Annotated in this window: 52 protein-coding genes and 2 pseudogenes (2 of these 54 cut by a window edge); 36 read left to right on the top strand and 18 right to left on the bottom strand. The window is 71.0% G+C overall.

What is annotated here, in order from left to right:
• Both ACN6LB_RS12795 and ACN6LB_RS12790 read right to left on the bottom strand, forming a co-directional pair.
• On the bottom strand, nt 1–827 hold the beginning of the coding sequence (locus ACN6LB_RS12795) for a tetratricopeptide repeat protein (protein WP_445025912.1). It extends 2413 nt beyond the left edge of the window; 827 of the gene's 3240 nt are visible here — the first part of the coding sequence; the start codon lies at nt 825–827; its stop codon lies beyond the left edge, outside the window.
• Nucleotides 828–859: 32 nt separating this feature from the next.
• The gene (locus ACN6LB_RS12790) at nt 860–1291 is read right to left on the bottom strand and encodes a hypothetical protein (RefSeq protein WP_356140884.1); all 432 of its coding nucleotides are present in this window, start codon (nt 1289–1291) and stop codon (nt 860–862) included.
• 94 nt (nt 1292–1385) lie between these two features.
• On the opposite strand from ACN6LB_RS12790, the gene ACN6LB_RS12785 reads away from it, so the two are divergent.
• Nucleotides 1386–1973: a helix-turn-helix domain-containing protein gene (locus tag ACN6LB_RS12785; RefSeq protein WP_356140886.1), complete on the top strand. Its 588-nt coding sequence runs from the start codon at nt 1386–1388 to the stop codon at nt 1971–1973.
• Nucleotides 1954–3993 carry a thioredoxin domain-containing protein gene (locus tag ACN6LB_RS12780; protein ID WP_445025911.1) on the top strand — a complete coding sequence of 680 codons (2040 nt, stop codon included), beginning with the start codon at nt 1954–1956 and terminating at the stop codon, nt 3991–3993. The genes ACN6LB_RS12785 and ACN6LB_RS12780 overlap by 20 nt, the downstream gene beginning before the upstream one ends.
• 22 nt (nt 3994–4015) lie before the next feature.
• Here ACN6LB_RS12780 and ACN6LB_RS12775 read toward each other — a convergent pair whose 3' ends face one another.
• The 4 genes from ACN6LB_RS12775 to trhA form a co-directional block, all read right to left on the bottom strand.
• Complete coding sequence (locus ACN6LB_RS12775) at nt 4016–4747, bottom strand: Mut7-C RNAse domain-containing protein (protein ID WP_445025910.1); 732 nt, start codon at nt 4745–4747, stop codon at nt 4016–4018.
• A gap of 34 nt (nt 4748–4781) precedes the next feature.
• A complete protein-coding gene (locus ACN6LB_RS12770) occupies nt 4782–5423 on the bottom strand; it encodes a TetR/AcrR family transcriptional regulator (protein ID WP_445025909.1) in 642 nt (213 codons plus the stop codon).
• Nucleotides 5420–7024 (bottom strand): MFS transporter, encoded by a 1605-nt coding sequence (locus ACN6LB_RS12765; protein ID WP_445025908.1) that lies wholly within the window; start codon nt 7022–7024, stop codon nt 5420–5422. The genes ACN6LB_RS12770 and ACN6LB_RS12765 overlap by 4 nt, the downstream gene beginning before the upstream one ends.
• A 181-nt stretch (nt 7025–7205) precedes the next feature.
• The gene (trhA, locus tag ACN6LB_RS12760) at nt 7206–7937 is read right to left on the bottom strand and encodes a PAQR family membrane homeostasis protein TrhA (RefSeq protein WP_356140896.1); all 732 of its coding nucleotides are present in this window, start codon (nt 7935–7937) and stop codon (nt 7206–7208) included.
• Nucleotides 7938–8262: 325 nt separating this feature from the next.
• On the opposite strand from trhA, the gene ACN6LB_RS12755 reads away from it, so the two are divergent.
• The 7 genes from ACN6LB_RS12755 (at nt 8263) to ACN6LB_RS12725 (ending at nt 15835) form a co-directional block, all read left to right on the top strand.
• The gene (locus ACN6LB_RS12755; RefSeq protein WP_445025907.1) at nt 8263–10107 is read left to right on the top strand and encodes a phosphoenolpyruvate carboxykinase (GTP); all 1845 of its coding nucleotides are present in this window, start codon (nt 8263–8265) and stop codon (nt 10105–10107) included.
• Between the two features lie 255 nt (nt 10108–10362).
• Nucleotides 10363–11325, top strand: coding sequence for a serine/threonine-protein kinase (locus ACN6LB_RS12750; RefSeq protein ID WP_356148203.1), 963 nt, complete (start codon nt 10363–10365; stop codon nt 11323–11325).
• Nucleotides 11312–11767, top strand: a complete 456-nt coding sequence (locus tag ACN6LB_RS12745) for a hypothetical protein (protein WP_356148200.1) — start codon at nt 11312–11314, stop codon at nt 11765–11767. Before ACN6LB_RS12750 ends, ACN6LB_RS12745 begins: the two co-directional genes overlap by 14 nt.
• A 116-nt stretch (nt 11768–11883) precedes the next feature.
• Complete coding sequence (locus tag ACN6LB_RS12740; protein WP_445025906.1) at nt 11884–12996, top strand: hypothetical protein; 1113 nt, start codon at nt 11884–11886, stop codon at nt 12994–12996.
• Nucleotides 12997–13079: 83 nt separating this feature from the next.
• The gene (locus ACN6LB_RS12735; RefSeq protein ID WP_356148188.1) at nt 13080–13841 is read left to right on the top strand and encodes a vWA domain-containing protein; all 762 of its coding nucleotides are present in this window, start codon (nt 13080–13082) and stop codon (nt 13839–13841) included.
• A gap of 3 nt (nt 13842–13844) precedes the next feature.
• Complete coding sequence (locus ACN6LB_RS12730; RefSeq protein WP_356148183.1) at nt 13845–14663, top strand: PP2C family serine/threonine-protein phosphatase; 819 nt, start codon at nt 13845–13847, stop codon at nt 14661–14663.
• Nucleotides 14660–15835, top strand: coding sequence for a hypothetical protein (locus ACN6LB_RS12725; protein ID WP_445025905.1), 1176 nt, complete (start codon nt 14660–14662; stop codon nt 15833–15835). Before ACN6LB_RS12730 ends, ACN6LB_RS12725 begins: the two co-directional genes overlap by 4 nt.
• A gap of 6 nt (nt 15836–15841) precedes the next feature.
• Here ACN6LB_RS12725 and ACN6LB_RS12720 read toward each other — a convergent pair whose 3' ends face one another.
• The 6 genes from ACN6LB_RS12720 to ACN6LB_RS12695 all read right to left on the bottom strand — a co-directional run bounded on the left by ACN6LB_RS12720 (nt 15842) and on the right by ACN6LB_RS12695 (nt 22150).
• Nucleotides 15842–16432 carry a hypothetical protein gene (locus ACN6LB_RS12720; protein WP_445025933.1) on the bottom strand — a complete coding sequence of 197 codons (591 nt, stop codon included), beginning with the start codon at nt 16430–16432 and terminating at the stop codon, nt 15842–15844.
• Between the two features lie 7 nt (nt 16433–16439).
• Entirely contained in the window at nt 16440–17975 is a 1536-nt protein-coding gene (locus tag ACN6LB_RS12715; RefSeq protein ID WP_445025904.1) for a substrate-binding and vWA domain-containing protein, read from the bottom strand.
• Nucleotides 17972–19144, bottom strand: coding sequence for a toxic anion resistance protein (locus ACN6LB_RS12710; RefSeq protein WP_445025903.1), 1173 nt, complete (start codon nt 19142–19144; stop codon nt 17972–17974). The genes ACN6LB_RS12715 and ACN6LB_RS12710 overlap by 4 nt, the downstream gene beginning before the upstream one ends.
• A gap of 14 nt (nt 19145–19158) precedes the next feature.
• Nucleotides 19159–20235: a hypothetical protein gene (locus tag ACN6LB_RS12705; RefSeq protein WP_445025902.1), complete on the bottom strand. Its 1077-nt coding sequence runs from the start codon at nt 20233–20235 to the stop codon at nt 19159–19161.
• 194 nt (nt 20236–20429) lie between these two features.
• The gene (locus tag ACN6LB_RS12700) at nt 20430–20840 is read right to left on the bottom strand and encodes an SCO4983 family protein (protein WP_445025901.1); all 411 of its coding nucleotides are present in this window, start codon (nt 20838–20840) and stop codon (nt 20430–20432) included.
• A 98-nt stretch (nt 20841–20938) separates the two neighbouring features.
• Nucleotides 20939–22150 carry a pyridoxal phosphate-dependent aminotransferase gene (locus ACN6LB_RS12695; RefSeq protein ID WP_356149628.1) on the bottom strand — a complete coding sequence of 404 codons (1212 nt, stop codon included), beginning with the start codon at nt 22148–22150 and terminating at the stop codon, nt 20939–20941.
• Between the two features lie 126 nt (nt 22151–22276).
• Between ACN6LB_RS12695 and ACN6LB_RS12690 the strand changes: the two genes are divergently transcribed.
• The gene (locus ACN6LB_RS12690; RefSeq protein ID WP_445025900.1) at nt 22277–23050 is read left to right on the top strand and encodes a hypothetical protein; all 774 of its coding nucleotides are present in this window, start codon (nt 22277–22279) and stop codon (nt 23048–23050) included.
• 260 nt (nt 23051–23310) lie between these two features.
• The gene (locus tag ACN6LB_RS12685; RefSeq protein WP_445025899.1) at nt 23311–24186 is read left to right on the top strand and encodes a S1 family peptidase; all 876 of its coding nucleotides are present in this window, start codon (nt 23311–23313) and stop codon (nt 24184–24186) included.
• Between the two features lie 181 nt (nt 24187–24367).
• Here ACN6LB_RS12685 and ACN6LB_RS12680 read toward each other — a convergent pair whose 3' ends face one another.
• On the bottom strand, nt 24368–25978 hold the full coding sequence (locus ACN6LB_RS12680) for an N-acyl-D-amino-acid deacylase family protein (RefSeq protein WP_445025898.1): 1611 nt from the start codon (nt 25976–25978) through the stop codon (nt 24368–24370).
• 8 nt (nt 25979–25986) lie between these two features.
• Nucleotides 25987–27279, bottom strand: coding sequence for an amino acid deaminase (locus ACN6LB_RS12675; RefSeq protein ID WP_445025897.1), 1293 nt, complete (start codon nt 27277–27279; stop codon nt 25987–25989).
• A gap of 132 nt (nt 27280–27411) precedes the next feature.
• Between ACN6LB_RS12675 and ACN6LB_RS12670 the strand changes: the two genes are divergently transcribed.
• From ACN6LB_RS12670 to ACN6LB_RS12650, 5 genes are all read left to right on the top strand, one after another.
• A complete protein-coding gene (locus tag ACN6LB_RS12670) occupies nt 27412–28464 on the top strand; it encodes a sugar kinase (protein WP_356142721.1) in 1053 nt (350 codons plus the stop codon).
• Nucleotides 28461–29228, top strand: coding sequence for an IclR family transcriptional regulator (locus ACN6LB_RS12665; protein WP_445025896.1), 768 nt, complete (start codon nt 28461–28463; stop codon nt 29226–29228). Before ACN6LB_RS12670 ends, ACN6LB_RS12665 begins: the two co-directional genes overlap by 4 nt.
• Nucleotides 29225–29635: a RidA family protein gene (locus ACN6LB_RS12660; protein WP_445025895.1), complete on the top strand. Its 411-nt coding sequence runs from the start codon at nt 29225–29227 to the stop codon at nt 29633–29635. The genes ACN6LB_RS12665 and ACN6LB_RS12660 overlap by 4 nt, the downstream gene beginning before the upstream one ends.
• Nucleotides 29636–29754: 119 nt before the next feature.
• Nucleotides 29755–31236, top strand: a complete 1482-nt coding sequence (locus ACN6LB_RS12655; RefSeq protein ID WP_445025894.1) for a GntP family permease — start codon at nt 29755–29757, stop codon at nt 31234–31236.
• Nucleotides 31237–31300: 64 nt separating this feature from the next.
• Nucleotides 31301–31951 carry a hypothetical protein gene (locus ACN6LB_RS12650; RefSeq protein WP_445025893.1) on the top strand — a complete coding sequence of 217 codons (651 nt, stop codon included), beginning with the start codon at nt 31301–31303 and terminating at the stop codon, nt 31949–31951.
• Nucleotides 31952–32054: 103 nt separating this feature from the next.
• On the opposite strand, the gene ACN6LB_RS12645 is transcribed toward ACN6LB_RS12650, so the two are convergent.
• Nucleotides 32055–33392, bottom strand: coding sequence for a M14 family metallopeptidase (locus tag ACN6LB_RS12645; RefSeq protein WP_445025892.1), 1338 nt, complete (start codon nt 33390–33392; stop codon nt 32055–32057).
• A 337-nt stretch (nt 33393–33729) separates the two neighbouring features.
• Here ACN6LB_RS12645 and ACN6LB_RS12640 point away from each other — a divergent pair, with 337 nt between their 5' ends.
• The 3 genes from ACN6LB_RS12640 to ACN6LB_RS12630 all read left to right on the top strand — a co-directional run bounded on the left by ACN6LB_RS12640 (nt 33730) and on the right by ACN6LB_RS12630 (nt 37648).
• Nucleotides 33730–36105 (top strand): ATP-binding protein, encoded by a 2376-nt coding sequence (locus ACN6LB_RS12640; RefSeq protein ID WP_445025891.1) that lies wholly within the window; start codon nt 33730–33732, stop codon nt 36103–36105.
• Nucleotides 36106–36162: 57 nt separating this feature from the next.
• Entirely contained in the window at nt 36163–37071 is a 909-nt protein-coding gene (locus tag ACN6LB_RS12635) for an anti-sigma factor RsbA family regulatory protein (RefSeq protein WP_445025890.1), read from the top strand.
• Nucleotides 37072–37165: 94 nt separating this feature from the next.
• On the top strand, nt 37166–37648 hold the full coding sequence (locus tag ACN6LB_RS12630; protein ID WP_445025889.1) for an ATP-binding protein: 483 nt from the start codon (nt 37166–37168) through the stop codon (nt 37646–37648).
• 96 nt (nt 37649–37744) lie between these two features.
• On the opposite strand, the gene ACN6LB_RS12625 is transcribed toward ACN6LB_RS12630, so the two are convergent.
• Nucleotides 37745–39457, bottom strand: a complete 1713-nt coding sequence (locus ACN6LB_RS12625) for a chitinase (protein WP_445025888.1) — start codon at nt 39455–39457, stop codon at nt 37745–37747.
• A gap of 343 nt (nt 39458–39800) precedes the next feature.
• Here ACN6LB_RS12625 and ACN6LB_RS12620 point away from each other — a divergent pair, with 343 nt between their 5' ends.
• The 15 genes and pseudogenes from ACN6LB_RS12620 to ACN6LB_RS12550 form a co-directional block, all read left to right on the top strand.
• Entirely contained in the window at nt 39801–40676 is an 876-nt protein-coding gene (locus ACN6LB_RS12620) for a hypothetical protein (protein ID WP_356142705.1), read from the top strand.
• A gap of 170 nt (nt 40677–40846) precedes the next feature.
• The gene (gene cpaB, locus ACN6LB_RS12615) at nt 40847–41560 is read left to right on the top strand and encodes a Flp pilus assembly protein CpaB (protein WP_356142703.1); all 714 of its coding nucleotides are present in this window, start codon (nt 40847–40849) and stop codon (nt 41558–41560) included.
• 114 nt (nt 41561–41674) lie between these two features.
• A complete protein-coding gene (locus ACN6LB_RS12610) occupies nt 41675–43294 on the top strand; it encodes an AAA family ATPase (protein WP_445025887.1) in 1620 nt (539 codons plus the stop codon).
• Nucleotides 43294–43671 carry a TadE/TadG family type IV pilus assembly protein gene (locus ACN6LB_RS12605; RefSeq protein WP_445025886.1) on the top strand — a complete coding sequence of 126 codons (378 nt, stop codon included), beginning with the start codon at nt 43294–43296 and terminating at the stop codon, nt 43669–43671. Before ACN6LB_RS12610 ends, ACN6LB_RS12605 begins: the two co-directional genes overlap by 1 nt.
• 19 nt (nt 43672–43690) lie before the next feature.
• Complete coding sequence (locus ACN6LB_RS12600) at nt 43691–45031, top strand: CpaF family protein (RefSeq protein ID WP_445025884.1); 1341 nt, start codon at nt 43691–43693, stop codon at nt 45029–45031.
• Between the two features lie 43 nt (nt 45032–45074).
• The gene (locus tag ACN6LB_RS12595) at nt 45075–46019 is read left to right on the top strand and encodes a type II secretion system F family protein (RefSeq protein WP_445025883.1); all 945 of its coding nucleotides are present in this window, start codon (nt 45075–45077) and stop codon (nt 46017–46019) included.
• Nucleotides 46020–46032: 13 nt separating this feature from the next.
• Nucleotides 46033–46923 carry a DUF5936 domain-containing protein gene (locus ACN6LB_RS12590; protein ID WP_445025882.1) on the top strand — a complete coding sequence of 297 codons (891 nt, stop codon included), beginning with the start codon at nt 46033–46035 and terminating at the stop codon, nt 46921–46923.
• A 47-nt stretch (nt 46924–46970) separates the two neighbouring features.
• Nucleotides 46971–48401, top strand: coding sequence for a sensor histidine kinase (locus ACN6LB_RS12585; RefSeq protein WP_445025881.1), 1431 nt, complete (start codon nt 46971–46973; stop codon nt 48399–48401).
• Nucleotides 48394–49128 carry a response regulator gene (locus tag ACN6LB_RS12580; protein ID WP_445025880.1) on the top strand — a complete coding sequence of 245 codons (735 nt, stop codon included), beginning with the start codon at nt 48394–48396 and terminating at the stop codon, nt 49126–49128. Before ACN6LB_RS12585 ends, ACN6LB_RS12580 begins: the two co-directional genes overlap by 8 nt.
• A gap of 114 nt (nt 49129–49242) precedes the next feature.
• On the top strand, nt 49243–49443 hold the full coding sequence (locus ACN6LB_RS12575; protein ID WP_445025936.1) for a hypothetical protein: 201 nt from the start codon (nt 49243–49245) through the stop codon (nt 49441–49443).
• Nucleotides 49440–50048, top strand: coding sequence for a pilus assembly protein TadG-related protein (locus ACN6LB_RS12570; protein ID WP_445025932.1), 609 nt, complete (start codon nt 49440–49442; stop codon nt 50046–50048). The genes ACN6LB_RS12575 and ACN6LB_RS12570 overlap by 4 nt, the downstream gene beginning before the upstream one ends.
• 15 nt (nt 50049–50063) lie before the next feature.
• Entirely contained in the window at nt 50064–50657 is a 594-nt protein-coding gene (locus tag ACN6LB_RS12565; protein ID WP_445025879.1) for a hypothetical protein, read from the top strand.
• A gap of 2 nt (nt 50658–50659) precedes the next feature.
• Nucleotides 50660–51343, top strand: coding sequence for an OmpA family protein (locus ACN6LB_RS12560; protein WP_445025878.1), 684 nt, complete (start codon nt 50660–50662; stop codon nt 51341–51343).
• Between the two features lie 4 nt (nt 51344–51347).
• A complete protein-coding gene (locus ACN6LB_RS12555) occupies nt 51348–52889 on the top strand; it encodes a hypothetical protein (protein WP_445025877.1) in 1542 nt (513 codons plus the stop codon).
• Nucleotides 52890–53068: 179 nt separating this feature from the next.
• Nucleotides 53069–53242, top strand: a pseudogene (locus ACN6LB_RS12550) (dihydrofolate reductase family protein); the annotation flags it as partial.
• Between the two features lie 30 nt (nt 53243–53272).
• Here the strand turns inward: ACN6LB_RS12550 and ACN6LB_RS12545 are convergent.
• Nucleotides 53273–54507: pseudogene (locus ACN6LB_RS12545) on the bottom strand (IS3 family transposase).
• Between ACN6LB_RS12545 and ACN6LB_RS12540 the strand changes: the two are divergent.
• Nucleotides 54401–54964, top strand: coding sequence for a dihydrofolate reductase family protein (locus tag ACN6LB_RS12540; RefSeq protein WP_445025876.1), 564 nt, complete (start codon nt 54401–54403; stop codon nt 54962–54964). The pseudogene ACN6LB_RS12545 and the gene ACN6LB_RS12540 overlap by 107 nt on opposite strands.
• A gap of 40 nt (nt 54965–55004) precedes the next feature.
• The gene (locus tag ACN6LB_RS12535; protein ID WP_445025875.1) at nt 55005–55877 is read left to right on the top strand and encodes an LLM class flavin-dependent oxidoreductase; all 873 of its coding nucleotides are present in this window, start codon (nt 55005–55007) and stop codon (nt 55875–55877) included.
• 56 nt (nt 55878–55933) lie between these two features.
• Here ACN6LB_RS12535 and ACN6LB_RS12530 read toward each other — a convergent pair whose 3' ends face one another.
• Nucleotides 55934–56240 carry the 3' portion of a DinB family protein gene (locus ACN6LB_RS12530; RefSeq protein WP_445025874.1) on the bottom strand. It continues 206 nt past the right edge of the window, so 307 of the gene's 513 nt are visible here — the last part of the coding sequence; its start codon lies beyond the right edge, outside the window — the gene reads right to left on this strand; it ends in the stop codon at nt 55934–55936.

Raw genomic sequence — 56240 nt, 5'->3', positions numbered from 1 at the left:
CGCAGGTCCACCACGCACGCGCCCCGGAACTGGTCCCTGAGGCCGTGGGCCGCGCGGACCGCGAGGGTGCTGCGGCCGGAACCCGGCGCGCCGTGCAGCACCACCACCGTCGGTTTCGTCTCGGTGCTCGCGCGGGCCGCGTGCACCCACTGGGCGATGCGCGCCATCTCGGGCCTGCGCCCCGCGAACGGGCCGTCCGGCTCCGGGAGTTGACCGAAGGACTGCTCCAGGACCGTGCGCCTGCGGGCCGCCGCGCTCTTGTCGGTGCGCCGCAGTTGGGGTGCGCCCTGCTTCGCGCCCGTGGAGGCGCTGAGCACGCGCTGCTGGTCGAGGAACGGGCGGATGCCGCGCACCTCCAGCGCCGTCAGCCACTGCAGGCGCAACTGCTCGGAGCCGCCCGGCTGCCCGAGCGCTCCGGCCCGGCGGCTGGCGGCAGGCAGATGCGACGCCGTCACCTTGGCGACGGTGGCCGCCGCGCCGGCGACCGCGACCGCCGCCCCCGTGCCGAGCGCCGTCCCCGTGTCCGTGCCGAGGGCCAGGTCCGCCGCGACGGCGGCGAGGGCGGCAACGGTCGCCACCAGCAGGGGAGTTCCGGCGCCGTCGCGTGCGTAGCGCTGGGCGAAGGTCAGCCGGCCCGCCTCCGCCTCGTCGAGTGCGCGGGTGTACGCCTCGTACTCCTCGGCGGACGTCTGCGCCATGGCGTCGAGCGCGCCGCGTGCCCGTGACAGGAGCACGCTTCCGTCGGTGCGCCCGCCCGAGCGTCGCACTTCCTCCTCGACGGCCCGGGCCAACAGCCGCTCGGCCTCCGCCCGATGGCTGTCCCGCATGTCACGTCCCCCTCCGGCAGTAACTCCTTTGCCTATGAGTGTCCTTCGTGGGAGGCGCGAGCGCGAGAGGGCCGACGATCACCGAGTGCCAGGAACACACAGGCACCGGCGAGTGCGGCCTCCGCCACGGCACAGGCGAGGGCCTGGGCGAGGGCGCTGCCCGGCTGCGCGGTCGTTATGTCGAACCAGGCGTCGAGCACCGCGACGGACGCCGTCGCGGAAGCCGTGAGCCGTGCGTGCGGGTGGCCGCGGAAGCCGAGCACCGCGGTGGCGGCGCAGCCCGCGGCCATGAGGACGTCCAGCCCCACCCACGCCACCTGCCAGTTCCGCACCTCTGCGTTGGCCGGGAGGGTGCGGGCGAGCAGCACCATCCAGGGCACGAGCGCCGCGGCGGCAGCGCCCAGGATCACCAGGGTCCAGCGTCGTGCCCCCGCGCCGCCCGGTCGGTCATGGATCGTTCGCATGCCCCCACACTAGAATCGCAGAGAAAATTCTGCAAATAAAATTCTGCAGAATTTGTTCTGTGGTGTTGTGCGGGCAAGGGGATACCGTGACGGCATGAAGGACAGCAGCGACCTGACCAGCGTGGAGCGGACCGCTCTCTACAAGTCCCTCGGCAACCCGCTGCGCCGCCGCATCCTCGACTACCTCGGCCGGCACGACGAGGCGAACTCCACCGTGCTCGCGAAGGAACTGGGCGAGAGCTCCGGCACCACCAGCTACCACCTGCGCAAGCTCGCCGAGCAGCACCTCATCGCGGAGATCCCGGAGAAGTCCGGCGGCCGTGAACGCTGGTGGCGGGCGCTTCCCTTCAGCCACACCACGCCCGACCCGGCCACGATGGCCCCCGACGAGTACGCCGCGGTCGAGCGGCTCGCGCACCTGAAGATCGAGATGGACACCGAGCTCTACCAGCGCGCGCACCGGGAGTACACGGGCCCGGAGGGCTGGGCGCAGGTCTTCCGCTCCGGCAACTGGATGACCAGGGACGAACTCCTCGACTTCGTACGCGAGTACCGGGCGCTCCTCGACCGGTACGGCCATGCACGTGAAGCGGCCCCCGAGGGGGCGCGCCCGGTGAACCTGCGCTTCTACGCCGTCCCCGACGCCGTGGGAGAGTGGGAAGGTGAACCGACTGGCCCATGAGACGTCCCCGTACCTCCTCCAGCACGCCGACAACCCCGTCGACTGGTGGCCCTGGTCGGCCGAGGCCTTCGACGAGGCCCGCAAACGGGGTGTGCCCGTTCTGCTGAGCGTCGGCTACAGCAGCTGTCACTGGTGCCACGTCATGGCGCACGAGTCCTTCGAGGACGACGCGACGGCCGCGTATCTGAACGAGCATTTTGTGAACGTCAAGGTCGACCGCGAGGAGCGGCCCGACGTCGACGCCGTCTACATGGAGGCCGTCCAGGCGGCGACCGGCCAGGGCGGCTGGCCCATGACGGTCTTCCTCACCCCCGAGGCCGAGCCCTTCTACTTCGGTATGTACTTCCCGCCCGCACCCCGCCACGGCATGCCCGCCTTCAGGCAGGTCCTCGAAGGCGTGAGCAGTGCCTGGAGCGACCGGCGCGACGAGGTCGCCGAGGTCGCCGGGAACATCGTGCGGGACCTGGCGACGCGTGAGATCTCGTACACCTCCGCGGAGATCCCCGGCGAGGAGGAGCTCGCGCAGGCGCTGCTCGGGCTCACCCGGGAGTACGACGCGACGCGCGGCGGCTTCGGCGGCGCGCCCAAGTTCCCGCCGTCCATGGTGATCGAGTTCCTGCTGCGGCACGCCGCCCGCACCGGCTCCGAGGGCGCCCTGCAGATGGCCGCCGACACGTGCGAGCGGATGGCGCGCGGCGGTATCTACGACCAGCTCGGCGGCGGCTTCGCCCGCTACTCGGTCGACCGTGAGTGGGTCGTGCCCCACTTCGAGAAGATGCTCTACGACAACGCGCTGCTGTGCCGGGTCTACGCGCACCTGTGGCGTGCGACCGGCTCCGAGCTCGCGCGCCGCGTCGCTCTGGAGACCGCCGACTTCATGGTCGGCGAACTGCGCACCAACGAGGGCGGGTTCGCCTCCGCACTGGACGCCGACAGCGACGACGGCACCGGCCGGCACGTCGAGGGCGCGTACTACGTGTGGACGCCCGAGCAGCTCACCGAGACCCTCGGCGAGGCGGACGCCGCACTCGCCGCCCAGCACTTCGGCGTGACCCAGGAGGGCACCTTCGAGGAGGGCGCCTCGGTGCTCCAACTCCCGCAGCACGAAGGGGTCCTGGAGGCCGAGCGGCTCGCCTCCATCCGCGAACGGCTCCTGGCTAAGCGGGCCGAGCGCCCGGCCCCCGGCCGCGACGACAAGATCGTCGCCGCCTGGAACGGCCTCGCGATCGCCGCCCTCGCCGAGACCGGCGCCTACTTCGAGCGCCCCGACCTCGTCGACGCCGCGATCGGCGCCGCCGACCTCCTCGTACGGCTGCACCTGGACGACCGCGCACGCCTCGCCCGCACCAGCAAGGACGGCCAGGTCGGCGCGAACGCGGGGGTGTTGGAGGACTACGCGGACGTCGCCGAGGGGTTCCTCGCGCTGGCCTCCGTCACCGGTGAAGGGGTGTGGCTGGAGTTCGCCGGGTTCCTGCTCGACCACGTGCTCGTGCAGTTCACCGATCCTGAGTCCGGCGCTCTGTTCGACACCGCCGCGGACGCCGAGAAGCTCATCCGCCGCCCCCAGGACCCCACCGACAACGCCACGCCCTCGGGCTGGAGCGCGGCGGCCGGGGCGCTGCTGAGCTATGCCGCGCTGACCGGTGCCGAGCCCCATCGCACCGCGGCCGAGGGGGCGTTGGGCGTCGTGAAGGCGCTCGGCCCGCGCGCCCCGCGCTTCATCGGGTGGGGCCTCGCGGCGGCGGAGGCGCTGCTCGACGGGCCGCGTGAGGTCGCGATCGTCGGGCCGGCCGGCCATCCGGCCACAACCGCCTTGCACCGTACGGCACTTCTGGGCACCGCCCCGGGCGCTGTCGTCGCCGTGGGCGCTGCCGACAGCGATGAACTTCCGCTGCTTGCCGGGCGCCCGCTCGTCGGCGGTGAACCGGCCGCGTATGTCTGCCGCCACTTCACCTGTGACGCCCCGACCACCGATCCGGAGCAGCTGCGGGCGACACTCGGGGCCGCGGCGGAGCGCTGAGGGAGGGGGCGCCCAGGTCCCGTCAGCTCTCCTGGGTGCCCATGTTCATCGCCTGCTCCACGATCGCCTCCAGTTTGTCGTGGTGCGCGCCCTTCCAGTAGGCGCGTCCGCACTGCTCGCACTGGGCGAAGACGTCGTACGACTGCTGCGTGCCGTGTTCGATGCGGTCGGCGACCTGCTCCTTGGTGGCCTCCTTGAGCAGGCCGTTGCAGGCGGTGCAGCGGGTCCAGGGCTTCAGCTCGGGGGCGAACCGGCCCAGGATGTCGCGGAGTTGGTCCTCGGGCCGGGTGCTGTAGACGAAGGCGCCCGCCCACAGCTCGCGGCGGTGCAGCAGGCCGCGGTCCCGGCTGAGCATGACGCGCTTCTCAGCCGCGGAGCGGGCGGCGAGGGCCGGGTCGCCGATGTCCGTCGACTCGTACGCGGTATCGACGCCCAGGAGGCGCAGGCGGCGGGCGAGGGTGCCCAGGTGGACGTCGAGGAGGAAGCGGAGCGGGGCGCCGGGGACATGCTGCGGCCGGGTGACGGCGCGCACCGTCACGTGCTCGTCCGCCGCGGGGATGTGCGAGGGCGCCACCTCGCGCCCGTCCACGTCGAGCACGCCGACCTCGGTGAGCGGGACGCCGAGTGACTCGACGACATGCCCGAGCGTCGAGACACCGTCGGTGACGACCGCGGTGGCGCCCGTGCGGCGGGCGGGCGGGACGAACATCCCCAGTTCAGGGGCGAATTCGACGTGGATCTCCGGTCCGTTCACCCGGTCAGGATGTCATGGGCGGGGGCGCGGGGCCTCAGGGATTTCCGGTGGGCAGGCCGTGTTCCAGGACGGTCAGGGTGCGGTCGACGAGGCCGGCGAAGTCCTCCTGGTGGCCGGTCTCCGCCCAGTACAGGGAGGTCTCCATCAGCCCGCCGATGAGGGACATCGCGAAGACCCGTACCTCCAGGCCGTCCGGGTCCAGGCCGGTGCGCTGCCCGATGATCCGGCACAGCATGCGGCCGGTGACCGACATGCTCTCCATCATCCGCGAGCGCACCGCGGGCACCTCGACCATCAGCCGGGTGCGCAGCCGGGTCACGTCGGGCTCGTCGGCGACACCGACACCGACCGCCTTGTTCATGGCGTACCGCAGCGAGTCCATCCACGGCTCGTCGGCGGGGCGCTCCGTCAGCTCCTGCTCGATGACCGGGTCGTACTCGTCGGTGAGGACGATGTCCTCCTTGGTCGGGAAGTAGCGGAACACCGTGGACGGGGAGACCTCGGCCGCCTCCGCGATCTGCTCGATCGTGGTCGCGTCGTACCCCTGCTCCTGGATCAGCCGGTACGTCGCGTCGCGGATCGCGATGCGGGTCTTCATCTTCTTCCGCTCGCGAAGCCCCTGCTGGGGCCCCGCGGCGGTGGACGAGCTGTGTGCGGTGGCGGCCATGCCGGTCATTGTCCGGCATCCCTCGCAGCCGGGGCCATGGCGGTGTCCTCGGAGAGGGCGGGCCGGACGGCAGGAGCGGGGTTGGGCAGCAGGGCCGCGGCCAGCAGCGCGGTGACGAGCGCGGCGATCCCGGTGACCAGCAGGACCAGGTCCATTCCGTGCAGGTAGGCGGTGTCGGCGGAGGCCGCGAGGGCCCGGTCGCCGAGCCGGGCCGCGACCACATGGGCGCCGACCACGGAGTCCCCGGCGGTGGCGGCGGCCGCGTGCGGCAGCCCTGCGGTGTCGAGCCGGTCGGCGTACGCGCTCGCGAGCAGCGAGCCCAGCAGGGCGATGCCGACCGCGCCGCCCACCTGGCGCACGGTCATCAGCAGCCCGGAGCCGCTGCCGGCCCGGTCGCGGGGCAGTGCGCCGAGGGCCGCGGACATCGCGGGGACGACGGCGAACCCGAAGCCGAGTCCGGCGACCGACAGCCACACGGCGGTGAAGCCGTAGCCGTCGCCGACGCTCGTACGGCTGCCGAGGAACCCGGCGAAGGCGAGCGCGACCAGCGCCCCGCTGATCACCGCACGCGGCCCGAACCTCGCGACCAGCGGTCCCGCTCCCTTCGCGGCCACCAGCAGCCCGGCCATCATCGGCAGCATCCGCACCCCGGTGGCGAGCGCGTCCTGCCCGAGGACCGCCTGCAGATACTGCGGCAGCACGAACATCAGCCCCGACAGCACGAACATGACCAGGGTCGCGGCGAGCGTGTTCAGCAGGAAGCCGCGCTGGGCGAGCAGGGACAGGTCCAGCATCGGCCGGGCGCTGCGCCGCTCGCGCAGGACGAGGAGCGTGACCAGGGTGGCGGAGCCCGCGAAGAAGGCGAGGATCAGCGGGTCGCCCCAGCCGCGGTGCGGGGCCTCGATGATCGCGTAGATCAGGATGCCGAGGCCGGCCGCGGTGAGCGCGGTGGAGACGGCGTCGACCTTGGGGGCGGCGGGGATGGGGGTCCCCCCGCTCGAACGAAGTTGAGAGTGGGGGAGGGTCTCGGGGAGCAGCAGGACGCAGGCGGCGATGCCGATTGCGGCCATCGGGACGTTGACCAGGAAGACCGAGCCCCACCAGAAGTGGTTCAGGAGCCAGCCGCCGATGATCGGGCCCAGCGGCAGGCCCAGCGCGGAGGCGGCCGAGACGGCGCCCACGGCCTTGGGGCGCTCGTCGGGACCGAAGAGCGAGGGCAGGACGGCCATGGCGAGCGGCATCACGAGCGCGCCGCCGATGCCCATCACGCCACGGGCGACGACGACCGGCGTGACGCCGTCGGCGAGGGCGCCGAGGAGCGATCCGGCGAGGAAGATCCCGAGACCCGTGATGAGCATCCGGCGCCGGCCGAAGCGGTCACCGAGCAGCCCGGCGGGGAGCATCAGCGCGGCGAAGACGATGAGATACGCGTCGGCCATCCACTGCTGCTCGCCGGTGGAGGCGCCCAGGTCCCGGGCCATCGTCGGGAGCGCCACGTTGAGGATCGTCGTGTCGAAGCCGAGCACGAGCATGCTCGCGACCAGGGCCCCGAGGGCCCACCAGCGGCGGGGGTCGGGCCGCGTCCCGTCGTGCTGAGTGATAGTAACCATGAAATGAGAGTAGCTGTCAAAAGATAGTCGATGTCAAGATGTACGCCTGCGGATGGCGCTTGTCCGGTCACGCAGCAGTGGCCGTGTCACCTTTCCGGGCACGCAGAAGTGGCCGTGGCTTCGAAGCCACGGCCACTGAAGAGGGGCGCGTCGGAAAGGCCGGACGGAGCTGGCGCGGGGATCACCCCTGCCGGTAGGCCACCAGCGAGATGCCGATGTAGTGCACGGCGAACGCCGCGAGGGTGAGGGAGTGGAAGACCTCGTGGAAGCCGAACCAGCGGGGGGAGGGGTTGGGGCGCTTGATCCCGTAGATCACGCCGCCCGCGCTGTAGAGCAGGCCGCCCACGACGACCAGGACGAGGACGGCGACGCCGCCCTTGTGCAGGAAGTCGGGGAGGAAGAAGACGGCCGCCCAGCCCATCGCGATGTAGCAGGGGGTGTAGAGCCAGCGCGGGGCGCCGACCCAGAAGACCCGGAAGGCGATGCCCGCCGCCGCGGCGCCCCAGATGCTCCACAGGAGCCACTTCCCCTTGGCGTCCGGGAGCAGCAGCATCGTCAGGGGCGTGTACGTGCCCGCGATGATCAGGAAGATGTTCGCGTGGTCGAGCCTGCGCAGGATGCCGTCCATGCGCGGGCTCCAGGTGCCGCGGTGGTAGACCGCGCTCACGCCGAACAGAAGGCAGGCCGTCAGGGCGAAGATCCCGCAGGCGATGCGGGCGCGGGTGGAGTCGGCGAGGGCGGTGAGCACCAGGCCGGAAACGAGTGCGGCCGGGAACATGCCCAGGTGCAGCCAGCCGCGGAGTTTGGGCTTGACCTCGTCCAGTGTCGGATGCGAGAGCTGGTGCGGCAGGGAGATCGCGGCGTGGCCGTCGGCCGGCGAGTCCTTGGCCGTTTCGGGGACGGGCGCAGTCATGGAACGAATCGTACCTACGGAACCGTAAGTTACGTATCAGTACGCCGTAATGAACGGTCAATAGTGGCCATGCTCTCACGAGCGGTGGCGGGGCCGTTCGGGGGTACTCGGGGTGAATCTGTGATGTGCGCCAGGAAACCTCTCAGTGAGTGGCGATGGTCACTCCGCTCAACTGTGCGGCCCTCTGGACATATGCGCAGAGGCGTCGGATGATCAAATGAGTGCGGTCGGCACCGGATGAGCGCCAGGGCAATCACCACGAAGCATCCGGGTCGCAGCCCCCACGGGGCAACTCAACAAAAAAACCCCTCATTTAGGAGCAATCGTGGCGCGCGACATCGCGGCTCCCTCCACCACCGTGCCCACCCACCACAAAGAGCTGGTCTCGTGGGTGAACGAGATCGCAGAACTGACACAGCCGGACAACGTGGTCTGGTGTGATGGATCCGAGGCCGAATACGAGCGACTGAGCGAGGAGCTCGTCCGCAAGGGCACCTTCAAGAAGCTCGACCCGATCAAGCGCCCGAACTCGTACTACGCCGCCTCCGACCCGACCGATGTCGCGCGGGTCGAGGACCGGACGTTCATCTGCTCCGAGAAGGAGCAGGACGCCGGCCCGACCAACCACTGGAAGGCCCCCGCGGAGATGCGGGAGATCTTCAGCGGTGAGAAGGGTGTCTTCCGCGGCTCGATGCGCGGCCGCACCATGTACGTCGTCCCGTTCTGCATGGGCCCGCTCGGCTCGGAGCTCTCCGCGATCGGCGTCGAGATCACCGACTCCGCCTACGTCGCCGTGTCCATGCGCACCATGACCCGCATGGGTCAGGCGGTCCTGGACGAGCTGGGCACCGACGGCTTCTTCGTGCGTGCTGTGCACACGCTCGGAGCGCCGCTGGAGGACGGCGAGGCCGACGTCCCGTGGCCGTGCAACTCCACGAAGTACATCTCGCACTTCCCCGAGACCCGCGAGATCTGGTCGTACGGCTCGGGCTACGGCGGCAACGCGCTGCTCGGCAAGAAGTGCTACGCCCTGCGCATCGCCTCCGTCATGGCGCGCGACGAGGGCTGGCTCGCCGAGCACATGCTGATCCTCAAGCTGACGCCCCCGCAGGGCGAGTCGAAGTACGTCGCCGCCGCCTTCCCGAGCGCCTGCGGCAAGACCAACCTCGCCATGCTGGAGCCGACGGTGCGCGGCTGGACGGTCGAGACGATCGGCGACGACATCGCGTGGATGCGGTTCGGCGAGGACGGCCGGCTGTACGCCATCAACCCCGAGGCCGGGTTCTTCGGCGTCGCGCCGGGCACCGGTGAGCACACCAACGCCAACGCCATGAAGACCCTGTGGGGCAACTCGGTCTTCACCAACGTCGCGCTGACGGACGACAACGACGTCTGGTGGGAGGGCATGACGGAGGAGACTCCGGCGCATCTGACGGACTGGAAGGGCAACGACTGGACCCCGGAGTCCGCCCGCGAAGCAAATGGGTACCGTCCGGCCGCCCACCCCAACGCCCGCTTCACCACCCCCGCCTCGCAGTGCCCGATCATCGCGCCCGAGTGGGAGGACCCCAAGGGCGTGCCGATCTCGGCGATCCTCTTCGGCGGCCGCCGCGCCACCGCGGTGCCGCTGGTGACCGAGTCCTTCGACTGGAACCACGGCGTCTTCCTCGGCGCGAACGTCGCCTCCGAGAAGACCGCCGCCGCCGAGGGCAAGGTCGGCGAACTGCGCCGCGACCCCTTCGCCATGCTGCCGTTCTGCGGCTACAACATGGGCGACTACATGGGTCACTGGATCGACGTGGCCAAGGACAAGGACCAGTCCAAGCTGCCGAAGATCTACTACGTCAACTGGTTCCGCAAGAACGACGAGGGCAAGTTCGTCTGGCCCGGCTTCGGCGAGAACAGCCGTGTCCTGAAGTGGATCGTGGACCGGCTGGACGGCAGGGCCGAGGGCGTCGAGACGCCGATCGGTGTGCTGCCGGCCAAGGGTGCCCTCGACACCGAGGGCCTCGACCTCTCCGAGTCCGAGCTGGACTTCCTGCTCACGGTCGACAAGGAGGTGTGGCGCGAGGAGGCCTCGCTCGTGCCCGAGCACCTCAACACCTTCGGCGACCACACGCCGAAGGAGCTGTGGGACGAGTACCGCGCGCTGGTCAAGCGCCTGGGCTGACGCCCCCTTCGAACTCCGCGGCCGGCCGGAGTTGCCCTGACCTGCGACGTCGTCAAGGCCGGCCGCGGTGACAGCAGACCCGGGAGCCGGGGGCCCGCACCACGGTGTGCGGGGCCCCGGCTCTTTCGGCTGCCCGGAGGGCTGAAGGGGCTCCCGACTGGCTGAAAAAGCCGGAGAATCGAGGGACACTCCTGACATCGTGCAGCGAAAGCCGAAATGAGGTGAGCGGGGGTGCGCACGCCGGTCAGTGATCCCATGCAGGTGGGTCCGTACCAGATCGTGGGGCGGCTCGGTTCCGGTGGGATGGGATGGGTGTATCTCGGCCGTACGCGGGCCGGCAAGGAAGTCGCGGTCAAGGTGGTGCGCCAGGAGCTCGCGGCGGAGGCCGAGTTCAGGGCGCGGTTCGCCCACGAGGTCGCGGCCGCGCGGAAGGTGAGCGGCGCGTACACCGCGGCCGTGGTCGACGCGGACACGGAGGCCGAACTGCCGTGGCTGGCCACCATGTACGTCCCCGGGCCCTCGCTCGCCGAGGCGGTGCGCACCGACGGGCCGCTGCCCGAACCCCAGGTGCGCCGGCTCGGCGCGGGCCTGGTCGAGGCGCTCCAGGCGATCCACGCCGCCCATGTGATCCACCGCGATCTGAAACCGGCGAACGTGCTGCTCGCCTCCGACGGTCCGCGCGTCATCGACTTCGGTATCTCCCGTGTCGACGGCACGCCCGGCCTCACCCAGGTCGGCGTCGTGGTGGGCACACCGCCGTTCATGTCGCCGGAGCAGGTCACCGGGGCCCGGGTCGGCGCGCCCAGCGATGTCTTCTCGCTCGGCGGAGTGCTGGTGTACGCCCTCACGGGCCGCCCACCGCACGGAAGCGGGGAGGCGGTGCGCTACCGGGTCGCGCACGAGGAGCCCCAACTCGACGGCGTACCCCAGGGATTGTGCGACGTGATCGCGCACTGCCTGGCGAAGCGGCCCGAGGACCGGCCCCTCCTGGACGACCTCCTCGCGGAGCTGCTGGACGAACACCCCAAGACCGCGGCCTGGCCGCCGCCCAACGTGGCCCGGAGCATCAAGGTGAAGACGAAGGAGCTGATCTACCGCCGCAACGTGAGTACGAGCGTCTCGGTCTCCTCCTGCCTGCTGCTGCACGCCCAGGCGCTGCTGGACGCCGGGCTGACCGACGCGATGGTCGCCGAGGCGGTGAGCCGTGGCGACCGCTGAGCCCCTTCCCGGTCAGGTCCTCGAAATCGGCACGCACTGGCGGCAGTTGGTCCAGAACTGGGTGGCCCGGAGGAATTACCACACCGCGCACGACACCGTTTCCGTCTCCCTGCAATTCGATCTCCAGGAGGCGGGAAGGATGGTCACGGTGCGATTCATGACCACCAAACGGCTCCTTGTCGCGTTCGCGACGGACGGCCATTACCTGCGTCAGGACCAACTCGCCATTGCCGCGGCCGCGTCGAACGCCTGGAATACCGAACAATTGAACCCCATGCTTTCCGTGTGGGACGTGAGAGGTCCGCGCCCCTGTCTCGCCGGAGTCTGCGACCTGCCGCTGACCTGCAGGATGACCCAGACGGATTTCGACGCCTTGGCCACTGACTGGGTGGAACGGGCGCGACAGATGTTCTCCCGTTGCCACCAGGTGTTCAAGTTGTAGAAGTGAAAGCCGTGGTGGGCGCAGACCCCTTCCGGGCGCCCACCCATTACCGCCACTATTGGGCGAGTGCCTTTCAGGGCCACGGGGGTGCGCCTTTGGGCCACGGGGGGTTGACCATGAAGCGTTCGCTGTACTGCGTGGTGCTGCTCGGAATGCTGTGCGCGCTGGTGCCGGTGGGATCCGCGGGCGCGGTCGACGACACGACGTGCACGGGGGACTTCGCGGCGCGGCTCGACTGCTGGTCAAGCCGGATCCACGAGGGAACCGTCATGGTCAACCTGAACGACTCGGTGGACTTCGGCGGCCAGAAGGTCCCGAAGGATGTCGCGGAGCGGATAAAGAAGTACCGGGCACGACTGGTGGTCCAGGTGCCCGGAGGACAGCGGTCCACGGGCGAGGGCGGAACGGCGCTGCTCGTCATGGCGAGCGAGCGACTCGTGCATCCGGACGCCGTGATCGAACGGCTGCACCGGCCAGCCGTGCAGCAACTGGAGGACCTGGGCGTCTGCGACCCGAAGAACACCGAGGACCTGTGCGACCTGCTGGCCGTCGCAGGCCGGCAGACAGGCCCGCTCAAGGGCAGTGACCTGATCGGCAAGTACAACACCGGCGACCTCTCCACCCACACGTACTCCATCACCGGCGACCACTCCGGCAACAAGCCGGCCGAGGGCAACACGGCGACCGCGTCGTCCGGTCAGCACAACAACGGGGAACCCGGGGACGGCAAGAGCGGCACCTCGAACGAGGACGGCGTCCCCGACTGGCTCATCGGCGGAATGGGCGCCCTTCTCGTGGTCCTGCTCGCCGCGCTCGTTGCCGTCGTCCACCGCTCCCGCGCCCCGGCAGCGCCCCGCCGGGCCCTCGCCGCGCCCGGCATCGGCGCGCTGCCGACCGCACACGCCCGCGGCAGCGACCCACGAAGCGCCTCCCCCGGCGGCGCCGACGAGAGCACCACCCGGCTGCGTGTCGCGCCGGCGCCCCGCTACGGACGGCAGGTCGGCGCCCGGACGGGCCCGGCCCACACGGCGACCGTACGCACCGCACTGCATCCCCAGGGCTATGTCGAGCTGGACCGCATCCTGTACCGGGCCGTGTGGGCCGAGCCCGGACGGCCGCCGCCCGCACCCGGGGGCCTCGTCGACGTCACCGACGCACGGGAGCGGGACTCCGACGTCCTGTACGCCTTCCCGCCCGCCGCCGGACGGCACGCCAAGGGCGCCCGATGACCACCCGATGACGCACCGGACCCACGCCGGTCCACGCACCGGCTCACGCACCCGGCCCACGCACCGGTCCACCAGGAGAAGCCATGCACAGCGAATACCCGCCCACGATGCCGGCGGAGTACGCCGACATCGAGTTCGAGAACAACGCGCAGCGCCTGCCGCTCGTGCTGTGCCTCGACACCTCCAGCTCCATGGCGGGACCACCCATACAGACGCTCAACAGCGCGCTCATGGAATGGACCCGTGAGCTGCACGACGACGTCAGCCTCAGCTACAGCGTCGAGGTCGCCGTCGTCACCTTCGGCGGACAGGGCGTCGGCTGCTGGCGCGGTCCCCAACTCCTGCCTCCGCGCACCCCGGTGAGCCCCTTCCTGCCGGCGCACATGTTCCAGCCGCCGCAGCTCGGCGCCGCCGGGGTGACCCTGATGACGGAGGCGCTGGAGCTGTCGATGCACATCATCGCGGCCCGCAAGGCCGAGTTGCGCGCCTCCGGACTCCAGTACTACCGGCCGCAGATCTGCCTGGTCACCGACGGACTGCCGACCGACGGCACCGGTCATCTCACCGACTCCTGGCATCGGTTGATCCCGGTGCTCGCCGAGGAGCAGCGCGCCCGCCGCTTCCGGTTGTACGCGATCGGTGTCGGCGGGATCACCGACATGGGGGAGCAGGTGCTCCAGGCGTTCGCGCCGAAGTTCAACGCCCGCCTGCAGGGCTTCCCGTTCCGTGAGCTGCTCCAGATGATGTCCGCCAGCGCGAACGCCGAGCAGAAGGGTGCGGGTGACGAGGTGTTCGAGAAGATCTTCAGCCAGTTCAAGACCCAGCGTCCGGCCTGGGAAACCTGACCGATGGCCGCGACGGACACGCACCGCTCGCCGTGGCGGATCCACGGCATGAGCGTCGAGGGCTACCGGCACCGGCGCCAGGGTCTGCCCTGCCAGGACGCCTGCGCGTACACGGCGACACCGTCCGTGGCGGTCCTCGCCGTCGCGGACGGCGCGGGCAGCAGGCCACGCTCCGAGGAGGGCTCGCGGCTCGCGGTCGACCTGGCCATGGAGCACTTCGGGCGACGGGCCTCCGCTGCCGCCGAATGCCAACCGGGGGCGGCCGTCCACGAGTTGCTGGAGGACGCGTTCCACGACGTCAGCAAGGTGTTCCTCGACCACACCGGCGCCGACGCCGCGGACTTCGCCACCACGCTGACCGTCGTGGTGCTCGCCCCGGGCTGGCTCGGCCATCTCACCGTCGGCGACGGCTTCGTCGTCGTACGGGCGGGAACGGAGGACGGGGAGCGGCAGTTCCATCTGCTGCCGCAGACGGCCGCCGCCAGCGAGTACAGCAACGAGACGGTGTTTCTGACCTCGCCGGACGCGGCCCGCTGGCTGCACACCGACTGCGTCTCCGACGAGGGCATCGACGGCGTCCTGCTGTCCACGGACGGACTCGCACAGGCCGCGCTGGCCCGGCCCGGCACCGGCCCGCAGACCCCCAACACCTCCTTCGTCGACGCCGTGTTCCGCTCCCTCGACAGCCCAGGACCCGTCTCCGACAACGCGCACGAGGGCCTTGCCACCCTGCTCCGCTCGGACCGGCTGACCGCGCTCAACGCCGACGACAAGACCCTGCTCAGGGCCGTGCGCAAAGCGCCGCCGAAGGCGCGGCCATGAGCGGACTCACCGTGTACCTCGACGGGAAACCCGTCACCCTCGCCGAGCTGCCCCTCAAGGGCGGTGGCCAGGCGGCCGTCTACCCGGTCGTCGGCAACGACGGCATCGTCGTCAAGCTCTACCGCGAACCGCCGGGCCCCGAACAGGAACGCCGGCTGACCCGGATGCTCACCATGTCCCCGCTCGCCGCGCGCCCCACCGACAGCTCCCAGCCGCCCGAGCTGGCCTGGCCCACCGCGATCGCCCGCGGCGCGCACGGCGAGTTCCTCGGATACGCCATGCGCCGCTTCGGCGAACCCCAGCACGTCCAGCTCATCGGCCTGTTCACCCGCGCCCAGCGCCTCAAGCTCTTCCCCGACCGGGCCGACTGGCGCTTCCTGCTCGGGGTCGCCTGGAACCTCGCGTTCATGACCGCCCGCATGCACTACGACAACCTCGTCATCGGCGACTTCTCCAGCAGCAACGTGGTGGTCGACGCGAACGGCTTCGTCACCTTCCTCGACTGCGACTCCATCGCCTTCACCGACCCGGTGACCGGCGAGCCCTTCCCGTGCCTGATGCACACCACCGACTACTCGTCCCCCGAACGGCAGGCCGGCGGCCCCGCAACCCGCGCCACCGACGACTTCGCCCTCGCGATCCTCGTCTACCAGCTGCTGACGGCCGGCAACCACCCCTTCGGGGGCGTCCCGCACGAGAGCGCGTCCGAGTCGACCGTCAAGGACAACATCGCCGCGAGCTGCTCCTACGTCGTCCGCCCCGAGCTGGTCGTCATCCCGCGCGGCACCATCGACCCCACCGTGCTCCCCTCCGACCTGCTCACCCTGGCCCGTGCCGCCTTCGGCGCCGGTGTCCTCTCCCCGGCGGCCAGGCCCCCGGCGGAGGCCTGGCTGCGCGCCCTCGACAAGGAGCGCTCCCAGGTCCGGGTCTGCCCGAACCGGCCGCTGCACACCTACGGCTCCCATCTGCAGCACTGCCCCTGGTGCACCCGGGCCGCGCTCACCGGCCACGACGTGTTCAACGGGCCGCCGCCCCGGTCGGTGCCGGCGCCGGACGTCCCTCGACCCGGACCGTCCGAGAAGCGGTTCGGGGCCCTGAAGACCGTGCTTCTGGTGGCGGTCGTCGTGCTGGTCGTGGTGGTCGCGGCAGTGGTGGGGGCGAGGATCAACTGACCGGCGTCAGCCGGAGCGTCCCCGGTCCTCCAGATACCGCGTGTGCGACTCCTGCCGCCGGGCCTCCGTCTCCCGCAGCGCGACGGCGAGCCGGTCGGCCTCCTCGTGCAGCAGCGTCAACTGCCGTTCCAGATGGCGTTCCGGCGGTTCGGTGCCGGGCGTCAGCCGGGTCCACCAGCGGGTGCGTACGAAGGTGTCGACGGCCTCCGGGATGTCCTGCCGCACGGCACGGGACAGCGCGTGGATGCCCTCCGGGTCCTGCGCGAGCACCGCGGCGACCCAGCCGGGGTCCAGCAGTGCGGTGAGGAGTTCGGTCAGCTCGGTGAGACGGCCGGCGGCGGCGGGCGGCAGGTCGACACCGGCGAGGTACTCCCGCAGGGTGGCGAAGTCGCCCCGCAGCTCGTCGAGTTGGGCGGACGGGTCGGGGAAGTCCGGCAGCGGCGGCCGCTCCGGCGGGGCGAGGAGGGCGCCCGCGCCGTAGAGCCCGGCGACGACGACGGGCCAGTACACGCCCGCGAGCCCGGTGAAGGTCAGTGCGAGGCCCGCGAGCCCGCAGGCGCTGCCGGTGAGGTTCTTGCGGGACTCCAGATACCTCAGGGGGCTTCTACTGGTAGGCACGGATCTCCTCGAAGGCGCCGTCGAGCGAGCCCTTCCGGGCGTCGAAGAGACGGCCGCCGGTCAGCTCGGCGATGTGCTGGAGCTCGGCGCGGTCGGAGTCGCCGAACAGGATCGGGAAGACGGGGATCTCCCGCTGCCCGCCCGGCAGCCGCTCGTAGAAGGCGTCGAACTCCGAGGGGCTCGCGCCCTTGGTGTTCTCCCCGTCGGTCATCAGCACGATCGACGTGAACGTGTCGTCGTCGGCGCCCAGATGCTCGTACGCCTTCTCCAACGACGTGTAGACGGCGGTGTCGCCCGAGGCGTCGAGGGCCTCGGTGTCCTTGCGGATCGCGGCCAGTCCCGACTTCGGGTCCTGAGGTCGCACCACATGGGTGCGGACGCTCTTGACCCCCGACCCGAACGGCATCAGCGTCACCTCCTCGCGGTCGCGGAAGTCGCCGGTCAGGTCGGTGAGCGACTTCTTCAGCCGGTCGAGGCGGTCGCCGCGCATCGAGCCCGAGGTGTCGAGGACGTAGACGGTCCGCGACGGGCGGCGCAGCTTGTTCTCGTACGAGTCGAGAAGCCGGTCGGCGACCGACCGGCTGCCGGGGAAGGGGAGTTCGCGACGCCGGCTCGTGTCGAGTCCGGGCGCCGGGGCGACGGAGGCGACGACCGGGCGGCGCAGCGTGGTCTCGGTGATCCGCCGCTGGACGTCCGGGGTGCGCAGCGCCTCGGTGAGGCGGCGGACCGTGTCGCGGGTGTCCTGGCTGGTGGCGGTGAGGGAGGAGAGCGGGTAGTCGGCGGTGACGACGCCGTCGCGGGGCCGGATGACGGTCAGCCCCTTCATGCCCCGCAGGACCGACTCGTAGTTGAGCAGGGCGTCGACGGTCCCGCGGCGCTCGTACGCCGTCGCCAGCCAGCCCGAGGACCCCGACGTCAGCTTCTGCCCCTTGAAGAACGCCTTCAACTGCGGGGTCGCCTTGTCCACGTCCGTGTCCGTCAGTGCGGACTGGGCGCCGGACAGGCCCGAGGCCACCGAAATCAGGGTGGAGAAACCGGAGTTGGAGCGGGCCGGGTCGGTCATGCCGTACGTCAGCTTCCCGTCCGCCACCGCCTTCTCGACCTGTGACCAGGTGACGAGGTCCGGCTTCCAGCCCAACTCCCGCACGATGTCCGGCTTGACGCCGATTGCGACCGGGCTGGACATGACGGGCGTCTCGGAGAGCACCTTCTTCGCGGCGTCCGGGCGCAGCCGCAGATAGTCGTTGGAGGACAGCCACAGCGCGTCGTACGCGCCGTCCGCCCTGCCCCCGGCGAGCAGGTCCACGGCGGTGAGGGTGCCCATGTACGTGGGCTTCACCCTGATGCCGGTGTCCTTGCGGATGCGTTCGAGGATCGGCGCCATGTCGCTGAGTTCGCTGGAGGCGAGGATGCGCAGGGTGCCGGGCTCGGGGGCCCCGGACGAGCCCGGGCCGGTGTGTCCCTCAGCGGTGCAGGCCGTCAGCAGGGCGAGGGCCGCGAGGGCGGTGACACGCAGTCTCACGGAGTGCCCCCTTCGAGGGCGCTCTGGGCGCGGCTGCGCTCCAAGTAGCCGGTCGCGTGCTGGAGTTCGGCCGTCAGGGACTCCACCGTGGCCGCCATGGTCTCGGTGGCCTGCGCCTTGTACGTGTCGATCGCGTCGAGCGTGCGGTAGATCGACTGGAAGGCGGTGCGCAGGGTCTCCGCGCCCACGGCCGGGTCGGCGGCGATCCGCTGGATCTCCCCGGACTGCGTGGCGAGCATCTCCGCGTTGCCCCGGATCAGCTCCTCCGTCGTCCCGCGCAGGGCGTTGACCTGGTCGACGACCTTGCGCTGGTTGTCGAGCGCGGAGGCCAGCATCACGGAGATGCGCAGTGCGGAGACCGTCGTGGTGGCCGCCCGGTCGACGCCCTTGATCAGCTCGTCGTTGTTGCGGCGTACGACGTCCATGGCCAGGTAGCCCTGGGCGCACACGGCGAGCTGGGTCAGCAGGTCCTGGTGCTTCTGGCGGACGGGAAAGAGCACGTCGGCGCGGAGGCTGTCCGCCTGCGCCGGGTCCTGGGTCTCGACCTGGGTGATGTGCTGCTCGACCGCCGTGTCCAGGGCCTGGGTGAGGACGACGTACTCCTGGAGCTTGCCCATCGTCTCCCAGAGGCGGACGCGCTCGGTCCCGAGCGCCGCGTTGTCGCGCCGCAACTCGTCCTGGCCGCCCCGCAGCGAGCCCACGATCTTGTTCAACGTGCCTTGTGCGGAGGCGTACTTGGCGACGTGGTCGCGCAGCTTGTTGCCGCCCGGGAGCCGGGAGAGGAACTTGCGGCCCTTGTTCGCGGACAGGTCCCGCGGGTCCAGGTCCTCGACCACGCGCCGGAGTTCGACGAGCGAGCCCGCGACGTGCGACTGGGCGTCCTCGCCCTTGCCCGGCAGGCTGCGGATCGTGCGCTCCAGCATGCGGTTGGACTGCGCGGCGGCTCCCCGCATCTCGCCCGCGCCCAGGCCCGCGATCTCGCCGACCTTGCCGGCGAACTCGGGGGAGCGGGCGTCCAGAGCGGCGAGCCCGCCCACGTACTCCTCGGCCCGCCGCGCCATCTCGTCGTGCACGGCCGGGTCGACGGGCACCAGGCCCCCGGCCTTCTCGCGCGGCACGGGCGTCACGGCCTCGGGCGGTGTGAGAGTGAAGGTGTCCTCGGTTGTCATGTGGTGCTGTCCCCCTACTGATTCCCGGCCCGGCGCGCCATCTCGTGCAGCACCTTGGAGGCGGGCACGGGCGCTTGCCGGACGCCGGTCAGCGTCTGGTTGAGATACGTGGTGTGGCCGGCGGTGGCCGCCGTGAACTCCGCGGTCGCGCCCTGCGGCCGGAACCCGTGCCGTACGGCGAGCTTGCGCAACACCGGGTCGGTGCTGAGGAGTTCACCGAGGGCCCGGCCCTGCGGCGTCAGCGGTACGACCGTGTGGTCGCTGTTCGCCGTGGTGTCGGGGTAGAGGACCGTGAGGTCGTCGACGCGCCGGCCCTGGGTGAGCAGGGAGGCGACCTGCGACTCGTACACGAGGACGAGCGGGTTGCCCGCGCCGCTGACGAAGTCCCTGAACGCCGCGTCCGTGCTGGTCTGCTGTGCCCCCTGGACGCTGATCAGTTTCCGCATCAGGGGCGCCGTACGGTCGATCGCGGCGCTGTCCGCGGCCACGCGCCCGCCGTCGGCGACGTACGAGGCCGCGGCGAGGTAGAGCGCGCCGGAGTTGGAGCTGCGGGGGTCGGTGCTGGCGATGTAGAGCGTGCCGCTCAACTCACCGTGCCTGTCCGCCCCCTTGAGCTGCTGCCATGTCCGGTCGTGCTCGGCCGCCTTCAGGTACTCGGCCATCTTCAGCGTGCCGGTGCCCTTGCCCGCGCTCGCCAGTCCGTTGGTCTCCAGCACCTCGGCGGCGCTGCGGTGGGCCACGACGACGAGCGGCGAGTAGAAGGGCCGCGGCAACGGCTGCCGTACGTGGTACTTGGCGGCGAGCTCGTCGGCGGGCGCCTTGCTGGACGGAAACGCGAAGTCGTACCCCTTGAGGTTCAACCCCTCCATGGCCCACGACCCGGAGGTCTCCGTCTTCACGGTGTAGCCCTTGGCAGCGAGGGCCTTCACCACGTCGGGATCGGCGAAGAACTCCGCCTTCTCCGATCCGATCACTCCTTGCACGGTCTTCGTTGCCGTGCTCTTGTCCTGACCATCGCGGCCTGCGACGACGGCTGCTACCACTCCGCCGATCAACAGCACCGCCAGGACGATCCCTGCGATACGTCTCACACCGGGAGAGTGCGCCTCGGAACGGAACGTTCCCCAGGGCGGGGGTGAACGCTGGGTGACACCCTGATCCCGGTATGCAACGGGAACCGGGAGTTCCCGTTGAGCGGGCGACAGGGCCTGGGGGACTGTGGCGCCCGGTCCGCGCGTCGCTGCGGGTGCACGCGGACCGGGGCCGTTCGGGGGAGCCCTCGGGCTCAGTGCGCCGCGAGTTCGCGGGGGTCGCCGGCCGCCGCGTGGGCGTCCATGCGCTCGGCGGCGAGGATCGCGGCCGCCGTGTCCGCGCGGGACGCGGCGACGAGCAGGGCGCGGCCGGCGAGGGCGTGGGCGCGCTCGTGGAGGGCGGCGGCGCGCGGTTCGGCGACCGCCGACGACCGCACCGGCGGCAGCCCGGCGCGCAGCCGGGCCACCTGCGACGCGAGCCGCTCGGCGGCGGCGTCAAGGTCGTCGGAGGGGGCGAGTGCGCGCAGTTCGTCCGTCACCGCCAGCAGTGCGGCGAGGTGACCGGCGAGCTGGATGTCCAGCTCCTCCTCGCGCGACCGGTGGGGGAAGTCCGAGGGGGTGCCGGCCATCGTGTGGACCGACTTGGTGCGGATCGGCTCGTACATGGGATGGCCTCCTGTGCTGACAGGAAACCATCCTAGCTTAGATTCTGTCTAAAGTTGAGAGAAGTCGGAAAGCGCCGGGCTTCCGGGGTGTCCGAGGGCTACGCCTGTCCGTAGCCGTCCAGGAAGTTCCCGATCCTGGTCACCGCGTCGGTCAGGTCCCCGACCGTCGGCAGCGTGACCACGCGGAAGTGGTCCGGCTCGGGCCAGTTGAAGCCCGTCCCCTGGACGACCATGATCTTCTCGCGGCGCAGCAGGTCGAGGACGAGCTGCCGGTCGTCCTTGATCTTGAAGACGTTCGGGTCCAGCCGCGGGAACAGGTACAGCGCGCCCTTCGGTCGTACACAACTCACGCCCGGGATCTGCGTCAGCAGGTCGTAGGCGACGTCCATCTGCTCCTTGAGCCGCCCGCCGGGCAGGACCAGGTCGTTGATGGTCTGACGTCCGCTCAGCGCGGCGACCACCCCGTGCTGGCCCGGCATGTTCGCGCACAGCCGCATGTTCGCGAGGATCGTCAGGCCCTCGATGTAGGACTCGGCGTGCGCCCGCGGGCCCGAGATCGACATCCAGCCGACCCGGTAGCCCGCCACCCGGTACGCCTTGGACATCCCGTTGAAGGTGAGTGTCAGCAGGTCGGGGGCGATCGCCGCGGTCGGCGTGTGCGTCGCGCCGTCGTACAGGATCTTGTCGTAGATCTCGTCCGAGCAGACCAGGAGGTTGTGGCGGCGGGCGATGTCGGTCAGCCCGCGCAGCATCGCCTCGTCGTACACCGCACCCGTCGGGTTGTTCGGGTTGATGATGACGATCGCCTTGGTGCGGTCGGTGACCTTGCGCTCGATGTCCGCGAGGTCGGGCATCCAGTCGGACTGCTCGTCGCAGCGGTAGTGCACCGCCGTACCGCCGGACAGGGAGACGGCCGCCGTCCACAGCGGGTAGTCCGGCGCCGGGATCAGCACCTCGTCCCCGTCGTCGAGGAGGCCCTGCATGGCCATCACGATCAGCTCGGAGGCGCCGTTGCCGACGAAGACGTGCTCGACGTCCGTCTCGATGCCGAGGGTCTGGTTGTGCATCACGACGGCCCGGCGCGCCGCGAGCAGGCCCTTCGCGTCGCCGTAGCCGTGCGCCGACGAGACGTTGCGGAGGATGTCCTCCAGGATCTCGGGCGGGCACTCGAACCCGAACGCGGCCGGGTTGCCGGTGTTGAGCTTGAGGATGCGGTGCCCCGCTGCCTCCAGCCGCATCGCCTCCTCGAGAACCGGCCCCCGGATCTCGTAGCAGACATTGGCGAGCTTCGTGGACTGGATCACCTGCATGTCCGTGAGCTTACGGCCGCGTAACGCTCGGCGGGGCGTGTTTTTCACCACGTGAGACGTGGCGTTTTGGGCCGTTATCTTCCCTCGCTACGCCGCAAGCCCTTCCTCTCCCTACAATGCGCCGCCATGTCGCAGCAGACCGGTGAGCCGCAGGGTGCGCCGAACGTGTACCACCCCTACCCCGACAGCCGGACGGCGCCGGCCTATGAGGCGTACGCGGATCCGGCCGCCGCGCACGGCTGGCAGGGCGCGTACGACGACGGGGCGTACGCCGGTGGCGCGCAGGACGCGGACACGGCGCCGATGCCGGTGTACGACGACGGGTCCGGGGCGGAGTCCGGCCAGGTCGAGGGCGATGGCGCCGGCCGAGCCGAAGGTCGAGCCCAGGGCCGCGGTGGCGGTCATCGGCGTGCCCCCGCCCGCGCTCGTGGGGGACGGCCGGACCGCCGCCGCGGCCGTGACCGGACCGTGCGCCGTGCGGTGATCGGTGCCTGCGCGGTCTGCGCCGCTCTGGTCGTCGCCGGGGCCGCCGGACTCTTCGACTCCAGGCCCTCCGGCAGTCCGGCGCCCTCGTCGCGGAGCGCGGAGGGCGAGGAGGGCGCGGACGGCAAGGCCGGTGGTACGCCGGGTGCGGGGGAGTCCTCGTCGGCGGCGCGGCAGTCCGATCCGGGCGGCGGCGCGACCGCCTCCCCCTCCGATGCCGCCGTCGCCTCGCAGGGGCCGAGCGGCGGTGCGAGCGGTTCGGCGACGCCCGGCGAGTCCCGGGAGCCCGCCGGCCCCTCGGGTGCGGCGACGGCGTCGGCCGCCGCCACGGCATCGGCGACCACCGCGGCTCCGGCCGCGAGCGAGTCGTCCAAGGGGCGCGGCCGCGGCCGGCCTGCGACCAAGGGCCCGAGGTGAGCGGCCCCGCGTGACCCGGCCGCCCGCGGGCGGTGCCCGGCGCCGGGACGGGTCCGGCCCCGGTCCGCAAGAAGTGCGGCGCCGCACCGTCGGCCCGTACGGATATTTCCGGCCTTGCCGCCCCGGGCCGGAAAAGCTTGTCCGCGGCGGCTGGAAACAACTCCTTGTTCCCTGCCGCCCCTCCCTTCACAATGCGCATGTCAAAACTGGATGTGGCCGGAAGACCTCCGGCTGCTCAAGTCGCAAGAGGGGACCCCCACATGAGAAAGCCTCTCGTCGCCACGCTCTTCGCCCTGGTGATCACCGGGGCGGGCATGGCTCCCGCGGTCGCGGCGCCCGTGTCCGCGCCCGCCGCGGTCAAGGCCGACGTCAGACCGGCCGCGGCGACCGCGCCCACGCTCAAGGCCGTCAACTTCGCCGGCACCGTCTCGCTCAGCAACTGCTCCGGCTCCGTCGTCCGCTTCCCGGGCTCCGCGGACACCGACCCCGCGCTGGTGATGACGAACGGCCACTGCCTGGAGACCGGCTTCCCCGAGCCCGGCGAGGTCATCGTCGGCCAGGCGTCCAGCCGCAGCTTCGGTCTGCTCAACGCCTCGGCCACGAGGGTCGGCACGCTGCGCGCGAGCAAGGTCGCGTACTCGACGATGACCGACACCGACGTCACGATCTACCAGCTCACCACCACGTACGCGCAGATCAAGAGCTCGTACAACATCAGCGCGCTCACGCTCCAGGACACACATCCGGTCGCCGGGACCGCCATCACGGTCGTCTCCGGGTACTGGAAGCGGACGTACGCCTGCAACGTCGACGGCTTCGTCTACCGCCTCAAGGAGGGCGACTGGACCTGGAAGGACTCGCTCCGCTACACCTCCGCCTGCCAGACCATCGGCGGCACCTCGGGCTCGCCGGTCATCGACAACGCCACCGGCAAGGTCGTCGCCGTCAACAACACCGGCAACGAGGACGGCCAGCGCTGCACCGAGAACAACCCCTGTGAGGTCGACGCCAACGGCAATGTGACCGTCCGCGAGGGCATCAACTACGCCGAGGAGACCTACCAGATCGCCGCGTGCTTCGGGGCCGGCAACAAGCTCGACCTGAGCCGCAGCGGGTGCACCCTGCCCAAGCCGTAGCCCTAAGCGACCCCGGGGAAGTTCAGGCACGCCCCCACGCCGCCCGGCACGCCCTCTCGCCGCACCGGCCAAAGGCCCAAGTAGCTCCGCTACGAGGGCCTTCGTCCGGCACGCCGAGAGCACGCACCGAACGACGCGGGAACGCACCCGTACTTCCCCGGAGCCGCTTGGGGGCGGGTGTTCACCGAGGTGACCGGCGGACCGCCCGCCCCGCCAGCACGTCCGTCCGACGCCCGTCCTCCATCACGAAGCGACCGTCGACCAGGACGTGTGGAATGCCGCTCGGCAGGGTGCGCGGTGCCTCGAACGTCGACCCGGCCGCGACCGTGTCCGGGTCGAAGAGGACGAGGTCGGCGCGGTATCCCTCGCGCACCAGCCCGCGGTCCGCGAGGCGCAGCCGGGCCGCCGGGCGCGAGGTGAGGTGGGCGACGCACTCCTCCAGCGACAGGATGCCCAACTCCCGTACGTAGTGGCCGAGATAGTGCGGGAAGGTGCCGTACGCGCGCGGGTGCGGCTTGTCGCCCTGGAGGATCCCGTCGGAGCCACCGGTGTGCACCCGGTGCCGCATGATCGCGCGGACGTTCTCCTCGTGCCCGACGTGCTGGAGGATCGTCGGGCCGAGCCCGTCCTCGACGAGCAGCCGGCGGGCGGTCGTCCACGGGGCCTCGCCGCGCAGGTCGGCCGACTCCCGGACGGTCCGGCCGACGTACGACGCGAGCGCGGGGTCGCTCACCCCGGAGATCTCGATCGTGGCCCAGTCGATCGGCACGCCGTGGCAGCCGTCCGCGCCGATCACCTCCATGTGGTGCCGGATCCGCTCGGCGCTCCCGTCGTCCCTCAGCCGTGTGAGGACCGCCGCCGGGCCGCCCTCGCTCGCCCAACTGGGCAGCATGGCCGCGAGGGTGGTGCAGCCGGGCGTGTACGGGTAGGTGTCGAGGCTGATGTCCGCGCCGTCGGCGAGCGCCTTGTCGAGGAGGGCGAGCAGATCGGGCGCCCTGCCCTCGTTCACACCGAAGTTCATGGTGGCGTGCGCGAGATGCAGCGGGCAGCCCGCCTCGCGGGTGAGGGCCACCATCTCCTCGTACGCCTCCAGGGCGCCCGCGCCGTAGGAGCGGTGGTGCGGGCAGTAGTAGCCGCCGTACTCGGCCACCACCCTGCACAGCTCGGTGAGTTCGGCGTCCTTGGCGTACATGCCGGGCGTGTACGTCAGCCCGGACGACATGCCGACGGCGCCCTGCTCCATGCCCTCGGCGACCAGCCGCCGCATCCGGTCCAGCTCCCCGGGCGTCGCCTCGCGGTCCTCCCAGCCGACGGCGAGCATGCGGACGGTGCCCTGGGGGATCAGATAGGCCGCGTTGACGGCGATCCCCTGATCCAGTCGGTCCAGGTACTCGCCCACCGAGCGCCAGTCGAAGTCGATGTCGTCGCCGTGGCCGTTCCAGCCGGTGATCGCCCGGCGGACCTCGGCCAGGGTGCGGTCGTCGACGGGGGCGTACGACAGCCCGTCCTGGCCCAGCACCTCCAGGGTGACCCCCTGCGCGGCCTTCGCGCTGTGGTCCGGGTCCCGGAGCAGGGCGAGGTCGCTGTGGGCGTGCATGTCGACGAAGCCGGGGGAGAGGACCAGGCCCTCGGCGTCCACCTCGCGGCGCGCCGTGGGGCGCAGACAGCCCGCCGCCGCGGCCTCCTTGACGATGGCGACGATCCTGCCGTCGTCGATCACCACGTCGGCGCGGTACGACGGCTCACCGCTGCCGTCCACGACGTCCGCGTCCCGGATGACGAGCTCCTCCACGGCCCCTCCTAGAAGTACGTGCGGATGTAGTCGACGACGGTGCCGTCCGCCTCGACCAGCGGGATCAGCTGCCACTTGTCGAAGGACGTGCACGGGTGGGACAGGCCCATGCCCAGCCAGTCGCCCACCTCCAGATCGGCCTGTGGCGTCGTGCGCAGCCAGGCGTGCTGGTCGGAGAGGGCGGTCACGGAGACCCCGGTGGCCGGGCGCTCGGCACCGTCCCGGCGTACCACCTGCGCGAGCGGCAGGTCCAGGTCGTACGCCGCGTCGCGCTTGCCCGCGTTGACGAAGGCCTGCTCGGGGGAGGGGCGGGAGACGACCTGCGCCCAGAGGCGGAAGGCGGGGTGCAGCGCGCCCTCCTCCGGGACGCGGGTGAACGGTGTCAGCTTGCGGTAGTGGCCGTCGTCGTGCGAGACGTAGGCGCCCGAGCGGAGCAACTTCAGGACGGGCAGGGAGAGTTCGGGGATCTCGGCGAAGACGTCGGCCACCGCGTCGAACCAGGCGCTGCCGCCCGCGCTGACGACGATCTCCTCGACGCCGCTCGCGGTGAAGCGACCCGCCTTGTCGAAGTCCGCGGCCAGGGCGGTCAGCCGGCGCAGCCAGGCGTGCACGCGCTCGGGGTCGGCCCGCGGCACCTCGCCCTCGTAGCCGGCGACGCCGACCAGCCGGAGCGTCGTCGCCCGGGCCACCGCGTCCGCGATCACCGCGCACTCCGCCTCCGTTCGGACGCCGGTGCGCGCGCCTTCGCCGGCGGCGAGTTCCACGACGACGTCGAGGGGGCGGGGCGTCCCGCGCAGCGCGGCGTCCATCAGCTCGACGCCGCGCACGGAGTCGACGTAACAGATGAAGCGGAAGTCCGCGTCCTCGGCCAGCTCCGCGGCGATCCAGCGCAGCGCCGCCGCGTCGACGAGTTCGTTCGCGAGGAAGATCCGGTCGATGCCGAACTCCCGTGCCACGCGCACCTGGTGGGGCACGGCGAGCGTGATGCCCCAGGCGCCGTGCTCGATCTGGCGGCGGAAGAGCTGCGGGGCCATCGAGGTCTTGCCGTGCGGCGCGAAGACGAGGCCGTGGCGGGCCGCGTACGTCTCCATGAGTTCCAGGTTGTGCCGCAGGCGTTCGGCGGAGAGGGCGAGGACGGGGGTGGTGAAGCCGTCCGTGAAGAGGTTCCGGCGCTGGGCGGCCAGCGCGCCGACGGTCAGGCCGTCCGCGTCCGGCGGGAGGCCCTTGAAGCGGTGGTCGACGCGCTCCGCCGCCAGGCGGGCGAGTGCTTCCTGGGACTCAGCGGGGCTGCCGGCTGCCATGAAGTCTCCCTGATGAGGTCAGTTGCATCATGTGCAACGCTCATTGCGTGTAGTGCTCACTGCTGTCTAACATCTCGGCCAACGCAGGGTCAACGGTGTCGTTGGCCCCGAGAACCGGGAGACCGAACCATCGTGACCACCAACGGACCCGCAGATGCCGCGCCCCACGACGCTTTCGACGTCGTGGCGCTCGGCGAGTCCATGGTCACGTTCCTCCCCTCCCGGCCCGGCCGCCTCGCCGACGTGCCGTCCTTCGGCCGCGGGATCGGCGGCGCCGAGTCCAACGTGGCCTGCGTGCTCGCCTCCGCCGGGCACACGGCGCGCTGGATCGGCCGGGTCGGCGACGACGGGTTCGGCGACCACCTGGTGGAGACGATCGCCTCGTACGGCGTCGACACCTCCGCCGTACGCCGCGATCCTGCCCGCCCGACCGGGATCTACTTCCGCACGGCGGGCGACCGCGCGAGCGACGCCCACGAGGTGGCGTACTACCGGGCCGGATCCGCCGCCTCCGCGATGGCCGCGGACAACGTGGACCTGGCCGCCGTCCGCGCGGGCCGCGTCCTGCACCTGTCCGGCATCACGGCAGCCCTGTCCGCCGACTGCCTGGCCCTGATGCGGGAGCTCACCACCCGCGGACCGGGCCGCCCGCTCGTCTCCTTCGACGTCAACCACCGCCCCGGACTCTGGCGGGACGGCGAGGCCCCACGCGTCCTGCTCGGCCTCGCGCGCGGCAGCGACCTCGTCTTCGTGGGCGAGGACGAGGCCGAGGCGGCGTGGGGCGTCACGGGCGGCCCGGCCGCGGTGCGCGCCCTGCTCCCCGAGCCGCGCGTGCTGGTCGTCAAGGAGGGCGCACGGGGCGCCACCCTCTTCGACGGCGACACCGCCACCTTCGTCCCCGCCCTGCACGTCGACGTCGTCGCCCCCGTCGGCGCCGGGGACGCCTTCGCCGCCGGGTTCCTGTCCGCGACCCTTCGTGGGCTGTCCGCCCGGGAGCGGCTCCGGCACGGGCACCTCATGGCCGCTGCCGCGCTCACGGTCGCCGGTGACCTCGGTACGCCGCCGGGCCGGGACCACGCCGACCGGCTGGCCGCTCTCGACGAGGGGGCGTGGGAGACACTTCGACTCGGCCCCGGCTGGACCGAAGCCGTATCGCGGGCCACGGAGGAGGTACGCATCCCATGAGCCAGACCGTCGACCGAGCGCTGAGCATCCTGCCGCTGCTCGCCGAGGGACCCGCCGATCTCGGGCAGGTCGCCGAACGCCTCGGCGTCCACAAGTCCACGGCGCTCCGGCTCCTGCGCACCCTGCACGAGCACGGACTCGTCTACCGCCAGTCCGACCAGCGCTACCGCCTCGGCGCCCGGCTCTTCGCCCTCGCCCAGGAAGCCGTCGAGAACCTGGACATCCGCGAGATCGGCCACCCCCATCTCGTACGCCTCAACGAGCAGTGCGGGCACACCGTGCACCTCGCGGTGTACGAGGAGGGCGAGGTCCTCTACATCGACAAGGTGGAGAGCCGCTACCCCGTGCGCATGTACTCACGGATCGGCAAGCCCGTCGCCATCACCGTCGCCGCCGTGGCGAAACTCCTCCTCGCCGACCTCCCCGAAGCCGAGCGCCGCGCCCTCGCCGAGAAGTTCGACTACCCCATGTACACGGCCCGTTCGATCCCCAACGCCGCCGCTTTCGTCCGGGAGTTGGCGACGGTGCGCGAACAGGGCTGGGCCACCGACCTCGGTGGCCACGAGGAGTCCATCAACTGCGTGGCCGCCCCGATCCGCGGTGCCGACGGCCGTGTCGTCGCCGCGATGTCCCTCTCCGCACCCAACGTCGTCGTCACCGCCGACGAACTCCTCACGCTGCTCCCACTGGTCCGCCGCACGGCGGACGCCATCAGCGGTGAGTACTCCGGCCGCACCCCGACCAAGGAAGCCCCACAGGAATGACAGACAAGATCGCCCTCACCCCGAAGACCCACACCACCCCGCCCGCCAAGTTCTCGCACGGCGTCAGGAAGGGGAACGTCCTCCAGGTCGCCGGCCAGGTCGGCTTCCTGCCCGCCGAGGAGGGCAGGCCGCCCACGCCCGCCGGGCCCACCCTGCGCGAGCAGACCCTCCAGACCCTCGCCAACGTCAAGGCCATCCTCGAGGAGGGCGGGGCGAGCTGGGACGACGCGATGATGATCCGCGTCTACCTCACGGACGTCGACCACTTCGCCGAGATGAACGGCATCTACAACACCTACTTCGAGGAGCAGGGCCTCACCGCGCCCCCCGCCGCCCGCACGACCGTGTACGTCGGTCTGCCCGCCGGACTCCTCGTCGAGATCGACGTCCTCGCCGTCCTCGGCTGACGGTCACTCAACTCCCGCACCCCGTACGACATCACGGCGCGGCGTCCCCCACCCCCGGGGCGCCGTGCCGCGATCCCCCCTGCCCGAAAGCGCCATGCATTTAAGAAGAGGACCCCCGAATGTCCTATCCGCTCGCAGCCACACCCCCAGCCGTCGAGACCCCACCGCACACCGGCGGACTGCTCCTCCTCGTCGACGGCACCGCCGGACTGCTCACGCTCGCCGCCCTCGGTATCGCGCTTCTCCTCTTCCTGATCATCAAGGTCAGACTCCAGCCGTTCGTGGCCCTGCTCGGCGTCTCCATAGCCGTCGGCCTGGGAGCCGGGCTCTCGGTCACCGAACTCTTCGGCACCGTCCAGCGCTCGACGGCTGTCTCCGTCATCGAGACCGGCATGGGCGGCATCCTCGGCCACGTCGCGATCATCATCGGCCTCGGCACCATGCTCGGCGCGATCCTCGAAGTCAGCGGCGGCGCCGAGGTGTTGGCGTCCCGGCTGCTCAACCTCTTCGGCGAGAAGCGCGCGCCGCTCGCCATGGGCCTCACCGGCCTGATCTTCGGCATCCCGGTCTTCTTCGACGTCGGCATCTTCGTCCTCGCGCCCATCGTCTACGCCGCCGCCAAACGCTCCGGCAAGTCGATCCTGCTCTACTGCCTGCCCCTGCTCGCGGGCCTGTCGATGACGCACGCGTTCCTGCCGCCGCACCCCGGCCCGGTCGCTGCCGCCGGACTGCTCCACGTCGACCTCGGCTGGGTCATCCTCATGGGCATCGTCTGCGGCCTGCCCGCCGTGGCCGCCGCCTGGGGCTACTCGGCCTGGATCGGCAAGCGGATCTTCGTCGCCGTACCGCAGGACATGGTGGAGGCCGCGGCCGAGTCACGGCTCGCGGTCATCGAGGAGCAGCGGGCCTCCGGGGTCGAGCCGCGCGAGAAGCCGGTCCCGCTCGGCACGGTCCTCGGCATCATCGGTACGCCGCTGGTGCTGATCCTCGCCGCCACCTTCTCCTCCATCGCGCTGGACCCCTCCACGGGCCGCTCGGTCATCGAGTTCTTCGGCAGCCCCTTCGTGGCGCTGACGATCGCGCTGCTCCTCGCGTACTACCTCCTCGGCATCCGGCGCGGCTGGTCCCGCAAGTCCCTGGAGAGGGTGTCGACCTCGTCCCTCAAGCCGGTCGGCAACATCCTGCTGGTCGTGGGCGCGGGCGGCATCTTCGGCGCCGTACTGAAGGCGAGCGGAGTGGCGCAGGCCCTCTCGGACACCTTCAACGACGTCGGCCTGCCGGTGGTCGTCCTCGCCTACCTGCTCTCCGTCGTCCTGCGGGTCGCCCAGGGCTCGGCGACGGTCGCCATCGTCACGACGGCCGGCATCGTCGCCCCGCTCCTCGCCGAGGGCCACCACTCGCAGGCCTTCACCGCCCTCGTCATCATGGCCATCTCGGCGGGCTCCATCTTCGCCTCGCACGTCAACGACGGAGGCTTCTGGATGGTCGCCAAGTACTTCGGCATCAGCGAGCGCGACACCCTGAAGACCTGGACGGTCCTGGAGAGCGTGCTGTCGGTGGTCGGCTTCGCGGTGGCGGCGCTGCTGAGCGTGTTCGTGTAACGGCCGCATAGCTAAATGGGGGCTGGCTGTGTCCGACACAGGATCTTCGACCATACTTCGCGCTGTGGAGCAGCGCATAGGTTCGAAGAGCCAGCCCCTGGACGCCGCCGCGGTCAACCCGGCGTACGTCCCCGGGCTCACGTCGCCCGTGTCCGCCGACCTGAAGAAGGCGAAGCCGGAGGATTCCGCCGAGCCGGAAGAGTCCGTCGAGCCCGACGAGGCGGCACCGGCTGAGGACGAGGTCTCCGAGGAGGCCCCCGCCGAGGTGGAGGAGGCTTCCGCCGAGGCGGAGGAGACCTCTCCCGAAGAGGAGGACGAGGAGGAGGCCGTCGAGGGTCCCGTCTTCGAGGCCTCCGACCGGCGCGCGAGGATGCTCGCCGACCACCGGGGCGTACGGCTCTTCCTGGACGACCAGGAGTGCGAGTTCCGCTGGGACGAGATCGGCGCCGTCGAGACGGAGACCCCGCGCTTCGGGAAGCGGTTCACGATCACCGTGTACACGCCCGAGAAGCGCTGGTACCCGATCGAGATCGAGGCGAGCGCCCGCAGCCGCTTCCAGGAGTGGGAGTCCGAGCTGGACGCGGTCCTGGACGCCTACTTCGAGGACGGTGACTCGCAGGACGCGGACGCGGACGCCGAGACGGAGGCCGACGCCGAGGCCGAGGTGGAGACCAAGGCCGAGGTGGAGACCAAGGCCGAGGACGACGAGGCGTAAAGGGCGCGGGGAACTGCGCGGCCGGCCACAACGGCCCCGCAGCTCCCCGACAACCGATCAACTCCGGTCAGCTCAGCTCAGCTCGGCTCAACCCGGCTGAGCCCTAGCTGCAGTACTGGGCCTCCTTGCCGATGGACCGGTACATGCAGTCGGCGTTCTCCAGGAGCTGCAGCACGGCGTCCCGGTTGCGGGAGGTCTCCCGCTCGATGACCTCGTCGGGCGGGTAGAAACCGCCGCCGGAGCTGGACGTCGGGTACATCTCGAAGGTGTAGTCGAAGATCTTCTGGCTGCCCCAGAGATAGTCGTCGATCGAACCGTCGGTGATGTACAGGTCGCTGGACTGCTCCGGCGTGTAGCCGTTGCTGGCGGCCATCTTCTGGCCGACCGTCTTGAACGCGGCGGCGTCGTCCGCCGTCATGCCCGTCGCGGTGTCGTTGTACGTGTACCCGAAGGGCCACAGCACCAGTTCGCTGTACGTGTGGAAGTCGATGCCGGCCTTGATCTGCTGCTTGCCGCCGACGACCCGGCCGCGCACGAAGTCGGAGACCACCTTCACCTCGGGCGCCGACTCGGCGGACGCGCCGCGGTAGGTCTCGGAGGACTTGGAGCCCGAGGAGCCGCCGCAGCAGCCCCACTTGTAGTTCCAGTTGCGGTTGAGGTCGGTGCCGACGTACGAACTGCCGCTGTTGGGCTGGCGGTTCTTGCGCCACGAGCGGTACGAGCCGGTCGCGATGTCGTACTCGCCGCCGTCCGGGTTGAGGTCGGGGACGATCCAGATCTCGCGGTTGTTCACCATGTTGGTGACACGGGAGTCGGAGCCGTAGCCCGCGCCGAGTTCACGCAGCAGGTACAGCGCCATCTCCACGGTGAGGTGCTCGCGCGCGTGCTGGTGGAAGGTGAGCAGCACCTCGGGCTCGGACTCGTCGGTCGCGACGTTGTCGCTGACCTTGATGGCGACGATGTCCCGGCCCTGGTAGGACTTGCCGATCACCCGCTTGCTCATGATGCTCGGGTACGACGCCAGCCGCTGGTCGATCTCCGTGTTCATCTCGGCGTAGTTGTGGTACTTCGAGTCGGCCGACGGGAAGTCGTAGAGCCGTACGTCGTCGGAGCCGGCCGACCGGTTCGGTGCCGAGCCCAGCAGCGATACGTCGTAGCCGAGTTGTCGGAGCTTCTGGATCTGGGCCGCGCGGCCGGAGACGACGACCGTCTCCTCGTCCGCCTCGTCGACCGTGACTCCGGTCCGCTGGATGGCCGTACGGGTCACCGGGGTGGTGCTCTGGTGGATCTCGTACTGGCGGATGTCGTCGGACGAGGGCGCGGGCCCCCGGACACTGTCGGCGGTGGCGTGGGTCGCCGTGGCGGAGACAGGTGCCGCCAGTGCGACGGCCAGCAGGGTGGCGAGAGCGGCTGAGCGTCTGCCGCGGATACGAAGTCGCATGAAATCTCCTTGTGGGAGTTGGGGGTTGTTCAGTGCGACGTACGTGGTGCGGGTGCGGCGCTCATCGTGGGCGCATGGCATGCGCAGGTCAATAGATGACAAAGGGCCGGTGGCGCGAACCGGTCGAAAATCGGCCGGGCAGTGTACGCGCGAGGCCACCGTCCGTGGCCCTGGCGGGAAAAGTGCACCCACGGGTGTGATCCCCGGGTGCGCCGGGGGCGCGACAGCATGAAGAGTGAAGGCCCGCGCAAGAGGAGCCCCGCACTCCGGCTCCCCGGGCCCCGCCGTCCACCCGGTCGGCGAAGGCCCGGCACACACCCCAGAGGAACGGCTGATCATGGGCGGATCAGCGCCACCGAGGGAACCGCGCCTCCCGGAGCTCCTCCGGTCGGCGCGCCACCTGCCGGTCGAGACGACCAGCTTCGTCGACCGGCGGGGCGAACAGGCCGAGGGGCGCCGCCTGTTGGCCAAGGCGCGCCTGGTCACGCTCACCGGTCCCGGCGGCGTGGGCAAGACGCGCCTCGCCGGACGGATCGCGGCCCGCGTCGAGCGCGCCTTCCCCGACGGCGTGCGCTTCGTGCAGCTGTCCGGGCTGCACGACCCCGCGCTCGTCCCGCTCGCCGCCGCCGACGCGCTCGGCCTGCACGACCACTCCGACCAGCCGCCGCTGCGCGCGCTGATCGAGCAGGTCCAGGGCCGCCGGCTCCTCCTCGTCATCGACAACTGCGAGCATCTCCTGTCCGCCTGCGCCGAGTTGGCGGGCGCCCTGCTGCACGGCACCACCGGCGTCCGCGTCCTCGCCACCAGCCGCCATCGCCTCGGCCTCACCGAGGAGCACCTGATGGATGTGCGCCCGCTGCCGGTCCCCGACCCCGACGGCGACCTCTCCGACGCGGCGGGCCACCCCGCGCTCACCCTCTTCGCCGACCGCGCCGCCGCCGTCGTCCCCGGCTTCGCACTCACCCCCGCCAACCGCGCCTCCGTGGCCCGCCTCTGCCACCGGCTCGACGGCCTGCCGCTCGCCATCGAACTGGCCGCCGTCCGCATGCGCGTCCTCGGCGTCGACCAGCTCCTCGAACGCCTCGACGATCGCTACCGGCTGCTCACCACGGGCAGTCCCGCCGCCCAGCCCCGCCATCAGACCCTGCGCGCGGCCGTCGACTGGAGCCATGAACTGTGCACCCAGCAGGAGCAGTTGGTGTGGGCGCGTGCCGCGGTCCTCGCGGGCGGCTTCGACCTGGAGACGGCGGAGGCGGTGTGCGCGGACGGGGAGCGGGTCCGCTCGTACGACGTCCTGGAAGCCGTCGCCGGGCTCGTGGACAAGTCGGTGCTCTGCCGGGAGGCCATGGAGGGTGGTGTGCGCTACCGGCTCCTTGACACGCTGCGGCACTACGGACTCGACCGGCTGCGGCAGCTGCCCGGCGCGGACGGCGCGCCCAGTGAGGAGGACGCGGCCCGGCGGCGGCAGCGGGACTGGTTCCAGGAGCGGGCCACCGCCTGCGAACAGGCCTGGTTCGGCCCCGGGCAGCGGGAGATCGTCGCCCTGCTCCGCGCCGACCAGGACAACCTGCGGACCGCCCTGGAGTTCAGCCTCGCCGCGCCGCGCGAGGCGCACGCCGGACTGCGGCTCGCCGGGACCCTGTGGTTCTACTGGCACGCCTGCGGGGCGCCCCGCGAGGGCCGCTACTGGCTGGACCGTGCGCTCGACGCCGCCCCCGGGCCGAGCCGCGAGCGCGCCCGCGCCCTGTGGGTCGCCGGCCTCCTCGCCACCTGCCCCGAGGACCTCACCCGGGGCCGCCGCCTCGCCGAGCAGGCCCGCGACCTCGCCCGCACCCTCGGCGCGGACGCCGAGGCCGCCCACGCCGACCATGTGGTGGGCCTGATGGGGCTGTTCGGTGACGATCTGCCGGGCGCGCTGGAGCACTTCGAGCAGGCCGTGGCGCAAGGCCCCGTTCCCGGCAAGCTGCCCAGCATCGTCGGCCTCGACCAGGTCGAACTCGCCTGCGCCCTCGCCTTCCTGGGCCACGCCGACCGGGCGGTCACCGTCTGCGAGAGGGCCCTGCGGGTCTGCGAGGAGCACGGCGAGGAATGGGTGCGCTCGTACGTCCTGCGGGTGCTCGCCCTCGCCTACACCGTCAAGAAGGAGTGGCGGCGCGCCGAACCGCACGCCCGCGAAGCCCTTCGCCGCAAACTCGCCGTCCACGACGTCATCGGCATCGGGCTCACCCTCGACCTGCTGATCGTGATCGCCGCAGCCCGCGGCGCCCACGAGCGCGCCGCCGTCCTGCTGGGCGGCGCCGACCGCGTCTGGGCCGACATCTCGCCCGACCGCTTCGGCTCCACCACCTACAACTCCGCCCGCCGCACCAGCGAGGCGCGGGTACGCGAGGTCATCGGACGACGGGACTTCGAGCGGGCCTACCGGCGGGGGAGCGGCCTCGGACTCCCCGACGTCGTCGCCTACGTCCTCCGGGAGCCGAAGGCCCGGCCGGCGACCTCACCCCCGGGGCGTGAGGCGAACGGCACCTCGCTCACCCGGCGCGAGAGCGAGGTCGCCGTGCTCGTCGCCGAGGGGCTGGCCAACCAGCAGATCGCCGACCGGCTGGTCATCGCCCGCCGCACGGCCGAAGGCCACGTCGAACGCATCCTCAGCAAGCTCGGGTTCAACAACCGGAGCCAGATCGCGGCGTGGGTGTCGGCGCGGAGAACGTGAGCCCGTCCGGAGCCCGAGGGCGAGGCCGTCCGGAGAATCCCCACAGAAAGGACCCCCATGAGCACACCCCAACCCCCGGTGCAGCACAGCGAGTTCGACCACCGGATGGCCGTCTTCGGGTCGGATGACGAGTGGATCGCGGCAGCGCTCCCCTTCCTGGAGGAGGGCCTGGCCGCACCTCAGGAGCCGCCGCCCACCGTCATCGCGGCCCCCGCGAAACTCGACCTCCTGCGCGACGCGCTCGGCGCGGACGCGAAGGCCATGACCTTCATCCCGCACACGGACTGGTACGCGGGCTCGGCGGCCAACGCCGTCTCGCAGAGCGCCGGTTACCTCGCCGCCCACGCCGGCCCCGGCGGCCGTATCCACCTCCTGATGGAGCCCGACTGGTCCGGCCGCGCGGGCCGTTCGGCCCGTGAGACGGCGGAGTGGATCCGCTACGAGTCCCTCGCGAACCTCCTCTTCGCGCCGTTCAGGACCACGGCCCTGTGCGCGTACGACACCCGCACCGCGGGCTCGGCCATCGTCGACGCGGCCCGCCGCGCCCACCCCGACACCCCGGTGTACGAGGCCCCGGCCCGGCTCGCCGGCGAACTCGACGCGTTGCCGTTGCCGCCGCCCCCGCCCGGGGCGGACCTCCTGGAGACCCCCACCCCGGAGGCCGTACGGGCCTGGGCGGTGGCCCGGGGCCTGGCCCCCGCGGAGGCCGGACTCTTCGCGGCGGCCGTCGCGGAGGCGGCCCCCGGCCCCCTGGCCGACGGCGCCCTGCTCTGGGGCGACGCCCCGGCCTGCGTCTGCGAACTGCGCACCGCGGCCCGCGTCGACGACCCGCTCGCCGGCTTCGTCCCTCCCGCCACGGCGGAACTCGAACCGGGCCAGGGGCTGTGGTTCACCCGCCAGGTCTGCGCGTACGTGGACATCCGCGACCGGGGCGAGGGGTCGGCGATCCGCATCCAGTACGCGTGAGCAGGGAGACGGGAAGCGGAGTCCAGGTATCCGGGTACGGAAACAGGTAGTCCTCCCCGTGTGTGCGCGGGTGCGGGGAGGCCACCCTGGACGCATGCTGCAACTCTCCGGGGGGCACCTCCCGGACCCCGATCCTCCGTACGGCCCGTTCCCCCAGCCGCCCATGGGGGCAGGCCATCTGAGCATCGAGTACGACCCCTGTCCCACCGCGGCCGGCGAGGCCCGCGCGGAGGTCCGCAGGCAGTTGGAGGGATGGGGGCTCTCGGAGCAGAGCGACACGGTGGAACTCCTCGTCAGTGAACTCGTCACCAACGCCCTGCTGCACACGGCGAGCCGCTTCCGCCTCACCCTCACCGCGGCGCACGGAGTCCTGCGGTGCGAGGTCGCCGACTCCTGCCGCCGCAGCCCCCGGGTGTTCGGGACGGGGGTCACGGAGGACCGGGAGAACGGCCGGGGGATGTTCCTGGTGGATGCGCTTGCCCGGCGCTGGGGCTGCCATCAGGACGGGTCGGGCAAGACCGTCTGGTTCGAGCTCGGCACGTGCGGGACGGACGGCTGTGGTCGGCGACAGCCGTAGCCCGCGAGTTCCGGACGATGTGTCCACCGCCCGGGACCACAGCCCGGGCCCCGGCCGCGTGTCCGGCCGCCGGGGCCCGTTCGATCCCGTACCGGATCAGAGGCCGTGCACGTGCGGTCCCACCGCGTTCGACCAGGCGTTGCCCGCCGACGCGTCCCAGTTGGTGGACCAGGTCATCGCACCGCGCAGCGCCGGGTAGGTCTTCGACGGCTTGAAGGAACCGCAGCTGGTGCCCTTGGCGAGGCAGTCCAGGGCGTTGTTCACGACCGTCGGGGAGACGTAGCCGCTGCCCGCGCCGCTCGTGGAGGCCGGCAGACCGAGGCCCACCTGGGCCGGGGAGAGGCCGCCCTCCAGCTGGATGCAGGCCAGTGCCGTCAGGAAGTCCACGGACCCCTGGCTGTAGACCTTGCCGTCGCAGCCCAGCATCGAACCGCTGTTGTAGTACTGCATGTTGACGACCGTGAGGATGTCCTTGATGTTCAGGGCCGTCTGGAAGTAGGCGTTCGACGTGGACTGCATGTCGATGGTCTGCGGGGCCATCGTGATGACGAGCGAGGAGCCCGCCTTCGAGGAGAGGGACCTGAGCGCCTGCGACATGTACGTCGCGTTGAGTCCGTTCTCCAGGTCGATGTCGACGCCGTCGAAGCCGTACGTCTGCATCAGCGAGTAGACCGAGTTCGCGAAGTTCGTCGCGGACGTCGAGTCGCTCACCGAGATGGTGCCGTTCTGGCCGCCGATGGAGATGATGACCTTCTTGCCGGCGGCCTGCTTGGCCTTGATGTCCGCCTTGAACTGGTCGACGGTGTAGCCGCCGAGGCCCGCCGAGTCGAGGTTGAAGGTCACCGCACCGGGCGTGCCGGTCGCGTCCGCGAAGGCGACCGCGATGATGTCGTACTGGGACTGGACGTTCGAGATCTTCTGGACCGTCGCGCCGTTGTTGAAGTTCTGCCAGTAGCCGGTGACGGCGTGCGCCGGGACCGCCCCGCCGCCTCCGCCCCCGCCGGATGCCGCCGTCGTCCCGGTGACCGCCGTCGACTTCGCCGACTCACCGGCCGAGTTGGTCGCCGTCACCCGGAACGAGTACGACGTCGAGGCGGCCAGGCCGGAGTCGGTGGCCGAGGTGCCGGTCACCGCCGTCACCTTCGTACCGTCGCGGTAGACGTTGTACCCCGTGGCGCCCGACACCGTGTTCCAGGACAGGGAGACGGACGAGGAGGTCGTGGAGGCCACCGCCAGTCCGGCCGGCGCGGCGGGGATCGTGGGCGCTGGGTCGCCGCCACCGCCGCCGTCGGGGCCGTACACGGACACGTCGTCGGCGTAGTACGCGGCCTGGCCGTACCAGCCGTGCGTGTACACCGTCACCGATGTGGTCGAGGCGCCCGTGGTGAAGGTGGTCGTCAGCTGCTTCCAGGAGGACGAGTCGGGGGTCCAGGTCGACACGTCCGTGGTGCCGGTGCCGGTCGCGCCGAGGTAGGCGTACCCGCCCTGCACCCAGGCGCTCAGCGTGTAGGTCGAGCTGGGCTTGACCGCGACCGTCTGCGTGCACTTGGCGTTGTCCTGCCCGGCGGGCGTCGCCTTCAGCGCTGCCGAGCCGCCGTGCACCGGTGAGGAGACGGTGGCCCCGCTGCCCGCGGAACAGGTCCAGTTGCCGAGGCCCGACTCGTAGCCGCCGTTCCTGACGTTGTTGACGTCCGCGGCCGCGGCCTGACCGGCCAGGGAGGTGAGGCTGAGGGCGGACGCCCCCAGCACGGCGGCGAGGACGCCCGCCCAGGCGCGTCTGCGTGGGGGTATGGCTGGTGCGCGGTCCACTGGGGCCTCCGGTGAGGGGGTGGGACGGGGGGAGGGGGAATGCGGAACGGTGGCCACCGTCGTGGAGGTACAAGTTGGTCCAGACCAATCAGGTTGTCAAGACCTTTGGAGAGCTCAACCCCCTTCGAGTGCAGGCGAGTTGTGGCATATTCGCCTTACTCTGCGTTGATCAAGGCCGCACCTTCGGTGAGTTGATCTAGGGGATTCGGTGTTGAGCGGGCCATGCCGTGGATATGGTGCTGATGCAGGACGATGCAGAAGGACGTCACAGGGGCGTTCTGGGGCGGTGTCGACCACTCCGCCGCAGGAAAAGGCCCGCCGCAGCGAACGGGGTGTGTGCAGCGTGCCGACCGCGATAGCCGTCACCAGTCCCGACCTGGTGCTGCCACCGCACGACCGCCAGACCCCGCCCGCCGTCGTCCAGCCGCTGGACACGCTGGAGAGCTCCCTCGTCGGGATGCACGCGCTCATCGAGCAGCACGGCTATGTGATCGCCCTCTACCCCGCCTCCGTCTCCGGTGACCTCACCCGGCGGCTGCACACCGTCCGCTCGGTGCTGGAGAGCGACCGCATCGCCCTGCTCGGCATCGATTTGCCGCCCCTCGGACTCGCCCTCCTCGCCCAGCAGTTGAGGCAGCTGTCCGTCTGCGACTTCAGCCCCGGCGTGCTCGCCTCCGCCGCCCGGCTGCTCGCCCACTACATCTACGCAGGGGCCCTGCTCGGCTCGGTCGCCAAGCTCGACCGGGTGCCGGTGTCGCTGAAGTCCCACGCCAAGTCCTGGGTCCCGGGCGCCCAGTTCGCCGTACTGGCCAACCCGCGGCCCCAACTCGTACGCGTGGGGCAGGAGGAGCTCGCGGGCCCCGAGTTCGGCACCCGGATGCTCGTCGCCGCCGGTCAGCCGCCCTCCGACTGGGTCGCTGCCACCCTCGCCCCCGGCTGGAACGTGCAGGGCGTCACCACGGTGCCGCTGCCCGAGGAGTCCGCGCGCTGGTGGGGCACCACCAGGATCGCCGAGTTCGCCGCCGGACTGCACGACGTCTCCGTGCTCTACCAGCTCGTGTCGTCCGTGCGACGGGAGGAGTGCCACTGGTGCGGCCTCGAACTCATCGGTGACCGCTGCGGGTTCTGCTCGGCACCGCTGCCACCCCCGCCGGAGCTTCCGACGGCCCCCGTCCGGGCAGGTACCTCGGTACGCGCTCTGCCACGAGGCGCCACATAAGCACCCTGAGCACTCCTGAGTACCAGGCACGACCGCTCGACCCCGCTGTCCCCCGCTCCGATCGAGGTTGTCCAGGTCATGCTGCATCACCCCGGGGGGTCACCCCCGGACCCCCGGCCGAAACGCAGGCCCGCTCCCGTACCCGGCACCGCTCCACGAGGTGAGATCTCATGAACTCGCGCCAGCGCCGCGGCGTCATCCTGCTGGTCCTCTCGGCCCTCGCCGCCGTCGGCGCGTTCGCCGGAGTGCTCTCGGTGATCCGTGACGTGAACTCGAAGGTCGGCCCGGAGGTGGCGGCGTACCGCCTCAGGAGCGACATCGCGCCCTACAAGGAGCTGTCGGCCGACCAGTTCGAGAAGGTCTCGATGCCCGAGCGCTGGCTGTCGAGCACGGCCGTCACCAGCCTCTCCCAGATCCGCGGCAAGATCGCGGTGACGAAGCTCCAGAAGGGCTCCCTGCTGCAGACCGACATGATCGTGAACCGGCCCGAACTGGCGCCGGGCCAGCAGGAGATCGCCATCATGATCGACGCGGCGACCGGCGTCGCGGGCAAGATCAACCCGGGCTCGCGGGTCAACATCTACGCCACCTTCAAGGCCGAGAACGAGAAGGGCGCCGACCAGTCCAAGGTCATCGTCGAGAACGCCCGCGTCATCGACGTCGGCAAGCTGACCGCCCTCGACCCCGGCCAGTCCAGCAACGACCGGCGCCGCACGGCCACCGAGGCCGTCCCCATCACCTTCGCGCTCGACACCGCCGACGCCCAACGCGTCGCGTACGCCGAATCGTTCGCCGAACACGTCCGGCTCGCCCTGGTCGCGGGCGGCGCCGGCACGACCGTCCCGCCCGGCGACCGCACGTACACCCTCGACGAGGACAAGTAGGAGGCCGCGCATGACGACCGCTCCCGCTGGGACCCGTCGCAGGGCCCATCGACTCGCTGCGATCCGCCGTATCTCCCATGCGGCCGCCGCGACCCGCCGTAGTGGGACCCGCCGATGACCATCCGCATCCTCCCCGCCGTCGGCGACATCGACTCGGCCCGCGCCCTGACCACCCTGCTCAGTCAGCTCGCCGACGCCGAACCCGCCCCGCCCGTCCCCGACTCGACGGCGCTCCTCGACACCCTCGCGCGCCTGGCCGCCGAGTCCCTGGACGAGCTGCCCGAGGTCGTCCTCGTCCACGAGCGGATAGGCCCCGTCCCGGCGCTCGACGTCGTCCGCGACGTGGTGATGCGCTTCCCGGCGGTCGGCGTCGTCCTGATCACCGCCGACACCAGCACCGGCGTACTGACCGCCGCGATGGACTCCGGAGCCCGCGGCATCATCGGCCTGCCGCTGGGCTACGACGCCCTCGCCGAACGCGTCCAGGCCGCCGCCGCCTGGTCCCTCGGCATGCGCCGCCACCTCGGCAGCGGCACACCCGAGCTGTACACCGGCCCCGGCGGCACCGTCGTCACCGTCACCGGCGCCAAGGGCGGAGTCGGCGCGACCGTCACCGCCGTCCAACTCGCCCTGGCCGCCCAGGCGTCCGGCCGTACGGTCGCCCTGATCGACCTGGACCTCCAGTCCGGGGACGTGGCGTCGTACCTGGACGTCCAGTTCCGCAGGTCGGTCGCCGACCTCGCGGGCATCGCCGACATCAACCCGCGCGTCCTCCAGGACGCCGTCTACACCCACGACAGCGGCGTCGCCCTGCTGCTGGCCCCCGCCGAGGGCGAGCGCGGCGAGGAGGTCACCGACCGGGTGGCCCGGCAGATTCTCGGGGCCCTGCGCTCCCGCCACGACGTCGTGGTCGTCGACTGCGGCTCCCAGATGAACTCCGCGACCGCGGCGGCGGTGGAGATGGCCGATCAGGCGCTGCTCCTCGTGACCCCCGACGTGATCGCAGTCCGCGCCGCCAAACGCATGGTCCGCATGTGGGACCGCCTCCAGATCCGCAAGGCCGAGGAGACGCTCACCGTCGTCAACCGCCACTCCCGCGGTACGGAGATCCAGCCCGCCCTCGTCGAGAAGGTCACCGGCACCAAGGTGGCCCGCGCCGCCGTCCCGGCCGCCTTCAAGGAACTCCACTCCGTCGTCGACGCGGGCCGGCTCCAGGACCTGGACGCCCGGTCGACCGTCAAACAGGCGCTGTGGGCGCTGGCGGGAGAGCTGGGGCTCGTCGCCGTACCTGAGAGCGGCGGAGGCGGCGGCCGACGCCGCAAGGGCTCCTCCGCCGACCGGGGCGCCCTCGCCCTGCGCCGCAAGGGCGGCGACCGGGGCGCGGTCACCCTCGAATTCGCCGGAATGTTCCCGCTGCTGCTCGTCGTGATGACCATCCTGTGGCAGTGCGTGCTGTACGGCTACACGTACTCCCTCGCCGGGAACGCGGCGGACGAGGCGGCGCGGGCCGCGACGGCGGCGTACGCGGTCGACGGAGACGTCGGCGGGGCCTGCCAGACGGCCGGGAGCGCGCACCTTCCGGGCGCCTGGCAGGGCGCCACCATCACGTGCACCCCCTCGGGCACCGTGATGAAGGCCAGCGTGCAGGCCCAGGTACCGCTGTTCTTCCCCGGGTTCGACGCGGGCTGGACCGTCGAGGGATCGGCGGGGGCCGCGCTGGAGGGCGACGACTGATGCGGCGCCTGCTGAAGCGACTCAGGGACCACGGCGACGACCGCGGGGTCTCCATGCTGGAGTTCGCCGGATTCCTGCCGATCCTTCTCGTCATCGGCATGGCGGCCATCCAGCTCGGGCTGGTCGGATACGGCATCAACCAGGCCGGCTCGGGGGCGCGCGCGGCGGCGCGGGTCGCGTCGCAGGACGGGGACGGAGCCGCGGCGGGGACCGCCTCCGTCAGCGGATGGCTGGACCCGGAACCCGAGGTGGCGAAGGGCGCCGAGACCACCACCGCGACGGTCATAGTCCACGTCCCCTCGGTCATCCCCCTGTTCGGCGGCGGCTGGGACGTCCAGCGCTCCGCGACCATGCCCAACGACAACGACGACGACTGACCAGGGAGGAGCTGAAGCCATGAGCCTGCGTTCCCGTATCGCCGCCCCCGACGAGAAGGGCCCGGCCCGCGAGGACGGACACCTCGTCGCCGTCTACCGCGCCAAGCTCCTCGAAGAGATCGACCTCGCCGAGATGTCGAGCCTGGCGGCGGCCGAGCGCCGGGTGCGCCTGGAGCGCGTGCTCGGCCACATCATCAGCCGCGAGGGCCCCGTCCTCTCCTCCTCCGAGCGCTCCCAGCTGATCCGCCGGGTCGTGGACGAGGCGCTCGGCCTCGGCGTCCTCGAACCGCTCCTCGCCGACGCGTCGATCACCGAGATCATGGTCAACGGCCCGGACTCGATCTTCGTGGAGCGAGGCGGCCGGGTGGAGCAACTCCCCCTGAGATTCGCCTCCAACGAGCAGCTCATGCAGACCATCGAGCGCATCGTCTCGACGGTCAACCGGCGGGTGGACGAGTCCAACCCGATGGTCGACGCCCGCCTCCCCACCGGCGAGCGCGTCAACGTCATCATCCCGCCGCTCGCCCTCACCGGCCCGACCCTCACGATCCGCCGCTTCCCGCGCGCCTACACACTGCCCGAACTCATCGGCCTGGGCTCGCTCGACGAACAGATGCTGATGCTCCTCGCGGCCTTCGTCCGGGCCCGCTTCAACGTCATCGTCAGCGGCGGTACGGGCTCGGGCAAGACCACCCTGCTGAACGCCCTCTCCGGGCTGATCCCCTCCCACGAGCGCATCATCACCATCGAGGACTCCGCCGAACTCCAGCTCCAGCAGGAGCACGTGATCCGCCTGGAGTCCCGCCCCGCGAACGTCGAGGGCAAGGGCCAGATCACCATCCGCGACCTGGTCCGCAACTCCCTGCGCATGCGCCCCGACCGCATCATCGTCGGTGAGGTCCGCGGCGGCGAGACCCTCGACATGCTCCAGGCCATGTCGACCGGCCACGACGGCTCCCTCGCCACCGTGCACTCCAACTCCGCCGAGGACGCCCTGATGCGGCTGCAGACCCTCGGCTCGATGTCCGAGGTCCAGATCCCCTTCGAGGCGCTGAAGGACCAGATCAACTCCGCCGTCGACGTCGTCGTCCAACTCGCCCGCCACGCGGACGGTTCCCGCAAGATCGCCGAGATCGTGCTGCTCGTCTCGCACGGCCGCGAACAGTTCCGCATCGCGCCCGTCACCCGCTTCGTCCCCCGCCCCATCGGCCCCGACCGCGTCGTCCACGGCCACTTCGAGCACCTCCCGCTGCCCCGCCCGGTCGCGGAGAAGCTGTACGTCGCGGGCGAACCGCTGCCCCAGGCCTTCGGCGTCGCCGAGGCCATCGACGTACTGAACACGAGGCAGGCCATCGGATGACGCGCACGGGGTTCATGCGGACGACTCTCAGGAGGTGCGAGTCGTGAACAGTGAGGCGGCTCTCCTCGCCCTCGGTGCCACCGCCCTGTGCGGGGCGCTCACCGTCGCGGGCGTGCACACGTACGCCTCGGGTCGCGCCCAGCGCCAGGCCCTCGTCGACCGTCTCTCCTCAGGCGGCCCCCTGCGCACGGCCGCCGGCCGCGTCCGCCGCTTCGCCTCGATCGACCGCAGGCTGCGCCGGACCCGCCTGGGCCGCACCATCCACCTGCGCCTGTCGGCGACGGGACTCGACGTCACGGCGGGGGAGTTCGCCACCTACGTCGCCGTCGTCATCGTGGCGCTCTGGCTGCTCGCGGCGGCGACGCTCGCCCCCTTCTTCGGGCCCATCGCCGCCTTCGTGGTCGTGTGGAGCGCGGCCATCTTCCTCAACTGGCAGCGCCAGAAACGCATCGAGGCCTTCATCAACCAACTCCCGGACGTGGCCCGCCTGCTGGCCAACGCCACCGCCGCGGGGCTCGCCCTGCGGACGGCCCTGGCGATGGCGGCGGAGGAGCTGGAGGCCCCGGCGGGCGAGGAACTCGCGCACGTGGCAGACCAGTTGTCCCTGGGCAGGACCATCGACGACGCCCTGGGCGAACTCGCCGAGCGCCTCCCGTCCCGCGAACTGATCGTCCTCGTCACCACCCTCGTCCTCGCCAACAAGGCGGGCGGATCGGTCGTCAGCTCGCTGCGCAACCTCACCCAGACGCTGGAGGACCGCAAGGAGACCCGCCGCGAGATCCGCACCATGCTCTCCGAGGTCAACGCGACGGCCTTCACCGTGCCGCTCCTCGGCCTCGGCTCCCTCGTCCTGATCAACTCCTCGAACGAGGGCGCGCTGGCCCGCGTCACAGGCTCCCCGCTCGGCCAGGGTCTGGTGCTGGTCTCGCTGGGCCTGTACACCGTCGGCTTCTTCGTCATCCGCCGACTCGGCAAGATCGAAGTCTGAGGGAGGAGTCACGATGCTCTCGCTGCTGCTCGCCCTCGCGATGGCCGTGTCCGTCGCGGGCGTCCTCCTCGGCATCCGCATGATCCGCGCCGACGCCAAGCTGCCCGGCGACCTCGCGCTCGCCCTGGAGGTCGGCGGGACCCGCGTCTCCAAGGCGGACTCGGCCGTCGACCGCCTCGGCATGCGCTTCGCACCCATGGTCCTGCGCCTGATGGGCCCCCGCCGTGTCGACGCCAAGCGCCGCCGCATCGACATGGCGGGCAACCCGGGCGGCCTGACACTGAACCGCTACGCGGCCCGCCGCGCGGTGTACGGCATCTTCGGCGTCGTCCTCGGCCTCGTCTTCCTCTCCAACGGCCAACTCCTCTTCGCCGTCCTGACGCTGGCCTTCGGCCTGATGGCCGCCGACGGGCTCATCTGGCAGGCCATCCGCGAACGCAAGGAGGTCATCGACCGCACCCTCCCCGACTTTCTGGACGTCCTCGCGGTCGTCGTCTCGGCGGGTCTCGGCTTCCGCCAGGCACTGGACCGGGTCGCCGAGAAGTACGAGGGCCCGTGGGCCGACGAGTTGAGGATCACGCTGCGCCAGATGGACATGGGCGTCAGCCGCCGCCAGGCCTTCGACGAACTCCGCCGCCGCAACTCCTCCGAACAGGTCGCCCAGTTCGTCTCGGCGCTCCAGCAGGGCGAGGAGCTGGGTTCCCCCATCGCGGAGACGCTGATCCAACTGGCCACGGACATGCGCCGCACCGACGCCCAGAACGCCCGCCGCCGCGCGGCCCGCACCATCCCCAAGGCCACGTTGGTCACCCTCGTCTTCATGCTCCCGGCAACGATGATCCTGATCGCGACGGGCATGTTCCTGGGTTCGGGGACCAACTTCGGCTCGATTCTGGGGCGATGATGGGGGGCTGGGCCGTGCCACTGCGGGGAATCGTCGTAGCTGTGGGCATGCGTGCCGCCAGGGGCGGCACGGGTGGGCACAGCGGCACCCCGCAGGTGCCGGGCTCGCCATCCCACCTCGACGGCAACCCCCACCCCGGGTACGTCAAACAGGGGCCAGCCACCAGCAGAGGTTGGCCAGGGGGAAACGCCGGGTACCTCGCGGACGACGCCCCCGCCCCGGGAAACGTCCGCCTCCAGCTCAACGCCCTGCAGGCCCTGTGTCGCCAGGCATTCGCCGTACGCCTCGCAGCCATCGCGATAGGCACCCCCTTCGCGATGACCAACGCAACAGGCGCCCCCGCCCGCTACGGCGTCCTGGCCGCGGCCGTCCTCGGCATCATGGGCTCGTACGCCATGCTCAGGGACTGGGACCGGCTGGCCCCCCGGCTCCTCGCCCACCCCACGCTGCTCGCCGCGGACCTGACGTTCGGAGCGATCCTCCTCCTCACCGCGTCCCCCGCCTCACCCCTCGCGTACGCGACGGTGTGCACCCCGCTCCTCGCGGGCCTCCTCTACGGCTGGCGCGGCTCGGGCATCTTCACGGGACTCCAGCTGGTCGTACTGCTGACGGTGTACCGGGCCTGGGAGCACCGCCCCGGATCCGGGGCGAGCACCCTCCTCATCGCGGGCTTCTGCATCGGCGCCGGCATCATCGGCGTCACCCTGCGCAACCTGATGTTCCGCTTCGGTACGGCGAGTCAGGCGCTGTCGGAGGCGATGTCACGGCTGGCGGTCGCGGAGGCGGTGGAATCCGAACGGGCCCGCCTGGCCCGCGAGATGCACGACTCGGTGGCGAAGACCCTGCACGGTCTGGCCCTCGCTGCGGACGCCCTCGCGACGTCGGCGGACTCCTGCGACCCGGGTGCGCTCAAGCGCCAGGCGACGGTGGTGGCGGGCGCGGCCCGCAGGGCCGCCGCCGAATCCAGGGACCTGCTCTCGGACCTGCGCCACCGAACGGACCTGACCGCACCGCCGCCAACCCTGACGGCAGAACTCGCCGCTCAGGTAGCGGAGTTCACCACCCGCACCGGCATCAGGGCGGCCTACCACCCCCCGCCCGACGCCCGACCCCTCCCGCGCCCCACCACACACCACCTCCTGGCGATCGTCTCCGAGGCCCTGGAGAACGCGCACCGCCACGCGAGGGCAGCCCATGTGGAGGTCGAACTCGAAGCCTCCGACACGGAATTGGACCTCCGCGTACGGGACGACGGAGCCGGTCTCCCGCCCGGCATCGCTCTCGACGACCTGACCAGAACCGGCCACTTCGGGCTGCTCGGCATGGCGGAACGCGCCGCGTCGCTCGGCGGCTCCCTGCACCTGAGCCGCCGCGCCTCCGGCGGCACCGAGGTGGCGGTACACCTCCCGCTCCCGCCGTCCGCCCCTTCCTCCCGCTCCGCTCCCCCCGCTCCCCAAGAGGAGGCCGCACATGTCTGACCAGCACCTTCTCGCCGGCCCACCGCTGCGCGTACTCGTCGCCGACGACAACCCCGTCGTACGAGCCGGACTGACGGCCCTGCTGAGCGCCCACCCCGACATCGAGGTCGTAGCGGCCGAACCCGATGGCGAGAAGGCCCTGTCCTCCGCGGCCCGCCTCCACCCCGACGTGGTCCTCCTGGACGTCCGCATGCCCGGCACCGACGGCCTCACCGCCCTTCCCGGACTGGCCCGCCTGGCCCCCGTGATGATGCTGACGTACAGCCGAGAACCCGAGGTCGTGGCAGAGGCGATGCGCCGCGGTGCGTCCGGATACCTGATCCACGGCGAGTTCACGGCCCCTGAACTCATCGCGGCGGTAAGGGACATGAGGGAGGGCAGGCCCACTGTCTCATCCTCGCTCGGCGTTTCCTACGAACCCCGCCAAACCTCTTCGCATGTGCAACCAGTTATGGCAGAGTCTTCAACTGCTCGACTCGCACACGTGGCGGCACTCCACCGCCACACCCCCAACCAGCCGGACTTCGGCCTGAGTTCACGGGAGGTGGAGGTCATGGATCACATTGCGTCCGGCATGAACAACCAGCAGATCGCCGCCGCCTGCTTCATCAGCGAGAAGACCGTCAAGAACCACATCAACCGCATCTTCGCAAAGCTGCACAGTTCTTCCCGCAGCGAAGCCATCGCCCACTGGCTGGGCACCGCCCATGAGGGGTGGACCCGATGATTCCGCCCCGGCCCCCGGCCCCCGGAAGTTGGGCCCCTGGGCCCACCCGGAGTAGGCGGGTTCTCACGTACGGTGCTCGGGTCGGTAGTGGCGTCGGGTGGGAGGACAGTGACGATGAGCAGCTTCGAGAGGTGGACGCGGACCGTCGTCTCCCGGATGCGGGGCGGGGAGCGGGACGCGGGGGCGGGGTTCGTGGAGTATGCGGGCCTGATGATCATCATTGCGGGGATCTTTACGATGATCGACGGCCTGGGGTTGGACGGCGCGATCTCGGGAGCCATCATGAACGCGGTCAACAACGTCATCGGCGGCTGATCGCTCACCGTCTGCTGAATGATCGGGGACAGACACTCCCGATCTACATCTGGCTGACGGGCATTCTGCTCTTCGCCGCGTTCGCCTTCTTCGCGTTTGCTCAGGCAGCGTCCGCCCGCAATGGTGCTCAATCCGCGGCGGACGCTGCGGCGTTGGCGGCGGCACAGGACGCCCGAGACGAGTTGATGGACCGCCTTGGGGCTGCTGTCGGCGAGGACCAGGGCTGGCTGGACTGGCTGGATGGCGAGATCCCTGCCGACGCGGGAGCCGCAGCGGCAGCTCAGGAATTGGCAGCCGAGAACGACTCGGCCCTGCAGGGCGGCGTGCAGCAGGTCGTGAGCAACGGCTACCCCGGGTACCGGGCGGACATCCAGACCAACTACACGGTCGGTGATTCGATCATCCCAGGCACTGAGGGCATGCAAGCCAAGGCCCATGCCGTAGCCGTCATTCAGCCTCGCTGCGATTTCGATCCGGACGCGGATCCGGAGAAGCCCGTCGAGCTGAACTGCGACGGCGAGATCGTGAACATTGACCCCGAAGATTTCGATCCGGACGACCTTCCTGACGCGTCCGTGCTGTTCTCTGTGCATCTGGCCGAGTGAGAGGAAGCCGTACCGATGGACTTTCGGCACACCAGGAAGGGCCGCAGGGCACTGAGCGCCGTGGCGATCACGACCGGGTTGCTCCTCACGGTGGCCGGTTGCGGCGGGGGAGGCGACGGGAATTCCGAAAAGGGCACGTCATCCTCGACCCCAGCCAAGAGCAGCAGTGATGACGGCAAGAAGGAATCGAAAGCACCTGAGTCGGACACCGTGCTCGCCGAGGTCAAGGGTGAGAACGGCCTGACGCTCACGGTCACATCGGCCAAGCGCGACGCGGGGGGGTTCGTCACCGTCGAGGGGACCGTCACCAACAACACGGGAACCCTTTGGGTCGCGGCCAACTGGCGGGGCGATGAGCGTGAGTTGGCCAAGAACGGCGGGTCCATCGCCGGAGCCAGCCTCATCGACCAGAAGGGTAAGAAGAAGTACCTCATTCTGCGGGACACCTCAGGACGCTGCCTGTGTACCCAGTTCACCGGAGGGGTCAAGGGTGGCGCGAGCACGCAGTGGTACGCCCAATTCCCCGCACCCCCCTCGGACACCACAAAGCTCGACTTCCAAGTCGGCTCCATGCCCCCCGCCTCCATCGAACTCTCCGAGGGCGAGTAGCCATGGCCCTCACCCCCCGCTCCGGCGTCACGCTCACGGCCCTTGCCGTGCTGGCCACGCTGACGCTGGGAGCCCCGGCGTACGCGGACGACGACGACCCCAGCGCGCCCCCGGGCAGCGTCACAACTTCCCCACCCCCCGAAGTGGACGCCAACAGCCCGGGCCTGAAGCTCGCGGACGGCGCGACCCTCGCCCCCGCCAAGGTCCTGGACATCAAGTCGGTCGTCGAAGACCTCGGTGGTGAGGAGCGCCGGGAGGACACGAACGAAGACGTGACGTTCGCGCTGCAGGCGGAGGTCCTGTTCCCCAAGGACAGCTCGAAGCTGAACCCCGAGGCCAAGTCCCGTATCCAGGCGATCGCGGACGAGATCAAGGCGCAGAACGCCTCGACGGTCAGGGTGTTCGGATTCACGGACAACCTCGGCTCGTACGCGCACGGCCTGACGCTCTCCAAGAAGCGCGCGGAGGCGGTCCACGACCAACTGGCGTCCGCGCTCGGCTCCGACGAGGACGTCACCTTCGAGGTACGCGGCTACAGCGAGGACTACCCGATCGCCGACAACACCTCGGAGCAGGGCCGCAGGAAGAACCGCCGCGTGGAGGTGACGTTCCCGAGGGGCTCGTCCGCGGACGACAAGAACAGCGACAGCAACAGCGACAGCGGCAGCGGTAGCGAGCAGGGCTGACTCCTTGACCAGGTTCGACCACCGCATCGTCGTACTCGTCAGCATCAAGGGCCTGCGTACGGACTGCGAGCTCTTCGAGGAGGCATGCGTCCAGAACGGCTGGGCGATCCTGGAGCAGCCCGCGCATCCGACGGGGCGTGAGCTGTGCGTCGTGCAGTACACGGTGGAGATACGGCTGCCGGGCACGTACGGCGGGGCCGTGCGCGGCGCACGGCTTCAGGTCGAACAGGTCGGCCGGGGCCGCCACCTCGACCTCCATGTCCGCGCGACGGATCGACTGGAGCCGGACAGCAGGGACCGCCCGCTCTGGTACGTGTACGTGGACCCTCCGACGGCGCCCCCCGCCTTCGTCCCCGCCTGGGCGTGGTCCTGCGTGCGCCGGACGGCCGTGCGACTCCGTCTGCGTGACACCGGCCGCCAGGTGCGCGCGGAGAGCGAGGCGGAGGCGCTGCGGCTGGCGCGCCGCACGCTGCCCGGTAAGGCGCCGGCGCCACCCGGAATCCGGGTGCGGAGCCAGAAGCGGAACCCTGAGCGGCCCCAGGCCATGCGGTGGGGCAACCGGGCGGTGTGGAGGCGCCTCATCTACCTGATCGTCGCCACGGCGATGGGGGCGGCGATGCTGGGCTATGCCCTGAATCGCGAGAGCACCGCGGGCACGGTGCTGTCGATCGTCACCCTCGTGCTGGTGGGCGCGGGTTTCGCTCTGGTGCTGCTCCGGCGGCGTTGGCAGAACCTGGAGGCGTGGAGCAAGGACGACAGCGGGCTCGTCCTCATGTCCACTGCGGGGATGCTGGTGTGCGGCTTCGGGGTGGGTATGGACGGAGACGGTTCCGACGCCTGGGAACTTCCGGCCACCGCCCTGGTCTTTCTCCTCCTGCGCGGCCTCTTCCTGTTCATCCGCCAGCGGTCCTGGCGCACCTGGGTGCCATGGGTGCTCCCCGCCCTGCTGCCGTTCGCGTTCGGCGCGTTCCCCGGCGTCGGATCGTTCGTCCACCTCACGTACCTGGACGTGTTCGGCGTGAGCCTCGGGGACGTGGGCGTACCGGCGTACTGGCAGCTGTTCGCCGCGCTCCGCTGGGTGGCGGTCGTCCTGGTCCTGCTCATCGGCCCGGCGTTGTACGGCTACATACGGCATATGCACTGGAGCGTGGAGGACCGCACGCTGTTCGGGATCTCCCTGATGGCATTGCTGATCGTCGCGGCGCTCATTGCCGGTCAGGCAGTCGTCATCGGCCCCGCGCACGATGCCGGAATCGCCGCCCGCCGAGCAGCCGCCCGGGGCGGGACTCCGGCCCCGTACTACGGCATCGAGCCGCAATGGGTCTGCGCGAGCCCCCTGGCCGACACCAAGCCGGGCGAAATCCCGGTCCAGGGAGGCGAGTTCAGCCCGACCCGCCCCTACCTCATGCTCGGCGACTCCGACGGCACGGTCGTCCTCTGGGAACCAGGCCCCAAGAACGCCCCGGACCAAGGCCACGCCCTGAAGCTCCCGCTGGCCCGCCTGAGAATCGCCCCGACGACCACCCCGTTCGCCCTTTGCACCTGAGGGCGCGCCGGGCTGTCCCGAGGGGGCCGGCCGGAGGCCGATCGGCGTAGCCGACGCGTCGCGCCCTTCACCCGGGGTGCGGAAGCATGACACTGGCAAAGAAGCGGGCGGGCCCGACGGCAACTTCGCAGCGGGCTCCGGCTGCGCCTCACCTCCTCTTCACCCCCGCGAGGTCCGCCATGCGAAAGATCGTCCTGATGATGTCCGTGTCCCTCGACGGATTCATCGAGGGGCCGCACCGCGAGATCGACTGGCACCAGGTCGACGAGGAACTGCACCAGCACTTCAACGACGAGGTCCGCAAGCTCGGCGGCCTGCTGAGCGGGCGGGTCACGCACGAGTTGATGGCCGACTGTCAAGCCCTGGGTTTCGTGGAGAGTCGGTTAGCTGGTTTTCTGGAGTGACGCAGGGGGTTCAGCTGCGTCGTGGGCGGCTTCGTGTTCGGCAGGGGTGACGTGCCCGAGTTCGCCGTGGAGGCGTCGGCGGTTGAACCAGTCGATGTACTCGGCTACGGCGATCTCGACGTCGTTGATGCCGGTCCACGGTCCCTTGTTCCGGATCAGTTCAGCCTTGAAGAGGCTGTTGAACGCCTCGGCCAGGGCGTTGTCGTAGGAGTCGCCCCTGGAGCCGACGGAGGCCACGGCGTCGGCCTCGTCGAGTCGTTCGGTGTAGCGGATGGCCCGGTATTGGACGCCTCTGTCGGAGTGGTGGACCAGGCCGGTCAGGTCGGCGCCGGCGCGGCGGCGTCTGAAGACGGCCATGTCCAGGGCGTCGAGGGCGAGGTCGGTGTAGAGGCTGGTGGCGACCTGCCAGCCGACGACCGTGCGGGAGAAGACGTCGATGACGAAGGCGGCGTAGACCCAGCCGGAGAAGGTGCGGATGTAGGTGATGTCGGCCACCCACAGCTGGTTCGGTGCGGTCGCGGTGAACTGCCGCTCGACCAGGTCGCGGGGCCGGTCGGTCTCAGGGGCGGGGCGGGTGGTGCGCGGGCTCTTGGCGCGGATCACCCCGCGCAGGCCGGCCGCGCGCATGAGGCGTTCGACCGTGCACCGCGCGAGGGTGAGCCCTTCCCGCAGGAGCGCGGCGTGGATCTTGCGGGCGCCGTAGACGCCGTAGTTGTCCTTGTGTATCCGGTGGATCTGTTCGGTCAGCTCCTCGTCGCGTCGGCTGCGCGCCGAGGGCTCGCGGCCGCGGGCGGCGTAGTAGGTGCTCGGCGCGATCTCGGCGTCGGTCCCGTCGAGGGCGTCACAGATCGGCTGGACGCCGAACGTCTCCTTGTACTGGTCGATGTAGGCGACCTTCATCGCGACGGGCGGTCCAGCTCCGCGGCGAAGAAAGCCGAGGCGGACTTCAATATCGAGTTCGCCCGCTTCAACTCCCGGTTCTCCCGTTCCAGTTCGGCGATGCGCGCGGCGTCCTGGCTGGTGGTGCCGGGGCGTACGCCTTCGTCGGTCTCGGCGCGCTTGACCCAGGTCCGCAGGGCCTCGGGGTGGATGCCGAGCTGGTCGGCGATGCGGCGGATCGCGCCGGTCCGGTCGGCAGGGTCCTTGCGGGCCTCGACCGCCAGACGCGTCGCGCGCTCACGCAGCTCGTCGGAGTACTTACGGGGAGCAGCCATGATCGGGATCCTTCCGGGTCTTCGATGTCTCCATCAAACCCGGGGCGATTCAGACTTCTGGCCGACCGCGGACAAGGATCCGGGCAGTACGCCGGTCATGGTCGAGTTCTCGGGTATCTGGCGGGACATGCCCAAGGTCGTGTACTCGCGGACGCTGGCGCGGGCCGACTGGAACACCACCGTCGTGCGGGAGGTGGTTCCCGAGGAGGTGCGGGCCCTCACGGCGCAGCCGGGCGGGGACCTCGGACTCGGCGGTGCCGATCTCGCCGCGACGTTCCTGCGGCACGACCTGGTGGACGAGTTCCGGGTGTACGTCCACCCGGTCATCCTCGGCCGTGGCAAGCGGCTCTTCCCGGATGCCGACGCCCTGACCATGCTCCGGCTCGCCGAGACACGGGCCTTCGGCAACGGAGTCGTACTCCTGCGCTACGAGCGTGCCAACACGCCTGAGACGTAAAGCGGTTGTCCGTCGGGCGGAGGGTAGGTAGGAAGGCCGTATGACTGGACTCGGTGTTGTGTTCCGACCCCAACTGCCCCCCGAGCGACTGCGCGCGATGGCCCGGCTCGCCGACGAATCCGGGCTGGAGGAGCTGTGGCTGTGGGAGGACTGCTTCCTCGAAGGCGGGATCTCGGCCGCGGCCGCCGCCCTCGCATGGACGGAACGCGTCCGGATCGGCGTGGGGCTCCTCCCCGTCCCGCTGCGGAACGTCGCCGTCACCGCGATGGAGGCCGCCACGCTGCACCGGCTGTTCCCGGGGCGCGCCGTCATCGGTGTCGGGCACGGCGTGCAGGACTGGATGGGACAGGTCGGCGCCCGCGCCGAGTCGCCGGTCACGCTGCTGCGCGAGTACCTCTACGCGCTGCGTGCCCTGCTGCGCGGTGAGCGGGTCAGCACGGACGGCCGGTACGTGAAGCTCGACGACGTCGCCCTCGACTGGCCTCCGGCCGAGGCCCCGGAGATCCTGGCCGGCGCCACCGGACCCCGCTCGCTGCGGCTCTCCGGCGCGCATGCGGACGGCACGATCCTCACGGCCTCCACCGCGCCCGAGGGCGTACGGCGGGCACGCAAGCTCATCGACGAGGGACGCGAGTCGGCGGGCCGCACCGGCCACCACCGGGTGATCGTCTACCTCCACACGGCCACCGGCCCGGACGCGGTCGCCCGGCTGCGCGCCGAGATCGAGGCGGGCGGCGAGGAGTCCCTGCCGGAACACGGCGTCGCCGGAGACGCGGACGCGGTCGCCAAGGCCGTCCAGCGCCTCGCGGACGCCGGCGCCGACACCGTCGTCCTGCAGCCCACCGCCGACGAACCCGACCCCGAGCGCTTCCTCCGCTTCGCGGTCGACGAAGTGCGCCCGCTGGTCCCCTAGGGGGTGTTTGCCCCAGGGGACCAGCGGGCCGGCGTCCTCCGCCGGGATCCGTCCCCTCACCCGGGCCGATGATCCCCCGCCCCTCCGTCGATGAGTTCCCGCACGATGTCCATGTGGCCGGCGTGCCGTGCGGTCTCCTCGATCATGTGGACCAGGACCCAGCGCAGGGACACCTTCGTGCCGTGCCAGGACGTGCCCAGGTCGTCGAGGGACATCTCGGAGAGGGTGCGGTCGGCAGCGGTTCGGGCGCGGCCGTAGAAGTTGATGATCTGCCGGGTGGTCTCGCCCTGGCCCGCGCTCATGTCCTCCTCGGTCGCCGGGTCGAACCACAGGGGCTCGACCTCCCGGCCGAACGTCCTGCAG

The sequence above is a fragment of the Streptomyces sp. SAS_270 genome, from assembly GCF_052543295.1.
This window is presented reverse-complemented; position numbering and strand designations above follow the sequence as displayed.

What these genes read in the sequence shown, in the direction of transcription:
- ACN6LB_RS12655 (WP_445025894.1), top strand. Translation starts at nt 29,755, where the DNA reads ATGTCCTATCCGCTCGCAGCCACACCCCCAGCCGTCGAGACCCCACCG.
- ACN6LB_RS12640 (WP_445025891.1), top strand. Translation starts at nt 33,730, where the DNA reads ATGGGCGGATCAGCGCCACCGAGGGAACCGCGCCTCCCGGAGCTCCTC.
- ACN6LB_RS12690 (WP_445025900.1), top strand. Translation starts at nt 22,277, where the DNA reads ATGTCGCAGCAGACCGGTGAGCCGCAGGGTGCGCCGAACGTGTACCAC.
- ACN6LB_RS12630 (WP_445025889.1), top strand. Translation starts at nt 37,166, where the DNA reads ATGCTGCAACTCTCCGGGGGGCACCTCCCGGACCCCGATCCTCCGTAC.
- ACN6LB_RS12565 (WP_445025879.1), top strand. Translation starts at nt 50,064, where the DNA reads ATGGACTTTCGGCACACCAGGAAGGGCCGCAGGGCACTGAGCGCCGTG.
- cpaB (WP_356142703.1), top strand. Translation starts at nt 40,847, where the DNA reads ATGAACTCGCGCCAGCGCCGCGGCGTCATCCTGCTGGTCCTCTCGGCC.
- ACN6LB_RS12585 (WP_445025881.1), top strand. Translation starts at nt 46,971, where the DNA reads ATGCGTGCCGCCAGGGGCGGCACGGGTGGGCACAGCGGCACCCCGCAG.
- ACN6LB_RS12695 (WP_356149628.1), bottom strand. Translation starts at nt 22,150, where the DNA reads ATGCAGGTGATCCAGTCCACGAAGCTCGCCAATGTCTGCTACGAGATC.
- ACN6LB_RS12535 (WP_445025875.1), top strand. Translation starts at nt 55,005, where the DNA reads ATGACTGGACTCGGTGTTGTGTTCCGACCCCAACTGCCCCCCGAGCGA.
- ACN6LB_RS12750 (WP_356148203.1), top strand. Translation starts at nt 10,363, where the DNA reads ATGCAGGTGGGTCCGTACCAGATCGTGGGGCGGCTCGGTTCCGGTGGG.
- ACN6LB_RS12610 (WP_445025887.1), top strand. Translation starts at nt 41,675, where the DNA reads ATGACCATCCGCATCCTCCCCGCCGTCGGCGACATCGACTCGGCCCGC.
- ACN6LB_RS12700 (WP_445025901.1), bottom strand. Translation starts at nt 20,840, where the DNA reads ATGTACGAGCCGATCCGCACCAAGTCGGTCCACACGATGGCCGGCACC.
- ACN6LB_RS12790 (WP_356140884.1), bottom strand. Translation starts at nt 1,291, where the DNA reads ATGCGAACGATCCATGACCGACCGGGCGGCGCGGGGGCACGACGCTGG.
- ACN6LB_RS12665 (WP_445025896.1), top strand. Translation starts at nt 28,461, where the DNA reads ATGAGCCAGACCGTCGACCGAGCGCTGAGCATCCTGCCGCTGCTCGCC.
- ACN6LB_RS12685 (WP_445025899.1), top strand. Translation starts at nt 23,311, where the DNA reads ATGAGAAAGCCTCTCGTCGCCACGCTCTTCGCCCTGGTGATCACCGGG.
- ACN6LB_RS12740 (WP_445025906.1), top strand. Translation starts at nt 11,884, where the DNA reads ATGAAGCGTTCGCTGTACTGCGTGGTGCTGCTCGGAATGCTGTGCGCG.
- ACN6LB_RS12770 (WP_445025909.1), bottom strand. Translation starts at nt 5,423, where the DNA reads ATGACCGGCATGGCCGCCACCGCACACAGCTCGTCCACCGCCGCGGGG.
- ACN6LB_RS12785 (WP_356140886.1), top strand. Translation starts at nt 1,386, where the DNA reads ATGAAGGACAGCAGCGACCTGACCAGCGTGGAGCGGACCGCTCTCTAC.
- ACN6LB_RS12660 (WP_445025895.1), top strand. Translation starts at nt 29,225, where the DNA reads ATGACAGACAAGATCGCCCTCACCCCGAAGACCCACACCACCCCGCCC.
- ACN6LB_RS12725 (WP_445025905.1), top strand. Translation starts at nt 14,660, where the DNA reads ATGAGCGGACTCACCGTGTACCTCGACGGGAAACCCGTCACCCTCGCC.
- ACN6LB_RS12675 (WP_445025897.1), bottom strand. Translation starts at nt 27,279, where the DNA reads ATGGCAGCCGGCAGCCCCGCTGAGTCCCAGGAAGCACTCGCCCGCCTG.
- ACN6LB_RS12635 (WP_445025890.1), top strand. Translation starts at nt 36,163, where the DNA reads ATGAGCACACCCCAACCCCCGGTGCAGCACAGCGAGTTCGACCACCGG.
- ACN6LB_RS12580 (WP_445025880.1), top strand. Translation starts at nt 48,394, where the DNA reads ATGTCTGACCAGCACCTTCTCGCCGGCCCACCGCTGCGCGTACTCGTC.
- ACN6LB_RS12575 (WP_445025936.1), top strand. Translation starts at nt 49,243, where the DNA reads ATGAGCAGCTTCGAGAGGTGGACGCGGACCGTCGTCTCCCGGATGCGG.
- ACN6LB_RS12590 (WP_445025882.1), top strand. Translation starts at nt 46,033, where the DNA reads ATGCTCTCGCTGCTGCTCGCCCTCGCGATGGCCGTGTCCGTCGCGGGC.
- trhA (WP_356140896.1), bottom strand. Translation starts at nt 7,937, where the DNA reads ATGACTGCGCCCGTCCCCGAAACGGCCAAGGACTCGCCGGCCGACGGC.
- ACN6LB_RS12605 (WP_445025886.1), top strand. Translation starts at nt 43,294, where the DNA reads ATGCGGCGCCTGCTGAAGCGACTCAGGGACCACGGCGACGACCGCGGG.
- ACN6LB_RS12730 (WP_356148183.1), top strand. Translation starts at nt 13,845, where the DNA reads ATGGCCGCGACGGACACGCACCGCTCGCCGTGGCGGATCCACGGCATG.
- ACN6LB_RS12600 (WP_445025884.1), top strand. Translation starts at nt 43,691, where the DNA reads ATGAGCCTGCGTTCCCGTATCGCCGCCCCCGACGAGAAGGGCCCGGCC.
- ACN6LB_RS12540 (WP_445025876.1), top strand. Translation starts at nt 54,401, where the DNA reads ATGCGGCGGATCGCGCCGGTCCGGTCGGCAGGGTCCTTGCGGGCCTCG.
- ACN6LB_RS12645 (WP_445025892.1), bottom strand. Translation starts at nt 33,392, where the DNA reads ATGCGACTTCGTATCCGCGGCAGACGCTCAGCCGCTCTCGCCACCCTG.
- ACN6LB_RS12560 (WP_445025878.1), top strand. Translation starts at nt 50,660, where the DNA reads ATGGCCCTCACCCCCCGCTCCGGCGTCACGCTCACGGCCCTTGCCGTG.
- ACN6LB_RS12765 (WP_445025908.1), bottom strand. Translation starts at nt 7,024, where the DNA reads ATGGTTACTATCACTCAGCACGACGGGACGCGGCCCGACCCCCGCCGC.
- ACN6LB_RS12735 (WP_356148188.1), top strand. Translation starts at nt 13,080, where the DNA reads ATGCACAGCGAATACCCGCCCACGATGCCGGCGGAGTACGCCGACATC.
- ACN6LB_RS12710 (WP_445025903.1), bottom strand. Translation starts at nt 19,144, where the DNA reads ATGACAACCGAGGACACCTTCACTCTCACACCGCCCGAGGCCGTGACG.